Genomic DNA, 57,671 nt, shown 5'->3' with positions numbered 1-57,671 from the left:
TCTTGACGGCAACGATGCGTCACTCGTTGGTCGCGACCGCCACGGAAGCGCCACTGAAACGTCGGCGTGACGCTTCGACGCAGCGGCGGGTCTCGGCTGGAGCAAGAGAAAAACTCGGAAATCCAAGGAGCCGCGTGAGGCCGGCGCGTTCCAGGGTCGTGGCACCACGCTTGCTCCCCGGCCGGCCCAGCAGCCTCGCCACAGCGGCGACGGCGAAGAGCTTAGAGCGCAGGCCGAAGGGCGGCAGGGCGCGAGCGAATCGGGAGGTAGGAGATGAGGAACGAGAAGGGCTTCACGTTGATCGAGCTTCTGGTGGTCGTCGCGATCATCGGCATTCTGGCGGCAATCGCGATTCCGCAGTTCTCGGAGTACCGCAAGCAGGGCTTCAACGCTCGCGCGTCGTCCGACCTGCGCAACCTCGCGACCGCCGAGGAGGCGTACTTCGCGGCCAACGCGGCCTACACCTCGAACGTCGAGCAGCTCACCGGCTTCAAGCAGTCGCCGGGTGTGACGATCAACATCTCGCCGAGCGACAACACCTTCACGGCGTCGGCGTACCACGTCAACGGCGACAAGACGTTCAACTGGGACTCGGCCAACGGCGGTCTGCAGAACGCTCCGTGACCTGACGTCATCCTCGTTGGATGAGGCGGCGCCGGTCCTCCGGGATCGGCGCCGTTTCTCTTGGCTGTAACCGGGGGCGGGAAGGGGACGGAGATGGATCTCGAGACGACGAAGCCCGGAGCCAGCGCAACGGCGCTCGCGGTGCTCTTGGTGCTCGCTTCGGCGCTGCACTTCCTGGGCGGCAACATCGCCGACCCGGATCTGTGGGGTCACCTGCGCTACGGGCAGATGATCCTCGAAGGTCACGGGCTGCCGCGCGAGGACGTCTTCTCGTACACCGCGCCCGGCGCTCCCTTCTACAACCACGAGTGGGGAACCGACCTGCTGTTCGCCTCGATCTTCGCGGTCGCGGGCTCGGCGGGTCTCGTCATCTACAAGCTGCTGGTTTCGGCGGGCATGCTGCTCGCCATGTGGGACGCGAGCCGGTCGCTCGCCGGCGAGGTCCTCGGACGGCGGCGCCTGCACCCGCTCGTGGTCGCTGCGTGCATGATCGCGGCGCTCGCCGTGATCTCACCGGGCGCGACCTTCCGACCGCAGCTCGCGACCATGCTGTTTCTCGCGGTCGAGACGGCGCTCCTGCTGCGCGGCGACCGCCGACTGCGCGAGAGCGACGTCGTGCTGCCCTGGCAGCTCGCGGTGCTGCCGCTGGTGATGGTCGTCTGGGCGAACCTGCACGGCGGCTTCCTGGTCGGGCTCGGCATGCTCGGCTGCTACGGCGCCGCGACGCTCGCGCGCGAAGCGTTCGGTCGCATGCGTGGCGTGCCGACCGATCTCTCGCTGCGTCAGCTCGGCGCGCTGTGCGCGCTCGGTCTCCTCTGCATCGCAGCGCCGCTCGTGAATCCGTACGGCGTCGAGCTCTACGTGTACCTGGCAGAGACGCTCGACATGCACGACCAGATCAGCGAGTGGTACCCGATCGAGCTGCTGTCGACGGAGTTCTTCCGCTTCAAGCTGCTCGTCGTCGTTTCGGTCGCGGCGATCGCGCTGCTCATCGAGCGTCTCGGGCGCGATCTCGTGCGCACGCCGCTCGCCTGGCTGGTGCCGTTCCTCGCGGTCGCGACGCTGGCGTCGTTCCGCCACCAGCGTCACACGGTGCTGTTCGGCATCGCCGCGATGCCGGTGCTGGCGGTCGCGGCCGACGAGGCCGTGCGGATGGTGCTCGTGCGCTGGCCGACGCTGCGGCTGCGCCGTCCGGTGCTCGCGGCGATCGCCGTGGGCGCCTTGGGCGTCGCGACCCTGCAGCTCTCGTGGTTCGGTCAGAAGCTCGCGCGCGACGGACTCTCGATCCGCTACGGGCGCATCGACTACCCGGTCGACGCGGTCGAGTTCCTGCGCACGCACGACCTGCGCGGCAACGTCGCGTTCCCGTTCGAGTGGGGCGCCTACGCGATCTCGAAGCTCGCGCCGGAGTCGCGCGTCTTCATCGACGGTCGCTTCGAGGCCGTCTACCCGCCGCAGGTGATCGAGGACTACTTCGCCTTCATGAACGGCACCGAGGGCTGGGAGCGTTTGCTCGACGAGTACCCGACCGAGATCGTCGTCGTGCAGCGCTGGCGCAACATCCACCCGCGGCTCTTCGCGCGGCCGGACTTCGCGTACGTCTACTCGGATCCGGCGGCGCTGGTGTTCGTCCGTCGCACGCCGACCACCGAGGAGGCGCTCGACCGGCTCGCGTCGGGGGCGAACCGCCTCGACTTCCCGCGCCACCCGACCGTGTTCCCATGAGCGAGCGGCTGGCGCGAGCGGTCACGTCGACGCGGGCGGGGGCGCTGCTTGCCGCCGCCGCGGTCGTCGTGCAGACGCTCTGGCTCGCGCAGCGCTATCCGTCGGCCTACCTCGACGCCGACCTGCTGTCGTACCTCGCGTACTGGCGTGATCTGGTCGCCGGTGCGCCGCAGCCGTTCGGCTACACGGTGCCGAAGCCGCTCCCGGTGCTGCTCTTCGGGCCGCTCGGTGATCCGCGCCTCGCGTTCGCCGTGAGCGTGCTGATCGCCGCCGCGGGCGGCGCGTTCGCTCATCTGGTGGTGCGCCGCGCGTTCGGCGTCGTCGCGGCCTGGATCGCGACGCTGCTCTACGTCGTCGACCCGATGCGCGGCGTGCTGACGCTGCGCTCGAGCGCCGACCTGATCGTGGGGGTCGCGCTGCTCGGCGCGGTGCTCGCGCTGCAGCGTCGCGCGGTGGTGTGGGCGGGGGTCGCGATCCTGCTCGCGGCGCTCGGCAAGCCGCTCGCGATCGCGTGCGTGCTCGTGCTGCCGCTCGCGACGTTCGCGAGCCCGCGTCGCCGCGTCCTCGCGATGCTGCTGCCGCTGCTCGCGCTGCCCGCGGCGTCGTGCCTCGACGCCGCGCTCGCCGGACGTCCCGTGTGGATGGGCCTCGTGCGTCCGACGCTGCCCGACGAGCACGAGCTGTTCGTCCGCGTCGCGCAGGCGCGCGTGCTGGGGCTCGGCGAGACGGTCGATCTCATCGTCAAGCAATGGTTCGGCGGCACCCTGTTCGCGCACACGTGGCCGCTCGTCGTGCTCGGGCTCGCGGCGTGGGCGCTGCTCGTGGTGCGTCAGCGCGCGGAGGGTCGCGCGGCGACGCTGGCGCTGGTCGCGGTGCCGCTGCTGCTCGCGCTCGCCTACCTCGGGCTCGCGGCGCTGCACCCGATGGTGATGTTCACGCGGTTTTTCTGGCCGCTCGCGCTGTGCGCGTCGCTGGTCGCAGCGGGGGCGGTCGCCTGGGCGGCGGAGCGTCTGCCGGTCGCGCGCCCGCTGCGCGTCGCTGCAATGGTGGCGCTGGTCGCGGCGCTGCTCGTCGACCGCATGGAGGACCACCGCTGGCGCGCGACGCTGATGCTGCGTCCGTTCGAGACGCATGCTGCGCTCGCGGGACAGGCGGTGGAGGCGATCGCGCACGACGCGGCGTGCGACGGAGCGGCGCTCGTGCCGCTCGCCTATCTGCCGCTCGCCGCGTGGCACGCGCCGGACAAGCTCAAGCGCGGACAGCTCTGCGCCGTCGAGGATTGGGCGGAGGGTCGCGGCTGCGCGGCGCCGACGTGCGTCCTCTTCATCCCGGACGCTCCGACCACGGAGCGGGCGCGGCAGGCGGTGGCGAACCTCGTGCGGGAAGGGTTCGTCGTGGAGGTGGGGGATGAGTCCGGAGCTCTCGTCCGGACGGGCAACGGCTAGTCTCGGCCTGGAGGAGCGCGCGATGCGTACGCGCAGGCCGCCCTGGCGAGCCTTCCGCGTGGCGCTCGAGCGTGCACTCACGGGCTGGGCGGCGCGCTGCGTGGCGCTCACGGCGGTCTACGTCGCGGCGGGCTACGTCGTCACGGCGGCGCTCGGGCTGCACCTGCACTGGCCGCTCTCGGAGCTGATGCAGCAGGCGAACTTCATGATGTTCGTCGCCTACGTGCCGCTGACGCTCGGGTGGCTGGTGGCCGCGGGCGGTCGACAGGGAGCGTTCTGGCAGCGCTGCCGGACGTTGCTGTTCTCGCCGGTGTTCTTCCTCGAGCTCGTTGCGGCGCTGGTCGTCGTGCACGCGACGCTCGCGGTGTCCTCGAACCTGCTCCAGTACCTGCCGGCGATCAACGAGCGGCTCCACGACTCGCCGCTCTGGCGTCTCGACGCGTGGCTGCACGGCGGCTTCGAGCCGGCGGTGGTGGCGACCGAGTACGCGGCGGAGCACGGGCTCCTGCCGTGGCTCGACGAAGCGTACGCTATGCTTGACGGAGCCTCGCTCGTCGTGCCGGTGCTCTTCCTGATCTCGGCGCGGCTGCGTCCGGTGCGGGGGCGCTTCTTCTTCGCCTATTCCCTGGTATCGATCCTCGGCTTGGTGCTGGCGGTCGCGTGGCCGACGCTCGGTCCCGCGCTCTACCGCAGCAGCCGCTTCGTCTGGCTCGACCAGGCGCTGCACACGCAGCACCTGCAGCAGGTCCTGCTCGAGGCCTACGCGCTCTTCCGCACGGACCCGGGCCGCTACGCGTTCGGCCTCGATCAGGGCATCGCCGCGCTGCCGAACCTGCAGGTCGCCCAGCTCGCGCTGTTCGCGATCGCGGCGGTGCGGATTCCCGCCCTCTCGTTCGCGCTGTGGCTGCTCGCGGCGCTCTCGCTCGCCGCGTCGCTCGCGCTCGGCTGGCACTACGCGGTCGCTGGCTACGCCGGCGTGCTGCTCGCCGTGCTCGCCTGGGGGCTCGCGTCCCTCGCCGTGCCGCTGCAGCGCCCGGACCGCGACGTCGTCGAGCGCACGCTGCCGCGACGCTCGGCGGTCGCGTGACGGAGCGCAGGTGAGCGAGCGCGCGAGCCTCCGTGTCGCGGCGCTGACGGTGTTCGCCGCCGGCCTGCTGATCTACGTCAACACGCTCTGGAACGGGTTTCCGTTCGACGACGCGATCCAGGTCGAGCAGAACCTCTACGTCCGCAGCCTGGCGCACCTGCCGGCGGTGTTCTCGCAGTCGACGTGGCCGGGCTACGTCTACCGTCCGCTGCCGACGCTGACCTACGCGCTCACCTGGGCGCTCGTCGGTCCGGAGCCGTGGCTCTACCACCTGACGAGCGCGCTGCTGCACGCCGGCGTCTCGGTGCTCGTCCTGCTGCTGCTCGCGCGATTCTTTGCTCGACCGGTCGCGCTGCTCGGCGCGCTGCTCTTCGCGCTGCACCCGATCCACGTCGAGGCGGTGGCGAGCGTCGCGAACCGGACGGAGCTGCTCGCGGCGTTGCTCGGCATCGGCGCGGCGCTGCTCGTCGTGCCGCGCACGGAGCGCGCGGACGGACGGTTGCCGGTCGCGCGGCTGGTGCTCGGCGCGGCGGCGCTCTTCGCGGCGCTGCTCGCGAAGGAGAGCGCGCTGACGATCGCGGTCGCGGTGCCGCTGCTGGTGGCGGCGCGGGCCGAGGTCGCCGGTGCGTCGGGCGTTGCGCTCGGCGAGCGCTGGCGTCGCGTCGCGCGCGGCAGCGCGGCCCCGCTCGCGGCGCTCGCCGTCGGTGCGCTGTGCTTCTTCGTCGTCCGCCACGCGGTGCTCGGCGGTGACGTGCTGTCGCGCGCCGTGATCGCGCCGATCGACAACCCGCTCATCGCGCGCGACGCGCCGTCGCGCGTCGCGCACGCGCTCGCGCTGCTCGGTCGCTACCTCGCGATGTGCGTCTTCCCCTGGCGGCTCAGCGCCGACTACAGCTTCGGCACGCCCGGGCTGTTCGACGGCGTCGGGGCGCCGGCGCCGCTGCTCTGGCTCGCGCTCTGCGCGGCGCTCGCGGTCGCGACGGTCGTCGGCATCGCGCGCGGCTCGCTGCGCCTCGCGTTCGTCGGGCTCTGGTTCTTCGGCACGTTCGCGATCACGTCGAACGTGCTGCTGCCGATCGGCGCGGGGTTCGCCGAGCGCCTCGCGTACGTGCCGAGCGTCGCGGTGTGTGCGCTCGTCGCGTGGCTGCTCGTCGAGCACGCGGGCCGGGTCGTGCGCATCGGCGGAAGCGTCGCGCTGCTCGCGGCCTACGCCGTGCTGACGCTGTCCTACAACCGGGTCTGGCACGACGACGCGACGCTGCTCGCGTACGAGATGCGGACGTCGCCGAGCGCCAAGGTGCAAGCGGCGTACGGCAAGGTGCTGCTCGATCGCGGCGCGCACGACGAGGCGCGCGCGCTGTTCCACGCCGCGCTCGACGCGTATCCGCGCCACATGATGGCGGCGTACGGGCTCGGTCTCGTCGAGCTGAAGGAGGGCCGTCCGGACGCGGCGCGCGTCTGGCTCGAGAAGGCGATCGAGCTCGACCCGGGGCATCCTCCGAGCCTCGTGCTGCTCGGCCGGATGCGCTTTGCCGACGGCGAGATCGACGAGGCGGCGCGTCTCTTCGTGCGCGCGCTGAACTCGGACAACAAGAGCTTCGATGCGAAGCTCGGCATCCTCGCGGCGCTGCTCGCGCGCGACAACCTCGCGCAGGCGGCGCCGCTGCGCGACGAGCTGATGGCGCTCTCGCCGCGGCACGCGGAGCTCTTGGCGCTGAGCGCCGAGCTCGACCGCAGGCTCGCGGGCGCGGGCGGCCGTAGCGGCGCGGGCGGCGACGACGCGCGTCGCACCGTCGCCTTGGCCGGCTCGGGGGGCGCATGACATTCTGCGGCACAAGGTGCGGGGAGAGGACCTGATGATGGGCGCAATGGCGCTCGCCCTCGGAGCGGCGACCGGAAGCTTTCTCAACGTCGTCATCCATCGGTTGCCGCTGCGGCAGTCGGTGGTGGCGCCGCGCTCGCACTGCACGAGCTGCGGGCGGACCATCCCCTGGTACGACAACATCCCCGTGCTGAGCTGGTTCCTGCTGCGCGGGCGCTGCCGCGCGTGCGGGGAGAAGTTCTCGATCCGCTACCCGATCGTCGAGGCGCTGACCGGCGTGCTGCTGCTGGTCCTGTCGCTCGAGTTCGGCTGGGGGCTCGGGCTCGCGTTCGCGTTCTACTTCGTGTGCAGCCTGCTGGTCGTGACCTACATCGACCTCGACCACCGCATCATCCCCGACCGCGTGACGCTGCCCGGGATCGCGGTCGGTCTGCTGCTCGCGCTGGTCGCGCCGGCGGAGGTGCGCTGGTCGGCGGTGCAGGCCTGGGCGCTCGGGGTGCTGATCGGCGGCGGCGTCCTGTGGCTCGTCGCCTGGGTCTACGAGCTCGCGACCGGCCGCGAAGGCATGGGCGGCGGCGACATCAAGCTGCTCGCGATGATCGGCGCCTTCCTCGGCTGGCAGGGCGTGCTGGTCACGCTGCTGGTCGCGTCGCTGCTCGGCTCGGTGATCGGGACGGCGTTGATGCTCGCGCGCGGCGGCGATCGGCGGCTGGCGATCCCGTTCGGCCCGTTCCTCTCGCTGGGCGCGCTGATCACGCTGCTCTGGGGCGACCGGATTGTCGCCTGGTACATGAATACTCTGGTTTGACGCGCGACCCCTTGCGCCGAGGATCCGCGATCGGCTAGAGGCACGTTCTCCCCCTCGCCCTCGTTCGATGGCCGCCTGAGCGCGGTCGTGGAGCGGGCATGGGAACGTGTCGTGAGGAAGGGTGGGGCGCGAGCCGGCGCGCGTGCCGGCGGAGCGGCGCGCGGAGAGCTCTCGGCGGCGGCTTCACGCTGCTGTCCGCGGCGAGAGCGTCGGCGCTGGGCGAGCGTGGCGCGAGCCTGATCGAGACCGTCGTCGCGGTGGCACTCGTCGGCGTCGTCCTCGGCGTCGCCTGGCCGAGCCTCGCGAGCTACCGCGAGGCCGCCGAGCTGCGCGCGGCGACGCTGCGTCTCGCGGCGGCGATGGCGCGCGGTCGGACGGCGGCGTTGACCGAGGGACGCACCTGGCTCCTGCGTCTCGACGGCCCACGCCGCTTCGTCCTGTCGCCGCTCGACGAGTCGCTCGACGCGCCGCCCGAGGAGCTGCCGCCCGACACCTTCGTCGCCGACGCCACCTCGGGCGGCGACGTCCGCTTCTTCCCCTCTGGCCTCGCCGACAACGCGACGTTCACGCTCGGCGCCGGCGACCAGCGCCGTCGCGTGATCGTCAACCAGCGCGGGAGGATCACCGTTGAATGAGGCGAGAGCGAGGGAGCAGGGTTTCACGCTGGTCGAGGCGCTGGTCGCGGTCGCGCTGATCGCGTCTGCGGGTGTCGTCGCGAGCACGGCGGCGCTCGCGATGCTTCGCCTCGAGCGCGCCGCGCACGCCGAGGCCGCCGGGCTCGCGGCGGCGTCCGAGAAGCTCGAGGAGCTGATCGCGACGCGGCCCGCCGATCGGCGCAGCGGCAACGACACGACGGTGCTCGATGGCGTCGCGGTGACGCGCGTCTGGCGCGTGCTCGACGATCAGCCGGCGCGCGACCTGGTGCGGCTCGAGGTGACGTCGCGCTGGGACCATCCGCAGCTCACGCTGCTGACGCTGGTCGCGGCGGCGCCGGGAAGGAGCGCACCGTGAGCCGGCGGAGATGGGGAAGATGGGATGGTTGGGCTGCGCGGCGCCGGCGCGGGAGCGTCCCGCGTTCGTTGGCAGGACAGGGCGGTTTCACCGTCGTCGAGCTGCTGATCGGGTGCCTGCTCGCGACGCTGGTCGTCGGCGCGGGCATCGAGCTGCTGCGCGTGCAGGTCGCGGTCGCGCGGCGGCTGCAGGCGAGCCTCGCCGCGACCGGCGGAGCCGCCTGGGCGCTCACCGTCGCCGCGCGCGACGTGCAGGTCGCGGGCAGCGACCCGCGACGCAGCGGGATCGAGGCGCTGTCCGCGGCGGACGGCGGGCGCGTCGTGCTGCAGCACGATCGCGACGGCGACGGCACGGTCGACCTCGCGAGCGACGAGCGCATCATCCTCGACCGCTCGCCGAGCTCGGGCGGTCGCTTCGTGCGCTGGCTCGGCAACCAGTCGATGAGCATCGCCTCGCTCGTGCCCGCGGGCGGTCTTCGCCTGCGCTACTTCGACGAGGCGGGCGCGGAGATCCCGTCTGGCGGCGCGGAGCTCACGGCCGAGGCGCGCGATCGCGTGCGCCGCGTCGCGCTCGAGCTCGACGTCAACGAGCAGGTCGGCGTGGTTGCGGCGCAGGCGCGGCAGCGCACGGCGGCGGCGCTGCGCCTGCGGCTCGAGGGGCGCTGACGTGGCGTCGCGGGGAAGCGGGACGCGCGTGGCGCGTGACCAGCGCGGCATCGCGCTGCTCGGCAGCATCCTCGTGCTCGCGCTGCTCGCGTCGGTGACCGGCGCGACGCTCTGGCTCGTGCGCAGCGAGCTCTGGGTCGCGGGCAGCGCGCGGGCTCGCGAGCAGGCGCGGTACAGCGCCGAGGCGGGCGTCTGGCACGCGCTCGCGGTGATCGCGCCGGGCACGAGCTTCGAAGACCTCGTGGCGGGCACCGGTGGGCTGTCGGACGCCTCGGATCCCGGGCCGCTGCCGATCGGCGGTGGCGGCTTCGTCTTCTTCCCGGGGCCGCCGTTCGGCTACGGCGTGACGGTCGCGGCGGACGCGGACGAGCGCGTGCGCCTGCGCTCGTCCGCGACCGCGGTGCGCGGCGCGCAGCGCGTGGTACGCGCCACGATCGGACGCGAGGTGGAGCCGTACGCGCCGGCGGCGCTCGTCGTCGCGTCCGGCGCGGTGAGCGTCGCCGCCGCGCTCGAGGGGCTGCCGCCGGAAGCAGGCGGGATTTTGCTTGACGCAACGCAGCCCGGGGACGGCGCGCAGGCCGCGGTGGGCGCGTCGACCGTCGAGCTCGCGGAGCTCGCGCGCAGCACGCTGGCCGGCGCGGGCGCGACGCTCGCCGGGGCGACGCTGCGGCGTCGCGCGCGGGCGTTCGACGTCGCGGCGTTCGCGCTTGCGACCGGGCTCGCCGAGCAGGATCCGTCGGTGCTCGCGGCGGTGCAGGGGGTGTCGGGCGCTCCTGCTGCGCTCGTCGTGCGTCCGGGCGCGGCACCGGGTCTCGTCGGCCACGGCGTCGTCCTCGCACGCGGCGCGCTCGACCTGCAGGGCGCCGTCGACTGGCAGGGCGTCCTCTACGTCGCCGGCGAGCTGCGCATCTCGGGCGCGCCGTGCCGCATCACCGGAATGGTGTGGGCGGAGAGCGTCAGCTTCGCGAAGGGTTGCTCGGTGCGGTTTGGCTGGCCGGAGATCCTGGCGGCGGACTCGGCGCTGCGTCTGCCGCGTCGTCCGACGCTGCTCGCGCTCGACGATGCTTGACGCCGAGCCGGGACGCGAGCAGGCGGGCGAGCACGGCGTGGCCGTTCGCGTTCAGGTGCCGCCACTGCGGGTAGTAGGTGTGCTGACCCGCGCGGGCGAGGCGACGTGAGGCGCGCGCGAGGGCGGGCAGGGCGTCGATCACCTCGATGCCGTCGGCCTCCATCGCGGCGCGCAGCACGCGCTGCGGCCGGCGGAAGTCGGCGCCGCTCTCCTGCAGGCGGCGGCGCAGCTCGCGGTCGTTGTAGACCTCCACCTGCCAGAGCTCGGGGATGATGAGCACGACCGGCTCGGCGCCGATCGCGCGCGTCTCGCGCGCGACCTCGCGCATCAGGCGCACGGTGAGGTCGAGCCGCTGCGCGTCCTCGGGGCTGAGCTCCGCCGTGTAGACCGACTGGGCGAGCGCGACCGACGGCTGCACCGCCGAAGCACTCCGCACGCTCCAGTCCTTGCGCGAGATCTCGGCGATCGCGTTGAGCACCGCCGAGCGGCGCATGACCGCGCGGTAGCCCTCGATCAGGGCGTGCATCGCGCGCGAGTACGGCACCGGTACGCCCTCGAGCCGCAGCGAGCCGTCGTCCTGCACCGTGAAGTACGGCTTCGGGTACTGGAACGTGCCGCGGCTCGTATTGTCGCGCAGGTCGTTGCCGACGAAGGTCGCGAGCACGACGACGTCCGGACGATAGCGCTGCGCGTCGCTGCGGAGCGCGAGGAGCTGCTGATCCGTTCCCCAGCCGGGGCACGAGAAGCTCAGCGCCTCGGTGTCGCCGCCGTCGAGCCGCGCGACGAAGGTCTGGTTGTCCGCGACGCCGTCGCCCCAGGTCTGCGAGTCGCCGAGGAATGCGATCCGCCGCCGACCCGGCACGCGCTCGACCGGGTGCAGCGGCCCGCGCTGGCCGGCCGGGTTGATCGTCACCCAGGTGAGGAACTCGTCGCCGCCGTACGGCCCGGCGACGCCCGGCCGGTTGCGCCAGCCGAGCAGCGGATCGGGCTGCGCGAAGTACACGCGGTTGCGCATGTGCGGGCGGAACTCGAAGCCGACGAGACGCGCCACGACCTCGCCGGCCGCGAGGCCGAGCGCGACGCCGGCCAGGATCAGCGCGACCCGGGTGCGAAGACGCAGCGTCGCCCTCGAGGAGCGCGTCGATCCTGCCGAAGTCTCATCCGGCATTCGCATGTTCCTGTCGCGCAGCAGACGCGCGGTGGAGGCGTGATGAAACGCGCGCTCCGTCAAGAAAATGCCGCTGCTGTGCCGCGCGTGGCAGCGAACCTACTGAAAACGGTCGGCAGGGCAAGGGTTTGTGCGCGCAACGCGGCACCCGCGGGCGGAACATCGCTTGCAAACCGCCCCGGCCGGGAGGGTGTAGGTGGGTTGCCAAGCGAGAGCCGGTCGGTTCGAGGGCATCGCACCTCGTCACGCGCCGTACATGCGGAAAGCGATCCTGGGGGAGGTGAGGGCCGTCCGCGTGTTGGGCAACGCAGGCTGGACGCTGATGGAGACGATGGTCGTGACGAGCCTCGTCGCGATCTTCGCCAGCATCGCGATTCCGCGCTTCAGCGCCATCGCCACGCAGATGCGCACGCACACGGTGGCGAATCAGCTGCTCGGCGACATCGAGTACGCACGTGTCATGGCGCAGCGCACGGGCGTGCCGCACTACATCAACGTGACCGGCGGCGGCGGCGTGAACTACCGTGTGCAGCGCGCCGCGTCCCCGCCCGCGATCAATCCCGGAACCGACCCGATCGTGCGCAGCGCGTCCCTCGGGACGACGATGCCCGAGGTCGAGTTCCGGACGAACGGCGCCGGCACCAACTGCTTCGGCTTCGACGCGGGCCAGCCGGCCCCGAGCGGTCAGCTCGTGTTCAACGCGCGCGGGCTGCCGAACGGGACGGCGTCGTACTTCATCGGCTCGACCGACGGCACCAACACCTACAACGTCGCGGTCACCGGTGCGGGGCGCACGCGGCTTTGCCGGCGCGTCGGAGGGGCCTGGAAGTGATGGCGCATCGGGCACGGCGTCGCGCACGCGACGAGCGCGGCTTCACCATCGTCGAGACGATGGTCGCGATCGTGATCATCGGCCTCGCCTTCCTCGGTCTCGCCGGGGTGCACGCGGTTTCGAGCCGTGCGCAGTCGCTCGGCAAGAACCAGGGCCACGCCCGCTTCGTCACCGACCGCCAGATCGAGCTGATGCGGCGCAGCGACCTCGCCGAGATCACGCCGTGGTCCGGCACGGAGACCGTCGAGGGCGTGACCTTCAACATCAACCGTCAGGTGACGAACGTCCCCAACGGACGGCGCGTCACGGTGACCACGACGTGGACCGACCGGTTCGGTCCGCAGTCGCTCACCTTCACCACCGTCGTGAGCCAGGTGACCAACCCATGAGCCAGACGCGCGCGCGGAGCCGACTCCGCGACCAGAGCGGCATGACGATCATGGAGCTCCTGGTCGCGTCGTTCATCGGGCTGTTCGTGGTCGGCACGGTGTTCGCCGCGGTGCGGGTGCAGGGGCGCAGCGCGGCGTTCCAGACCGGGCTCGCCGACGCGCAGCTCACGAGCCGCGGCGCGGGCGAGCTGCTGCTGCAAGACCTGCGCATGGCGGGCTTCGGCATGCTCGGCCTGTCGCCGGCGGACGCGGCGAACCATCCTCCGGTGTCGGTCACGACCTCGGGCGGCTGGACGACGCTCACCCTGCGCGGCGCGTTCAGCAACGTCACCACCACGGTCGCGACCGCGATCAACGCCGGCACGTCGACGATCTCGGTGACGCCGCCCGCGATGGGCTCCTTCGAGCCGAACAACTTCGTCCTGGTCGACAGCGGGCTCGCGTCGGAGATCCGCAGGATCACGAGCGTGGGCTCGAGCGGCGGCAACGTCACGCTCGGCCTAAGCTCGCCGCTCACCAAGTCGTATCCGATCGGGCCGTTCGTCACGCAGATCGAGGTCGTGCAGTACACCTGGAACGGCACCCTGCTGCTGCGCAACAACCAGATCGTCGCCGACAACGTGCCCGTCTTCGACATCGACTTCGTCGATCACGACGGCGTCGTCACCGAGAACCCGGGCAGCGACGTGCGCTCGGTCATCGTCGAGTTCCAGGCGACGCAGGCGCCGTCCTCGAAGCTCGGCGACAACCCGACCGCGACGTCGCGTGTCGAAACCGAAGCCAACATGCGGAACCTCGCCTTCCGCTTCGAGCTGAGCTGAAGCCATGAGACAGATCCGCAACGAACGTGGCCTCGTCCTGGTGGTGGCGCTGGGTCTCACCGTCGCGCTCGCGGCGCTCGCGCTCACCGTGTCGCGCAGCGGTCAAATGTCGACCTTGACGGGCGCACTGTCGGCGCAGGCGACGCGCGCGTTCCACCTGGCGGACGGAGCGGCGCACCACGCGCTCGGCGACGTCAATCTGTTCCAGCCCGACAACGTCGTTCGCACGAAGAACCTCGAGGCCGAGCTCGGCATGAAGGACAGCCAGGCCGCCGTGGTGTTCACCGAGTACCGCGCGCTGCCGGGCAACCTGCTGATCCGCACCACCGACGGCCGGGTGCGCGCCGCCCAGTTCGGTCAGAACGAGGGCCTCGGGAAGATGTACTACTTCAACGTCGACGGCGTGAAGTTCGCCAACACCAACGGCGTCGACCCGAGGAGCGCCGTGCAGATGCAAGCCGCGAAGCCCGGTCCGTGCGCCGACTGCGGTAGCTGAGCCGCGGTCCGAGCGAAGGGCCGACCTGATGTGGAGTGGAACGTGATGCAGCTCGACGAACGAACCTCGCGATGGGGGGCGCTAGCGGTTGTCGTCGCGCTGACGCTCGCGCTCGCGACGCCGGCTCGTGCCCTCGACACCGACATCTTCACCGGCACGCAAGTCGAACCGAACGTGCTCATCATCGTCGACAACTCGGGGAGCATGGGCCAGCAGGCGTACAACACGTACCCGAACACGATCTACACCGGCTCGTACAACCCCGGCACCGTGTACACCCGCTGCCGTGACCGCAACGGCATCAGGGGCGGCGACGTCAACTCGGACTGCACGTGCCGCAACGCCCAGACGAACTGGCAGGTCGACAACAGCTCGTGTGCAGCTTCGTTCGTCGACAACATTCCGCCGCCCGGCGGCGACGACACCGACGACCGCGAGTCGCGCCGCAAGCGCGGCAATCGCCTCAACTTCGAGACCAACCCGCCGAAGAACTGCTCGCTGCCGCCGTTCGACCCCTGCACCTCCAACTCGCAGTGTCCGGGCGTCACCAACACCTGCGCGGTGCAGAACAAGATGGCGGTCGCGCAAGGCGTCCTCACGGCGCTGATCAACGATCCGGCGAACCGCAAGATTCGCTTCGGCCTGATGAACTTCAATCCGTCGGGGATCAACTACTCGACGATGAACTACGGCAGCTCGAGCGCCGTCACGGCCTGGCACGAGACCAACCAGAACAAGTTCCTCTTCCCGGTGCAGGACAACACGGCATCGGCGCGCGCGACGCTGACCTCGCTGATCTCCAACATGGTTGCGAACGGCGGCACGCCGACCGTGCACCGCTTGATCGACGCCTGGAAGTACTTCAACGGCCAGGTGACGAAATCCGGCTGGTCGTCGCCGGTGCAGTACCCCTGCCAGCGAAACTATGTCTTGATGGTGACCGACGGCGTCCCCGAGGCGGAGGCGGACTTTCTCACCTCGCCGGCCACCGCGTGCACGTTCAACCGCGTCAAGAACTTCCTCGGCAACCCGGGCGACCTCAACGGCGACGGCAAGGAGAACCCGGCAAGCCCGAACTACATCGCGTACACCGGCGAGATGGTGAACTGCGGCTCGGACTACCTCGACGACGCGATGCTGAAGATCCGCGGCCTGTACCCGCTCGGGAACACCAACAACCAGCCGCTCGTGCTGTTCGCGGTGTCGTTCGGCTTCGACTACTGCCAGCCGCCGGCGGACGGTGACGAAAGCCCGGGCGGCGGCTCGCTGCTCTACCGTGCGGCGAAGAAGTACGGCGGCGGCGAGTGCCTGTCGGCAACCGACCCCGACCAGCTCGACGACGCGCTGCGCGAGGCGATCAACCTCATCAAGAACGACGCGCAGACCTTCGTCGCGCCGGTGGTGCCCGTCAGCCAGACCAACCGCACGGAGTCGGGGAACAGCATCTACATCGCCATGTTTGCGCCGCGCGAGGGGCAGCAGGACTGGCCGGGCAACATCAAGAAGTACAACCTCGACCGCAACAACGGCACCATCTGCAACAAGGGGTCGTCGACGTGCACGATCGGAGGCCAGGGGGCGGCGACGCTCGCCGATGGCACGCTACGCTCGGACGCAATGTCCGAGTGGGACACCACCGCGTCCGGCAACTCGGTCGTCCAGGGCGGCGTCGGCGAGCGGCTGGTGAAGCGAACGGCGCCGCGCAACATCTACACCTACACCGGCACGGCAACGGGTCTGCTCAACGTGCCGCTCACCGCGTCGGCGCAGGCGTTCTCGAAGGCCAATTCCGCGATCACGCCGGCGATGCTTGGCTTGACGGGCGCCGACGAGACCACCTTCGAGCGTGACGCGCTGATCGACTTCGTGCACGGCCTCGATGCCTACGACCAGGACGGCGACGGCGACACGACGGAGAAGCGCCTCTGGCTTCTCGGCGACATCATCCACTCGGTGCCGCTGATCGTGAACTACGGCACGGCGGCCAACCCCGATGCGCTGGTCATCGTGGGGGCGAACGACGGCATGCTGCACGCGTTCGACGACGCGACCGGCGAGGAGGTCTGGGCGTTCGTGCCGCCCGACGTGCTCGAAAGGCTGAACGAGCTGCGGCCCGGGCAGGCGAGCTCGCATCCGTTCTTCGTCGACGCGTCGCCCAAGTACCGCGAGGTCGGCTCGCAGAAGATCATGGTCTTCGGGCTGGGCCGCGGTGGGCGCGCGTACTATGCGCTTGACATCACGAACAAGACGGCGCCGGTGCTCCTGTGGCGCATCAACAACACGACCAGCGGCTTCAGCGAGCTCGGCCAGACCTGGTCGACGCCGGCGCTCGGCAAGTTCGCCAACGGCGGCTCGCCGGTCGAGGTCGCGGTGTTCGGCGGCGGCTACGATCCGCATTTCGACGACCCGGAGCAGGGCGATCCCAACACGTCGGGCAGCGCCATGGGCCGGACGATCTACATGGTCGACCTGCTGACCGGTGCGAAGCGCGCGCAGGCGTCGGGAAGCGGCCTGACCTACGCGATCCCGAGCGATCCGCTGCTGTTCGATGTGAACGGCGACAAGATCTTCGACCGCGGCTACATCGGCGACATGGACGGCCGGCTGTGGCGCATCAACCACGACTTCACCGTCCAGCGGTTGTTCTCGACGCCGGAGTTCCGGCGGATCTTCTACCAGCCCGACGCCGTCATCAATAACGGCTCGGTGATGGTCTACTTCGGCACGGGCGATCGCTCGAGCCCGATGACCACCCAGTACACCGACCGCTTCTACGCGGTGCGCGACGACGGCACGAACAACCTCGACGAGAGCGACCTGGTCGACGTGACGAACAACGTCCAGCAGCCAGGGACGCCGGGCTACGAGAGCCTGCGTCAGCAGATCGAGAGCAAGCACGGCTGGTACATCCGGCTCGGTGGCAACGGCGAGAAGGTGCTCGCGCCGCCGACGGTGTACTTCAACGTCGCCTTCACCACCTTCACGCCGTCGAGCGCGGTCTGCCAGGCGGGCGGCACGGCGAAGATCTACGTCGTCGACCCGCTGGTCGGCGGTCCGACGCTCGACCTGGCCGGCACCAGCGGCGCCGGGCTCGGCGGCGGCGAGGCGGCTGGCGGCGGCGTCGGCTCGGGCACCGGCGGCTCGCTGATCGCGGCCGACCGCTTCGTCGTCATCGGTCAGAGCATCCCGACCTCGATCAAGGTGACCTTCGGCGACGACGAGACCAAGGCCTTCCTCGGCGTCACCAAGGGCGGCGGCATCGCGCTGCAGCCGCTCAACCTGCCGCAGATCGCGACCAACGTGATCCCGATCTCGTGGCGCCAGGCGTGGTGAGCCGGGACGGAGGAGAGGGGACGATGAGACGCCCGATCGAACCGCTGATGCGGTGCATCGTGACGTTGGGCATGCTGCTCGCGCTTCTCGCCGCGGCGTGGACGCCGCCCGCGCACGCCTCGGACGAGGTCCAGACCGTGCGCGGCGCCGTTGGCTGGGTGTCGCCCGACTCGGTCGAGGTCGGCGGACGGCGCGCGCTCTTGACGACCGAAACCTCGATCATGAGCGACGGACGGCCGATTTCCATCGGCTCGGTGGTCGTCGGCATGCCGGCCGAGCTCGAGTTCGACTCCGCGGGGCGCGCGCTCGAGCTCCGAGTAAAAGGAGCGGTTGAGTAAACTGAGAGAAAGGCGAATATATGTCCGGGCGGCCCGTCAATAACGAGTGAGTACGAGCCTCTCGGTTTTGGAAGGGCTAACGCCACCCCCTCCGGCCGTTGTACTCGTGCTTCGACCTCGTCGAGACGAGGCCGTTCCAATCGGTGGACGTGGGCGGTGGGGTTCCTCCTCTCCCCTGCTGCTCACGTCCGCCGGTGCCTTTCCGGGCGTCCATCGCCGCCACCGCGCTCAGGCGCCCCGCGCTACGGCGTAGCGAACCAGCTCGCCGCTGTCCTGCCGCTCGACCACCCCGCGCCCGCAGAGCAGCTCGAGGTGCGCGATGGTCTCCATGACCGCCGCGCCGGCCTGAAAGCGGTTCGGGCTCGGATCCTCGAACACCCAGCGGAAGGCCTTGCGGGCGACCTCGTAGGCGGTCGCCGGTCCGGCCTGCAGCACGTCCCACATCTCGCGCGCCCGGACCTCGTGGTGCGCCCGGATCTGGCGCGCACGCCGGCGGTGGTCGGTGTAGACGCCGCCGTGCGCCGGGCAGACGAGGCGCACGTCGAGCGCCTCGACCTTCTCCTGCGAGGCGAGGAAGTCCTGCAGGGGGTTCGTCGGCCCGGTCGCGTAGACCCCGACGTGCGGCGTGATCTTCGGCAGCAGGTGGTCGCCGACGAAGAGCACCCGGTCGTCGAGGTCGAGGTAGCAACAGTGGCCGGGGGTGTGGCCGGGCGTCCACACGACCTGGATCCGGCGGCGGCCGATCTCCAGCACCTCGCCGTCCGCGACCGGGTGCTGGACCTCGGTGACCGGCTGAAAGGTCCCGGCCCAGACGTCCGCCGGCTTCGGCGCGTCGACCGCGTCGCCCGCGGGGATCGGGATCCCGTGCCGGCGCGAGTGGCACACCATGTCCTCGGCCCCGGCGGTGAGCGTGTACGCGATGCGCTCGAGCTCGAGCGGGTGCAGGTGGATCGTGCCGCCGCTCTCCTCGCGGTACGCCCGCGACGCGCCGAAGTGGTCCGGGTGATGGTGGGTCGCGAGCAGGTGCGTGATCGCCGCGGGCTCGATGCCGCGCTCGCGGGTCGCGGCGTGGAAGGCCGCGCGGCTGTCGGGCAGCGCGACCCCGGTGTCGATCAGGGCCCACGCACCGCCGCCCAGGTCGAGCAGCCAGACGTTGACGATCGTCGGCTTCGAGGGCAGCGGCAGGAACACCTCGATCACGCCGGGCGTGACCTCGCGCAGCCGCGCGTCCGGCCCGGCCGGCCGGCTCATTCGTGCAGCCGGTCCTCGACCTCGAAGGTCACCCGCAGAGCGACCTTCCAGCCGGTCACCCGACCACCCTCGACCAGCGCCTTGGTCTCGGTGATGGTCGCCTCGCGGATGCCGCTGACCGTGACCGCGGCGCGCGAGATGGCGAGCGAGACCGCGTCCTCGATCGAGGTCGTGGAGGTGCCGGTGAGCTCGATGATCTTCTCGACCACGCTGACCTCCGCTCAGCGCCGCCCGATGGTCGCGAGGGCGCAGCCGCTACAGGTGTTCTTCAGCTCGGCGATGAAGCGCTGCACGGTGGCGATGCGATCCGGATCGTTCTGCTGCTGCGCCACCTCGAGCGCCTTCAGCGCCGTCGCGTTGGCGTCCTCCTCGCGGCCGACGATGTGGTACGCCTCCGCCAGCTCGAGCCGCTTGCCGATCGCGGTCTCGTCCATCGCGACCGAGCGCTCGAGGTACTCGATGCCCTTCTCGGTGTCGCCGCCGAGCAGCCGCGGCAGCTTCATCAGCATGCCGCCGCGCGCGGCGAGCGCGTTGGCGTGGTTCGGGTCGAGGCGCAGCACCTCGTCGAGCTGTCGGTTGAGCTTGACGAGGTTCATCGCGGCGACCGCGACGCCGCCGAGCTGCGCGAGACGTCCGTCGGCGCCGAACTGGATGAAGCGCGCCTCGGCGCTGTTCGGCATCAGCTCGACGGCGCGGTCGGCGTGCTGCTTCGCCTGCTCGTAGGCCTCGCGACGAGCGTCGTCGTCGGTCGCGGCCTCGCCCTTGTCGAGGAATTCCTTGGCGAGCGCGAGCTCACGCTCGCCTTCCGAGAGCGGAGCGGCTGCGTCCTGCGAAGCGGTCGCTGCGCTTTCCGCAGCGTCGCTGCCGGCCGAGGCCGACGCGCCGGTCGCGTCGTTGCCGGACGCCGCCGCCGCGCTGCTCGCGGCTTCGTCGGACGCCGCGGCCGGCTCGGGCGCGGACGCTTGCTCGGGACCGCGCGCCACGCAGTCGCCCGCGTTCGCTGCCGCGCACTCACCCGCGAGCACGTCCTGCGGCGTCGGCGCGAGCGCCAGGATCGCGAGCGACGCCGCAAACGCAAACGCGACCGACAGCCTTCCGTGCGCGCACGCCATGCGCTTCGCAGGGAAAGACGTCGTGGGGCTGGGGATGCCGTGATTCATCGTTGACTTCGTTTTGCGCGGCCGCCTACGATCGCGGCCCACCCATCGTAACAAGAACCTGCGTAACACGAACCTGCACGGAAACACCCCACACCTCATGAACCGAGCCTCCACCGTCCGGCGCAACGCGTCCCTGGAAAAAGCCAACCGCCTCCTGCTCGCGTTCTCCGAAGCGACGCCCGAGCTCGGTGTGATGGAGCTCGCGCGCCGTGTCGGACTCAACAAGAGCACGGTGAGCCGCTTCGTCGCCACCATGCACGAGCTCGGGATCCTCGAGCGCGTCGAGAACAGCCGCAAGTTCCGCCTCGGGTTGCGGGTGTTCGAGCTCGGCACGCTCGCGGCGCGGCACCGACCGCTGTTCGCGCACGCCGAGCAGGCGGTCGAGAAGCTCGCCGCGCAGCTCCACGAGACCGTCAGCCTGGCCGTGCTCCTGGGACACGACCTCGTCTTTCTGCACAAGGCCGAGCGTGGTGTCGAGCCGCTTCCTGCCGTGCTCGGCCGCCGCTACCCGGCGCACTGCAGCGCGTCGGGGAAGGTCCTGCTGGCGCACCTGCCCGAGGAGGAGCGCGCCGCGGTGATCGGCGGGCGGCTCGTGCGACGCACCGAGAACAGCATCGTCGTCCCGCGCATGCTCGAGCGCGAGCTCACGACCGTGCGCGAGCAGGGCTACGCCGTCGACCATCAGGAGTTCGCGATCGGCGTGCGCAGCGTGGCGGTGACGATCCACGACCGCAGCGGCGCCGCCGTCGCGGCGATCGCGGTCAGCGGGATGGCGCGGCGAATCACCACGGCGAGCGTGCCGGCGCTGGCGGCGCACCTGCGCCGGCATGCGCAGGACGTGTCGCGCCGCCTCGGCCACCGGCCGGTCGTGCGCGTGCAGCCGCCGATGCTGTCGGGCGCGAGCGCCGTCGGCTAAACGGGGCGGGTGGCCGAGCTTCCTCTCGCTGGCGTTCGGATCCTCGCTGCGAGCCAGCTCGGCGCCGGGCCCTGGGCGCTGACCCTGCTCTCCGACCTCGGCGCCGACGTCATCAAGATCGAGCCGCCCGGCAAGGGCGACGAGGCGCGTGACGTCCCGCCGCACGCCGCGAACGGCGACTCGCTCTACTTCCAGGCGCTGAACCGCGGCGCGCGCGGCCTCACGCTCGACCTGCGCGCCCCCGCCGGACGCGAGGTGCTGCACCGCCTCGTGCGCTCGTGCGACGCGGTCTACAACAACCTGCGCGGCGGCGCGCCGGCGGCGCTCGGCTTGACGTACGAGGCGCTGCGCGAGGTGAACCCGCGCGTCGTCTGCTGCTCGCTGTCGGGCTTCGGGCAGACGGGACCGCGCGCGGGCGAGCCGGGCTACGACTTCATCATCCAGGCGTACGCGGGATTCATGAGCTTGACGGGCGAGCCCGACGGCACGCCGCAGCGCTGCGGCGTGTCGGTGGTCGACTTCTCGGCGGGTTTGCTGTCGGTGCTCGCTCTGATGATCGGCCTGCACCGCGCGCAGCGCACCGGCGTGGGCTGCGAGATCGACGTCAGCCTCTACGACACCGCGCTCTCGATGCTGAACTACCTCGCCGGGTGGACGCTCAACAGCGACTTCCGCCCGCGGCGCACCGCCGACGGCGCGCACCAGACGCTGGTGCCGTCGCAGACCTTCCGCACCGCCGACGGCTACCTCGTCGTGATGTGCATGAAGGAGAAGTTCTGGCAGCGCCTGTGCGAGCGCATCGGGCGCGAGGACCTGCGCGACGACCCGCGCTTTCGCACCTTCGCCGACCGCTTCGCGCACCGCGACGAGCTCGTCCCGCTGCTCGCCGCCGAGCTGCGCCGCCGGACGACGGCCGAGTGGCTCGAGCAGCTGCGCGGTCACGTCCCGTGCGGGCCGGTGTACTCCGTCGAGGAAGCGCTCGCCGACGAGCACGCGGCCGCGCGCGACATGCTGACCGGCTTCGAGCACCCGGACTTCGGCTGGGTGCGCCAGGTCGGGACGCCGCTCAAGATCGCGGGCGTGGCGCCCGTGCACCGTCGCGCGCCGCGCCTCGGCGAGCACACCGACGAGATCCTGCGCGCGATCGGCGGTTACTCCGACGCCGAGATCGCGCAGCTGCGCGCGGCGGGCGTGGTTTGAAGGCCGCGGCGAGGTCGTCTAGTCGAAGCAGCCGAGCAGCCGAAAGGACGAACGATGGGTCTACCGCAGTGGTTCCACGACGTCGCGAAGCGCGTTTCGAACCGCGGCCGCTGGGGCGCGGACGACGAGATCGGGACGCTCAACTTCATCACGCCCGAGGCGATCAAGCGCGGCGCGGCGTGCGTGCGCCAGGGCAAGTCGTTCTCACTCGCGCTGCCGCTGCACCACGACGGCGTGCAGACCGGCCGCATCCCGAAGCGCATCAACCCGGTGCACACGATGGTCGGCGTCAATACGCCGTTCACCGGTGATCGCGACAAGGTGTGCTTGTCGGACGACATGGTGGTCATGGGCCTCCAGGCGTCGACGCACTGGGACGGGCTCGCGCACGCGAGCTACGAGAACCGGATCTACAACGGCTTCCCGGCGTCGACCGTGACCGCCGAGGCGGGCGCGACCAAGTGCGGCATCGAGAAGCTGAAGCCGATCGTCACGCGCGGCATCCTGCTCGACGTCGCGCGCGCGAAGGGCGTGAACCGTCTCGATCCGGGCTATCCGATCCGCCCGGCCGACCTCGACGCGGCGCTCGCGCTGACCAAGCTCGAGGTCCTGCCCGGCGACGTGCTGCTGATCCGCACCGGGCAGATGGAGCACCTCGAGCGCGGCGACAAGGAGGCCTACCGGCTGCCGGCGCCGGGGCTCACGGTCAGCACCGCGGAGTGGTTCCACGCGCGCGACGTCGCCGCGGTCGCGACTGACACCATGCCGCTCGAGGTGTGGCCTGGCGAGGACGAGGAGGTGCTGCTGCCGGTGCACCTGCTGCACCTCGTCGAGATGGGCATGACGCAGGGCCAGAACTGGTATCTCGACGAGCTCGCGCGCGACTGCGCGCAGGACGGCGTCTACGAGTTCCTGCTGAGCGCGTCGCCCGAGCCGTTCGTCGGCGCGGTGGGGAGCCCGGTCAATCCGGTCGCCGTCAAGTAGAAGCGAGCGCACGCGCGCGATGGATCTGTCCTACACCGCCGACGAGGAGCGCTTTCGCGCCGAGCTGCGCGCGTTTCTCGAGCACGCGGTGCCGCGCGACGATCCGCCCGAAGACCTCGACGGCGAGTTCGAGTGGCTGCGCGCCTTCCAGCGTCGCATGCACGCGGGCGGCTGGGTCGGCATCCACTGGCCGCGCGCCTACGGCGGACGCGACGCGACGCCGATGCAGCAGGCGATCTTCGCCGAGGAGATGGCGCGGGCGCGCGCGCCGCAGTTCGTCAACCGCGTCGGCATCAACAACGTCGGGCCGACGCTCATGCACTTCGGCACCGAGGAGCAGAAGCGGCGCTACCTGCCCGGCATCCTGTCGGCCGACGAGATCTGGTGTCAGCTCTACTCCGAGCCCGGCGCCGGCTCGGACCTGGCCGCGCTGCGCACGCGCGCCGTGCTCGACGGCGACGACTTCGTCGTCACCGGGCAGAAGGTGTGGACGAGCTACGCGCAGCACTCGCGCTGGGCGATCCTGCTCGCGCGCACCGGCGAGGACGCCGTCAAGCAACGCGGCATCTCCTACCTGATCGTCGACATGCGCGCGCCGGGCATCGAGATCCGGCCGCTGCGCCAGCTCACCGGGGCGTCGGAGTTCAACGAGGTCTTCCTCGACGCGGTCCGCGTGCCGCGCGAGAACCTGATCGGGCCGATCAACGAGGGCTGGCGCATCGCCCAGGTGACCCTGGCGCACGAGCGCGGAACGAATTACGCGATCAAGGAGCAGGTGCTGGCGCGGATCAACGTCGACGAGCTGCTCGACGTCGCGCGCAGCACCGGGCGAAGCGGGGACCCGCGCGTGCGGCAACGGCTCGCCCAGCTCTACCTCGAAACCGAGATCATGCGCTTCATGAACCTCGAGATGCTGACGCGACTCGGCCGCGGCGTGACGCCGGGCGCCGAGACGTCGATCGTCAAGACGTTCTGGGCGGATCTCACGCAGAAGATCGGCGACGCTGGCATCGAGCTGCTCGGCGAGCGCGGGCTCTTGCTGCGGGGCGACCGGCACGCCGTCGCGGGCGGACGCTTCGCGCAGCACCTGCTGTTCTCGCGCGCCGCGACCATCGCCGGTGGCACGAGCGAGATCCAGCGCAACATCATCGCGCAGCGCCTGCTCGGCCTGCCGCGAAGCTGAACGTACGGAAAGGATTCGGAGTAGAACGATGAGCGAGGGTGGCAAGTCCGGCAAGGGCGGCATCGGCAACTTCTTCGAGGACTTCGAGATCGGCCAGGAGATGGTGTGCGCGACGCCGCGCGTCCTGACCGCGGCCGAGACGGCGTGGCACATCGCGACCACCAACGACCGCACGCCGCGCTTCTGCGGCGCGGAGGGGCGCGTCCACCCGCTGATCGTCTTCCACCTGGTGATCGCGCAGACCGTGCGTCAAGTATCGCTGAACGCGCGCGCCAACCTGGGCTACGCGGGAATGATCTGGCGCACGCCGGTGTTCCACGGCGACGAGATCACGACGTCGATCAAGATCGTCGGCCTCAAGGAGAACTCGAACAAGCAGACCGGCAACGTCTACGTCGCGACCACCGGTCGCAACCAGCGCGGCGAGGTCGTGCTCGAGTACACGCGCTGGGTGATGGTGCGGAAGCGCGACGAGACCAAGGCCACGCGCTACCTCGACGAGCCCGTGACGCCGCAGCTTCCGAAGCAGGTGGCGATCGATCAGCTGCCGCCGTTCCCGGGTCCGCTGCCGACGACGCAGCAGACCGGCGGACGCTGGTTCTTCGAGGACTACACGCCGGGCGAGCGCATCTACCACCACGACGGCATGACGGTGAACCAGTCGGACCACATGTCGTACACGCGGCTCTTCCAGAACACCGCCAAGGTGCACTTCGATGCGCTGCGCACCGACGGCAAGCCGCTGGTCTACGGCGGGTTCCCGATGTCGATCGCGTACGCGCAGGCGTTCAACGGCCTCGAGAACCGCTCCGGCATCGTCGCGATGAACAGCGGCACGCACGCCAACCCGTGCTACGCCGGCACGACGATCTACTCGTACACCGACGTGCTCGAGACCCATCCGCTCGGCGACGCGCCGTACGGCGCGCTGCGGCTGCGCCTCGTCGCGGTGAAGGACGGCGACCCGTACGAGGAGCCGGACTTCCAGATGCGCGTCCCGGACGGGAAGGGCGGCGAGCGCTACAACCCGCGCGTGCTGCTCGACATGGACTACTTCGAGCTGATGCCGAAGCGCGGGCGCTGAGCGCGCTCACGCTGGCGCCAAAGCGCCGGCGCTGAGCCCTGGCGGAACCCGATGGACCGCGCGCTCGCACCCGGGCGCGCGGTCCTTTCGTCTTGGGCGGCTCAGTCCTTCGCGTACATCGTCACGACGCACGCGCCGCCGAGCCCGACGTTGTGCTGCAGCGCCCGGCGCGCGCCCTCGACCTGCCGCTTGCCGCACGCGCCGTTGAGCTGGTTGACGAGCTCGTAGCACTGCGCGATGCCGGTCGCGCCGAGCGGGTGGCCCTTCGACAGCAGTCCGCCGGACGGGTTCACCACCCACTTGCCGCCGTAGGTCACCTGGTCCTCGTCGATCAGGCGTCCGCCCTGACCCTCGGGGCAGAGCTGCAGCGACTCGTAGGTGATGAGCTCGTTGGTCGAGAAGCAGTCGTGCAGCTCGATGACCTGCACGTCTTCCGGTCCGTAGCCCGTCATCTCGTAGACGTTCTGCGCCGCGCGGCGCGACATGCCGACGCCGATCATGCCGAGGAAGCCGAGGTTCCAGTCCTCGGGACGATCGGTCTGCATCGACATGCCGATGATCTTGACGGGTCGCGAGATGCCGTGGCGCGCCGCGTACTCGGGCGAGCACAGGATCGCCGCCGCGGCGCCGTCGGAGGTCGGGCAGCACTGCAGCAGCGTGAGCGGCTCGTAGACCAGGCGCGAGGCGAGAACCTCCTCGAGCGTGCACGCGTCGCGGTACTGCGAGCGCGGGTTGTGCACCGAGTGGCGGTGGTTCTTGACGCTGACCTTGGCGAACTGCTCCTTGGTCGTGCCGTAGAGCTCCATGTGCTGGCGGCCGCCGTTGCCGAACATCACCGCGGCCTGCGGAGGCTTGCGCTCCTCCTCCTTGTAGTTCTGCTTGAGGCCCTCGAGCTGCGCGTCGAGCGGGCCCTTCTCCATCTTCTCGAAGCCGAAGCAGAGCACGCACTCGCTCATGCCCGAGGTGATCGCCTGCCAGCCGAGGTAGAGCGCGTTCGAGCCGGTCGAGCAGTAGTTGTGCACGTTGAACACCGGCAGGCCGCCGAGCCCCATGCTGTAGAGCGCCCGCTGCCCCTGCGCGCTCATCCCGGAGACGTAGCCGCAGAACGCCTGCTCGAAGTCCTCGGGCGGCGTCTTCGCCATCGCGAGCGCCTCGCGCACCGCTTCCTCGACGAGCTCGATGTAGTTGCGGTTGCAGCGCTCGAACTTGGTCATCCCGACCCCGATCACGCAGACGTCGCGACCTTTCTTCATGGGGCGAGAGGCTAGTCACGCCGTCGCGCGAAGTTCAAGCGCTCGATTGAAAGCCGCGCGTCGTTCCGTCTCCTGCGCTGCGTCGTGACGCCACGAGCGACTCTTTCCCGCCCGACGAGGGCCCGCTAATCTCCCACCTCCGGCTCGATTCCACCCATCGCCCGCGTCCGCGGAAGAGCGAGGAGCAGCATGGATCTGTCGTACACCCCCGAGGAGGAAGCGTTCCGCGCCCGGGTGCGGAAGTGGCTCGAGGAGAACGTTCCCAAGCCCGAGGAGGTCAAGCACCTCGAGGGCGCGCGCGCCTGGCAGCGCAAGCTGCACGCCGCGGGGCTGCTCGGCGCCGCCTGGCCGAAGGAGTACGGCGGCGCGGGCCTCTCCGAGATGGAGCAGGCGATCCTCAACGAGGAGATGGTGCGCGCGCGTGCGCCGCAGCCGATCAACCAGATGGCGATCTGGTGGGTCGGCCCGGCGATCATGCGCTACGGGACCGAGGAGCAGAAGAAGCGCTTCATCCCGAAGATCCTGAGCTGCGAGGAGATCTGGGCGACCGGCTACTCGGAGCCGTCCTCGGGCTCCGACATGGCGGCGGCGAAGACCAGCGCGGTCCGTGACGGCGACGACTACATCGTCAACGGGCAGAAGGTCTGGACGACGCTCGCCCACATCTCCGACTGGTACTTCGTCCTCGTGCGGACCTCGACCGAGGGGCCGAAGTGGGCGGGGCTCACGGTGCTTTTGATGGACCTCAAGAGCCCCGGGGTCACGATCAAGCCGATCAAGCAGATCGACGGCGGCGCCGAGTTCAACGAGGTCTTCATGACCGACGTGCGCGTGCCGGTGACGAACCGCCTCGGCGAGGAAGGGCAGGGCTGGGAGATCGTCTCGAGCGCGCTGGTCAACGAGCGCTCCGGCATCGCGAGCGGCATCCGCGCGGACCAGTCGCTCGAGTGGGTGATCCGGACGGCGCGCCTGCGCGGCAAGACCGACGACCCGAACGTGCGCCAGAAGATCGCCGACCTCGCGATCAAGGGCTCGATCATGCGTTACGCCGGGCTGCGGGCGCTGACCGACTCGCTCAAGAAGCGTCTCAACCCGCACCTCTCGGCGGCGATGAAGCTCATGGGCACGACGCTCGTGCAGGAGTTCTCCGAGACCGGCATCGAGCTGCTCGGACCGTACGGCGCGCTGATGAACGACGAGCACGCGCCGGACAACGGCCGCTGGGCGAAGCAGCTGCTCTACGACCGCTCGATGACGATCGCGGGCGGGACGAGCGAGGTGCAGCGCAACATCGTCGCGCAGCGCATCCTCGGTCTGCCGCGGCGGTAGCCGCGACGCGCAGGCGAGCCGGCCGCGGCGCAGGGCGCTGATCGCGTGGGTCGGCGCCTTGCCGCCGACCGCCTGGCTGCACCGCGCTCTTCGCGCATCAGGGCCGCCGCCGCGACGGCGAGCTGCGCTCCGTCGCGTCCGTGCGCGCGTCAGTGCGCGGCGCCGGTGGCGCCCGTCGACCCCGTCGGCGACACCGGCAGCGTGAAGTCGATCAGCAGCTGCTCGTCGCCGAGGCTCGCCTCCATGCGCACGTCGACCATGTCGCCGGCGAGCGGCGCGCCGCGCGCCTCGAGCGCGCCGTCGCGCGGCACGAGTTCGAGCGTCTCCTTCGTGCCGCCGTCCTCGGTGCGCACCGTCGCCGTGCCGCGCACGCCGTCGAGCGGCAGAGGCGCGCGTCCGAAGTCCGTCAAGTAAAAGCGCAGCACGCCGTCGCGGCGCGCCACCGCCTCGATGTGCCGGTCGCCCGACATGCCGACGACGCCGCCGTGCCGCGGCTCGTGGTCGTGCACCTGCTCGTGCGTCGGCGGCGACGGGACCGGAGCCGGGATGGACGCCGCGCGGTGATGATCGTGATCGTGTGCGGCCGCGGCGACGTCCCACGCCGTGGTGAGCAAGACGGCGGCGAGCGCCGCAGCGACGCCTCGTTGGACCACAGCGAACGGAAAGACGGGCGTCAGGCGCGCTGGCTCAGGACCAGCGGCACGCCGTGCGTGTGCTCGGTGGCGATGCGCAGGACGCGACGTCCGTTCGGCTCGGTCTCGAAGTCGCTGCGCAGGCCGCGCTCGGTGAGCTCGCTGTGCGCGGCCGCGAGGTCGTCGACCTCGAGCTCGATCTGGAACAATCCCTCGCCACGCTGCGCGAGCTGCTCGCCGAGCGCGCCCGAGGACGCCGTCGCGAGCTCGATCTCCGCCGCGCCGATGCGCAGGAACGCGCTCTGCGTGCCAGTCGCGGCGTCCGCAGTGCGCCGCGTCAACGGGAAGCCGAAGTTGTTCTGGAAGGTCGCCAGGGCCTGATCGACGTCCTTGACGGCCGCCGTCAGCACCTTGAGTTGCCGCGCCTGCATGCCGAACTCGCTACCCGTCGCCGAGTGGGGCGTCAACGCCCGGCGCTCGGCTCGCGCGACCGCTGCCCGGCAGCTTGACCTTGATCAGCGCCGTGAGCGGCGTGACGCCGACGATGCGCCAGCGCAGATCCGGCGCGCGGCCGAGGATCAAATCCACCTGACGGTCGCCCGTCGGCAGCGTGAAGTAGGCGAGGTCGTCCTCGCGCCGCATGCCCCACCAGGCGGCGACCACGTCGCCCGCGGTGATGCGCAGCGGCTGGTCCGGGTCGTTGAACACCGTCATCACCTTGCCGCCCGAGAGCAGCGCCCGTGCGACCTTTCCGGCGTCGAGGCCGTTCGGCGCGTCGTCGAGCTCGGTGAGCGCCCGCTGTGTCACCGCGGCGAAGTCGACCATCTCGGTGAGCTCGCCGACGTCGCGCCGGTCGAGCGCGCTCTTGATGCGCCACAGCGCCCAGGTCGGCGTGGTCGGCAGCAACGCCACCGTGAGGCCGATGGCGATCGAAACGAGGCCGCCCGCCACGGCGCCGACCACGAACCCGCGTCGCATGCCGTTGCCTATATCACGCCGGGGCGCGCGACTCCGCGACGACCGTGGATGCCCGATTGCGCGTGCGAGGGCCGCTTCCCTATCATCGCGCGGTGCGCATCGACCAGATCCTGAAAGCCGGCGAGCCCGTTTTCTCCTTCGAGTTCTTCCCGCCGAAGACTCCGCAGGGCGAGGAAGCCCTGCTGCGCACGATCGACGAGCTCAAGCCGCTCGAGCCCGCCTTCGTCTCCGTGACCTACGGCGCAATGGGCTCGAACCGCGGCCAGGTGATCGAGCTCGTCTCCTCGATCAAGCGCATGGGCCTCAACCCCATGGCGCACCTGAGCTGTACCGGGCACACGCGCGACGAGATCGCGGCGATCCTCGACCAGCTCGCGGCGGCCGAGATCGAGAACATCCTCGCGCTGCGCGGCGACCCGCCGCGCGGTGAGGTGTTCCGACCGGTGCCGGGCGGCTTCGCGCACGCATCCGACCTCGCGGCCTTCATCCGCAGCCGCTGGAGTTTCTGCATCGGCGGCGCGTGCTACCCCGAGGTGCATCCCGACGCGCCGAGCGCCGAGGCCGACCTCGCGAACCTCGTGATCAAGGTCCGCGCGGGCGTCGACTTCCTGATCACGCAGCTCTTCTTCGACAACGAGGACTACTTCGCCTTCGTCGAGCGCGCGCGCGCGGTCGGGATCGAGGTGCCGATCCTGCCGGGCATCATGCCGATCGTCGACGTCGGCGGCGTCAAGCGCATGACCGCGATGTGCGGCGCGAAGCTGCCCGCGGAGCTCGCGCAGCGCCTCGCCGCCGTGGACGGCGACGCCGACGCCGTGCTCGCGATCGGCATCGAGCACGCGCTGCGCCAGTGCCGCGATCTGCTCGAGCGCGGCGCGCCGGGCATCCACTTCTACACGCTGAACCGCAGCCCGGCGACGCGGCAGATCCTGAGCGCGATCCGCGAGGGACGCTGAGCGCGATCGCGAGGCGCGCCGAACGCGATCTGCGACCGACGCCGAGCGCGGTCCGCGCCGAGCGCTGAGCGAGCGCGGCGCTCAGGCCGCCTGCGCGGTCTCGCCGCGGAAGCGCGCCATGGTCTCGCGGATCTGCCGCTCGACCTCGGCGACGATCGCGTACGGATCCTCGTCGGGGCGGCGCTCGATCGGATCGCCGGCCCACCAGCGCATCGTGATGCCCCACGGGATCGGGAGCATCTTGTGCTCCATGATGCGCCAGGAGTTGTCGATGCACACCGGCACGACGGGGACGTCCTTCGCCTGCTTGAGCAGCGCGACGGTGCCGGCCGGCTTGAACGGCGCGAGCACGCCGTTTCGCGCCCGCGTCCCCTCGGGGTAAATCACCGCGGAGAAGCCGTTCTGGACCACCTCGTGCGCGAGCTTGTCGATCACGCGCACCGCGCTCGCGCGATCCTTGCGGTCGATCAGCGCGTGGCCGCCCTTGCGCAGCTGCACCGACACCGCCGGGATCCACTTCGCGAGCTCGATCTTCGAGATGTACTTCGGGAAGTTCGTGAAGAACTGCCAGCCGAAGGTCGGGATGTCGAACATGCTCTGGTGGTTCGAGACGATGATGTACGACGTGTACGGCTTGATCTTCGGCGAGCGCTCGATCTCGAACCGGATCCCGGCAAGGCGCATCGCCAGGATCACTGTGCACTGCATGATGCCCAGCACCCAGGCGTTGGCGCGCTTCCCGAACAGGAACGTGATCCGGAAGATCACGTCGTAGAGCACCATGATGAGGCCGAAGGCGATCAGGAATGCGATCGTCCCGGCCCAATCCCGCACGGCCCGCATGTCCTACCGGCGAGCAATGGCATGCGAAAACCGAGAATGCCATCCCGTGCCCGGCGATCGGACGATCGGCGACCGCATCCGGTTCGTGGCGTCGATCGGGCGACGCACGGCGTTCGCCTGCGCGTCGCGCACGCGAATCGGACGATCAGCCGACGCTCAGGTGGTAGTTGCCGAGCGTGTCGAGCCGCGCGCGCTGTCCCGGGTAGACGACGATCGTCGTCAGCGGCTCCTCGATGATCGCCGGTCCGACGACCGTCTGACGCGCGCGCAGCTTGGTGCCGTCGTAGATCGGCGTCGACACCCAGCGGCCTGCGAAGTACGCGCGTCGCTTGCCCTTGAGCGCGCTGCGCGCGTCGCGCGACGACGCCGGGATGCGCGGCAGCTCGGGCTTCGCGGTGATCGCCGTCGCGCGCACGCCGAGCCCGCGCAGGATCGGCATCTGGTCGCGCGACGCGTAGGTGTGCAGCGCCTCGTGCTCGCGGTGGAACGCCTCGATCAGCCGACGCAGGTCGCGCGCCCCGAACGCGCCGTCGCCCTCGATGGGCACCGGCATGTCGAAGGTCTGGCCCGGGTAGCACATGTACGCGATGCGCTGGTACCGCACCTCGCGTCCCGAGAAGCCGCCGGCGGCGAGCGACGCGTCGGCGGCCTCGCGCATCTCGGCGAACAGCGACGTGACGCGCGCGAGGTCGGCTTCGTCCGCGGGCGTGATGTACGAGCGCAGCTCGATCACGATCGGATCGGTGAGCAGGAGACCCAGCGCGGAGAACGTCGGCGCGGTCTTCGGGATCAGCACCTGGCGGATGTCGAGCTCGGCCGCCTGCATGCCCGCGTGCACCGCGCCGTTGCCGCCGAACGCGACGAGCGGCATCTCGCGCGGGTCGATGCCGCGCATGGCCGACACGCGACGGATCGCGTTCGCCATGTTCGCGTTGACCATGCGGAAGATGCCGTAGGCGGCCTCCTCGACGGTCGCGAGCCCGAGCGGGCGGCGGATCTGCTCGTCGATCGCACGCACCACCGAGTCGACGTCGAGCGCGAGCTCGCCGCCGTAGAAGAAGTCCGGATTGAGGTAGCCGAGAACCAGGTTGGCGTCCGTCACCGTGGGGCGCGTGCCGCCGCGGCGGTAGCAGATCGGCCCCGGCTGCGCGCCCGCGCTGTCCGGACCGACGTGCAGCGCGCCCTCGATCACGCTCGCGATCGAGCCGCCGCCCGCGCCGACCGACTGCACGTCGACCATCGGCAGCCCGATCAGGTAGCGGTGGTGCCAGTTCCACGACGAGCTGACGTGCGGCTTGCCGTCGCGCACGAGGCAGACGTCGTAGCTCGTGCCGCCCATGTCGACCGAGATGAAGTCGCGCACGCCCGCCGCGCCCGCGACGTGACACGCGCCGACCACGCCGCCCGCCGGCCCCGAGCCCAGCACGGTGACCGCCTTGCCCGCGACGTAGCGTGCGGTCATCAGCCCGCCGTTCGATTGCATGAGCAGCAGGTCGCGCGCGTAGCCGGCGTCGGCGAGCTTGCGCTCGAGGTTCGCGAGGTAACGCTTGATGCGCGGCGCGACGTACGCGTTGACCAGCGTCGTCGACGTGCGCTCGAACTCCGGCGCCTGCGGCATCACCTCGTGCGACAGCGAGACGTCGACGCCCGGTAGCTCCTCCGCGGCGATCTCGCGCGCGCGCAGCTCGTGCGCCGGATTGATGAACGAGAACAGGAAGACGACCGCGAGCGACTCGATGCCCTGCATGCGCAGGCGGCGCATCGCGGCGCGCAGCGCGTCCTCGTCGAGCGGCACGACGACGTTGCCCTCGTAGTCGAGCCGCTCGGGCACGCCGATCCGGCGCCGGCGCGGGCAGATCGGCGGCGGCGGCGGGTACGATGGATCCCAGATGTTCTCCTTGTAGCCGCGTCGCAGCTCGATCTCGTCGCGGTGGCCGGCGCTGGTGATGAGGCCCGTGACCGCGCCGTTCATCTGGATCATCGTGTTGTCGGCGGTGGTGGTGCCGTGCACGATGCGCTCGGTCGCGGCGAGGAAGCTCGCGAGGTCCTTGCCCTCGCTGCGCGCGAGGCGCTCGAGCCCGACCATGACGCCCTCGCTCTGGTCGTCCGGCGTGGTCGCGGTCTTGTCGAGGTGGATCGTGCGGTCGGGGCGCACCAGGACCAGGTCCGTGAACGTGCCGCCGACGTCGATGCCGATGCGGTAGCCGCCCGCCGTCGACCTGCGCGATCCGGACTGCACGCGCGTGAGCGGACGGCGCGGCGTTGTCTTGGTCGTTGCCATGGTCCCGGTCGGTTGATCGGTCGATCGCTTGTAGACGGGACCGGAGACGGCTTCAAACAAAAGACGGCTTCACTCGGCGGCGTCGAGCGAGCCCGACGCGCGCGCCTGCTGCGTCGCGCGCGACACCGGCACCGGGATCCCGGTCGGCTCGCTGATCGCGGCCTCGACGAGCTGCTTGTCGACGCCGCCGAGCTTGCGCTGGGCGAGCGCCTGCTTCGCCGACGCCGGCAGCGAGCGCTCGTAGCGGTAGATGTCCTCGTGCACCTCGACGTAGGTCACGCCGTCGCGCTCGCCGGCCTTCACCGGCTGGTAGACGAACTGCACGCGCGTGCCGACCGGCACCTCGGGGAACCAGCGCTCGATGTCCTCGGGATAGAGGCGCAGGCAGCCGTGGCTCACCTGCATGCCGACGCCCCACGGGATGTTGGTGCCGTGGATCGCGTAGCGCGAGTTGGCGAGCGACAGGCGGTACTTGCCGAGCGGGTTGTCGGGCGCGCCGCCCGGGATCGACCAGCGGTGGTCGCCGCGCTCCTTGATGTGCTCGCGGCGGATCGACTCGGGGATGTTCCAGGTCGGGTTGACGGTCTTGCTCGCGACGCGGAACGAGCCGCGCGGCGTGCGTCGGTCGTCGCGCCCGAGCCCGACCGGATAGGTCGCGACCATCAGCGAGTCCTTCGAGCCGCGCGGCCTCCGGTAGTGGTAGAGCCGCATCTCGGGGATGTTCACCACGATGCCGTCGTACGAGCAGCACGGCAGCACCCACTCGGTGGGCAGGACGATCTCGGTGCCGGGCTTCGGCACCCAGGGGTCGACGCCCGGGTTCGCGGCGACGATCTCGTTGTAGCCGAGGTCGAAGTAGCGGGCGACGTCGAGCAGCGTGTCGCCCTTGCGGATCGTGTAGGTCTGCGGACGTCCGATCACGGTGTCCGCGGGCTTGCCGCTGCGGTCGAGCGGGAGCGCGTAGGTGACGAGCTCCTTGCTCTCGAAGGTCGCCTCGTCCCACTTGGCGGGCGCCTCCGGTCGGCGCGGCGCGGCGTCGCGGAGGTGGGCCGCGCATGCGGCGACCCATGCGCTCGCAACCAGCGCCAGCAACGTTCCCCCCACGCGCCGCACCCGCCCATTGTGGTCGGGAACGGTTTCAGAAAAAAGCCACTTGCCTCCGGGCGAGCGCAGGATGCGAGAGAGCCGAGCCACCCAGAAGACGCCCGCGCGGCTGCTGCGCGGGCTCGCAGCCGTGCTCGGCTCGCTGCTGCTCGCCGTCGTCGCGGGGGAGATCGTCGTGCGGCTCGCGGCGAGCCACATGCCCGGCGTCCGCTTGCTCGCCGAGCCGCTCGGCACGCGACGTCGCGAGCCGCAGACGTTCGCCGAGCTCCTGCACGCCTACCGCGACCACCTGGTGCCGTTCCGCGTCTGGAAGGGCTTTCGCTGCAACTCGCTCGGCTTCCACGACGTCGAGTTCCGACGCGAGCGCACGCCCGGCACGTTCCGCATCGTCGGGCTCGGCGACTCGTTCGCGTACGGCAACGTGACCTACGGACGTAGCTACTTGACGCTGGCCGAGGCGCTGCTGATCCTCGCCGCGCTCGAGCGCGACGGTGGCGAGCGCGACGCGGCGGCGACGCACGCCATGCACGGAGACACCGACGCGCCGCCGGTCGAGCTCGACAACCTCGGCGTGCCCGCCTCGGGGCTCGCCGACTACCGCGTGGTCTGGCAGCTCGTCGGCCGCGCGCTCGCGCCCGACCTCGCGGTGATCACGATCTACCTCGGCAACGATCCGCGCGACTTCGCGGACCAGACGCGCTTCGGCAAGACGCGCCCCGCGTGGCAGCGCTCGTGGCTCGTGACGTTCCTGCAGCGCGCGACGAAGCTCGCGCGCGAGCGCTGGCGGATGCGCGACGCGGACGAGCCGGCGCCGATCCCCTCTCCGGCCGCGCCACCGGCGGGCCCGCTCGTCGGCGCGATGACGGAGGTCGACGACGACGACCGTCCGGAGTTCTCCGACGAGGCCTTCCTCGACATCGAGGCGCTCGAGCTCGAGATGCTCGCGCGCCCCGGCGCGAAGCTGCGCGGTCCCGACTGGGATGCGTTCCTCGCCGCGCTCGGCGAGCTCGTCGACGTGATCGAGCGCGACGGCGTCCCCGTCGTGCTGGCGCTCGCGCCGTCGCGCCTGCAGGTCCACCCCGAGGATCTCGCCATGGTCGCGGCGCACGCGGGCGTCGCGCTCGACGACGTCGATCCGGATCTGCCGCAGCGTCGGATCGCCGAGTTCGCCGCGGCGCGCGGCGTGGCGGTCGTCGACCTGACGCCCGCGCTGCGGCGGGCGGCCTCCGAGGGGACGCTCTACCGGCGCAACGACACCCACTGGAACGTCCGCGGCAACGCCGTCGCCGCGGCCGAGCTCGCCACCCGGCTCGCGGCGCTCGGCGTTGTACCGACCGCTACACGGCGATAGAGATTTTGCCTTGCTTCCTGCGCACCGTTCGGTCTAAACGGCTGCGACTTCCTACTTGGCACTCCGACCTCGGGACAGCTCCGATCGCCCGGGACGAGAAAGGGCCGCGCGTGACCAGGACTTCTTCGACCGGGCTGCTGCCGCTCCTCGCTCTGCTCGCCGCCGTGGCGGCGACTCCCGCACACGCCGCGGACGCCGGCGTCGTCGGGACGCGCCTCGCGATCACGTCGAACGCGTCGAACGGCAAGTCGACGCTCGCCTCGACGCAGCGGGGCGCCGGCGTCTCGTTCGGTCCCGCGAGCGCCGCGAGCGAGCTCTCGGGCTCGCTCGAGGTCTACTACGTCGACACGCCCACGAACCGCATCGTGCTGCCGCTGCCGTCGCCGTGGGACAAGGTCGACGCGCGTACGGCGAAGTTCCTGAACAAGTTCGCACCCGCGGGCCCGACGGGCGTGCGCACCGCCACCGTGCGCGCCGGGACGATGGCCAAGGTCGCGGCGAAGACCGCAGGCGGCCTCGACCTCACGCAGCCGCCAGGACCCGGCGGCGTCATGAGCATCCTGACCGTCCACAACGCGGGCGACGGCTCGACGCACCGCATGTGCTCGCTCTACCGCGTCTCGAGCGGCAGCAAGATCGCGCACCGCTCGGTGAAGGGTCGCAGCCGCTTGACGCTGACCAAGGGCGTGCCGGTCGAGTGCCCGCGCTGCGACGACGGCGTGCGCAACGACCTCGAGACCGGCGTCGACTGCGGCGGCGGGCTCTGCGCCGCATGCGGCGTCGGCGAAGGCTGCGCGCAGAACTCGGACTGCGCGACCGGGCTGTGCAGCGGCGGAGTGTGCGCCTTCCCGGCCTGCACGGGTGGCGTCAAGGACGGTAGCGAGACCGGCATCGACTGCGGCGGCCCGGTGTGTCCGAAGTGCGGAGCGGGGCAGGGCTGCAACGGCCCGTCCGACTGCGAGAGCGGCGTGTGCACGGACAACGTCTGTCAAGCACCGACGTGCGGCGACGGCGTCGAGAACGGCGACGAGACCGACGTCGACTGCGGCGGCTCGTGCGGCGCGTGCGTGCCGTTCACGGTCACGATCGACACGCCCGTGCACGGCGCGTTCTCGCAGGCGTCGAGCGTCACCGTCACCGGCCACACCACCGGCGTCGGACCGGCGGGCGCCGACCTGACGATCAACGACGTCGCCGTGCCGCTCGCGCCCGACGGAACCTTCACGACCAACGTGCCGCTCTTCCCCGAGATCGTCTTCAACCCGATCGCGGCGCGCCTCGTGCGCCGCTTCGACGGTCTCACGGTGCACGACCGCGTCGTCGTGGTGGCGGGCGCGTCGGTCGCGGACGGCGACGCGTCGCCCAACGGCGTCGCGCTCAGGATCAACGACCGCGGCTTCGACTCGATCGAGCCGGTCGCGACGACGCTGGTCGAGATCGATCCCGCGACGCTCGTTCCCGCCGGCACCAAGGTGATGGAGGACTACTGCTACGCGCCGCTCGGCAGCCTGTGCTTGGGCTCGGTCGACGTCACGATCAGCGGCACGCCGCCGCCGTCGATCGGACCGATCGGCATCGCGATCGACTCGCAGACCGGCTCGCTCGACGGCGACATCTCGCTCGAGGACCTGCGCGTCACGGTGAACATCGACAGCGCGAGCGGCATCCCGATCCACTGCGAGCTCGCGATCACCGTTGGCTTGACGCAGATCTTCGGCGACTACGGCCTCTCGCCGCTCGCCGGGCAGCCGACGCGCGTCGACGTGCAGCAGATCGGCAACGTCGTCGTGCAGGCGAGCGACACGACGCACATCACCGACTGCAGCGGGCTGTTCGGCGACCTCACCGAGTCGCTGATCGGGTCCGCGATCGGCGACGTCGGCGCGCTGTTCGCGAACGGCATGCAGGACTTCCTCAACACCGTCGACGCGTCGGGCAACACGCCGATCGCGGGTGCGATCGAGACCGCGCTCGCCGGCGTCGACATCGCGGGCCCGGTCGGAAGCGGGCTCGGCATCGACCTCTACGCGCCGTTCACCTCGATCGACGAGGACCCGGTCGGCATCACGTTCGCGGCCGACGTGGCCGCGACGGCCACGCCCGTTCCGGGCGCGCCGGACCTGACCGCGAGCTACCACGTCGACGAGTCGTTCCCGACCTTCGGCGCGACGACGCCTGTGCAGAACCTGCCCTACGGCATCGGGCTCGGCATCTCGACCTCGGGCTTCAACCAGCTCCTGCGCGCGCAGATCGAGACCGGGCTCCTGCGCACGAGGATCCACGAGATCGATCTCGGCGGCGGCCCGATCCCGCTCAGCGCGGCTCTGCTGGGCGCGCTCTTGACGCCGTTCAGCCAGCTGCCGCCGACCACGCCGATCGCGATCCGCGTGTCGCCGACGCTCGCGCCGGTGCTGACCGGCGCGAGCGGTCCCAATGGCGAGCTCGGTGAGCTCGCGGTGGCGCACGTGCTGGTCGAGTTCGTGCAGGACGAGAGCCTGCCGTCGGAGCAGGTGCACCTCGTGCTCGCGGTCGACGCGCGGCTCGGGCTGCAGCTCGCGTTCCAGCCGGGCGGCATCGGCTTCGCGCTCTCGCCGCCGACCGCGGCCGACGTCGCGGTGTCGCTGCTGCGCAATCCGCTCGGCGTGAGCGAGGTCGCGCTGCAGGGCTTCCTGCCGTCGGTGCTCGCCGGCTTCCTGCCGGACCTCGCGAGCGCGCTGCAGAGCTTCCCGCTACCGTCCTTCCTCGGCCTCTCGCTGTCTGGCGTCGAGGTGTCGCGCACGGGAGCGTACTACGCGATCTTCGCCGATCTGACGCCCGACTGCGTCGACGGCTCGGTGTGCCCGAGCGGCGTCTGCCTCGACGGCGCCTGTCAAGCACCGACGTGCACCGACGGCGTCGCGAACGGCGCCGAGACCGACGTCGATTGTGGCGGCGGCAGCTGTCCGGGCTGCGCGACCGGCGAGCAGTGCTTCCTCAGCACGGACTGCGCGACCGGCGGCTGCTCGGGCGGCGTTTGCCAGCCGACCTGCACGAGCGGCGCCGAGTGCCCGAGCGGTGTCTGCGAGGACGGCTTCTGCCGCGTCGCGAACTGCGCCGACGGCGTCAAGAACGGCAGCGAGAGCGGGATCGACTGCGGCGGATCGTCGCCGTTCTGCGTGCGCTGCGCCGACGGCCAGACCTGCAACACCGCGAGCGACTGCGCGAGCGGCATCTGCAGCGGCGGCGTCTGCCAGGCGCCGAGCTGCAGCGACGGCTTGCAGAACGGCAGCGAGACCGACGTCGACTGCGGCGGCTCGTGCCCGCCCTGCGCGCTCACCAAGAAGTGCACCGTCGGCAGCGACTGCGCGAGCGGCGTGTGCGGACAGAACGCGCGCTGCACCTGCGGCAATCGGTCGTTCGTCTTCGACGTGACCAGCAGCACCGGCGGTCCGTTCAGCTCGGCGGAATGGCCGGGCGGCACGGCGACGCAGAGCTCGTCGCCGGGCTGCAGCGTGACCATCAACCGGCCGAACGACAACATCGACCTCGTCTGTACGCTCGCCGCGCCGTTCTCCGTGCAGACGTTCTCCGGCTTCTCGCAGTGCTTCGGCGCCGGCGGCGAGGACGGCGACGGCTGCGAGCCGGTGTCCTGTCCGTTCGCCGGCATCGGCTCGTGCTGCAGCGGTCGACCGTCGTGCTCCGTCGGCCTGAACGGCTCGGCGCAGGCCCGCTACCGCGTCACCTGCCTCGAGTGACGCGCAAGCCTCTCCCACGAAAGGGACGCAGCGTGAACCCGCAGAGACGACGCATGCTCCTCACCGCCGCGGCCGCGTGCGCCGCCGGCGCACTGCTCGCAGCGCTCGCCGCCACCGTGCCGTCGTGGGCGACCGACGTCGGCGTCACCGGCACGCGGCTCTCGCTGACGGTGAACACGCGCACCGGACGGCAGAATCTGGTCTCGGTGCAGAAGGACGCCGACGTGCACGTCGGCGCGCTCGCCGCACCGGGCGATCTCGCGGCGTCGCTCGAGGTGTACTACGTCGACGCGCCGACCAACGTCGGCAAGCTCGCGATGCCGGCGCCGTGGGCGAAGACCAACGCCAAGAGCGCGACCTACCGCAACCGGTTCGCGCCGGCGGGTCCGTCGCCGGTGAAGAACGCGTCGATCCAGTACGGCAAGCTCGCGCGCATCACCGCGCCGTCGCTCGGCGGCCTCGACATCTCGACGCCGCCGGGAGCGGGCGGCGTGATGACCGTCCTGACCGTCGACAACGCGGCCGACGGCTCGCGCCACCGCATGTGCTCGCTGTACCGTCCGGCGAGCGGCAGCGTCGTCCAGCACAAAATCACTGGCAGCGGCTTCCGCCTGGTCGCGCGTGGCGGCGTCGAGGTCGCGTGTCCGAATTGCAACGACGGTCTGCAGAACGGCGACGAGGCCGACGTCGACTGCGGCGGTCCGGACGCGGCGTGCGCGCGCTGCGCGACGGGAGCCGCGTGCGGCGCGGCGAGCGACTGCGCGAGCGGCGTGTGCACGGACGGCGTCTGCCAGGCGCCCACCTGCGGCGACGGCGTCAAGAACGGCACGGAGACCGACGTCGACTGCGGAGGCGGCTGCGCGGGCTGCGCGCAGGGCGAGGGCTGCGTCGTCGGCAGCGACTGCGCGGGCGGCGTCTGCACGGACGGGATCTGCCAGCCGGAGAGCTGCAACGACGGCGTCGAGAACGGTGACGAGACCGACGTCGACTGCGGCGGCAGCTGCGCCGATTGCGCGGACGGCGAGGACTGCAACGTCGCCGACGACTGCCAGAGCGGCGTCTGCACGGGCGGCGTCTGCCAGGCACCGGCGTGCGACGACGGCGTGAAGAACGGCGACGAGACGGCGAGCGACTGCGGCGGCACGTGTGCGGGCTGCGCGGACGGCCAGGCCTGCGTCGTCGCGGACGACTGCGCGAGCGGCGTGTGCACGAGCGGCGTGTGTCAAGCACCGACGTGCAGCGACGGCGTCGACAACGGCAGCGAGACCGACGTCGACTGTGGCGGCGTCTGCCCCGACTGCCCGAACGGCGCCGGCTGCGCGATTCCCGGCGACTGCCAGAGCGGCGTCTGCATCGGCAACGTCTGCCAGGCGCCGACCTGCAGCGATGGCGTCGAGAACGGCGGCGAGACCGGCACCGACTGCGGCGGTCCGTGCGCGCCGTGCGGCACCGGCGGCGGCTGCGCGAGCGGCGCCGACTGCCAGAGCGGCGTCTGCGTCGCGCAGGTCTGCCAGGCGTCGACCTGCAACGATGGCGTCAAGAACGCGAGCGAGACCGACGTCGACTGCGGCGGCCCGGTCTGCCCCGACTGCGGTGCCGGCCGCGCGTGCTCGAGCGCCGGCGACTGCCAGAGCGGCGTCTGCACGGGGAGCGTCTGTCAAGCACCATCGTGCAGCGACGGCGCGCAGAACGGCGGCGAGACCGGCATCGACTGCGGCGGTCCGTGCGCCGCGTGCGGCACCGGCGGCGGCTGCTCGAGCGGCGGCGACTGCCAGAGCGGCGTGTGCGTCAACGGCGTCTGCCAGGCTCCGACGTGCTCCGACGGCGTCAAGAACGGCGGCGAGAGCGACGTCGACTGCGGTGGTCCGAGCTGCGGCGCCTGCGGGCTCGGCGCGACCTGCGTCGCGAACGGCGACTGCCAGACCAACTCGTGCAACGGCGGACGCTGCAAGTGCCCGAGCCAGCTCTTCACCTTCCAGGTGACGAGCAGCACGGGCGGCGTCTTCACGGCGGCGGTGTGGCCGGGCGGGACGGCGACGCAGAGCGGTCCGCCGGGCTGCAGCGTGACCATCAACCGGCCGAACGACATCGTGCACTACGTGTGCACGCTCGCGGCGCCGTTCTCCGTGAACTCGTTCAGCGGCTACTCGACGTGCTTCGGGACCGGCGGCGAGGACGGCGACGGCTGCGAGCCGGTGTCGTGTCCGCCCGCGGGCATCGGCTCGTGCTGCAGCGGACGCCCGTCGTGCTCGGCGGCGCTCAACGGCTCGGCGACGGCGCGCTACTACGTGCAGTGCAATCCATGAGCGGGCGTAGCGCCTGGCTCGCTTCGACGAGCGGCGCTGCGCGTAGCCGGAAGCTGCGCGCAGCGCCGTGCGGTGGCTGCGCGGCGCCGTGCAGTGCACCGCTGCCGCGCCCACCGAGCGGCGTCTGCGCTAGCTGCGCCGCAGCAGCGTGACGAGGAGCGCGCCCGCCGCGAGGGCGACGCCGAGCGACGCGAGCGGGTGGGTGCGCGAGGTCTGCTCGAGCGTCTCGACGAGCGGCCGCGCGCGGTCGACGAGCGGCCGGGCGCGGTCGAGCAGCGGCTGGGCGCGGCCCGAGTCCATGAAGTCGCGTGCGCGCGTCGAGGCGTCGTCGAGGAAATGCGAGAAGCTGCTGCGCGCGTCGGCGGCGAGCTCGCCCATCCGCCCGACCGCGTCGGAGGTCGCGAGCCGGCGCGAGAACGCGTGCGGCCGCTCGATCGCCGAGGACAGGCGTTCCCACACCGCGCGGAACTGCTCCTCGCGCTCGCGCGCCTTGCGCGCGCTCAGGCGACGGCGCGCGATCACGGTCGCGACGAGCAGCGTGCCGGCGAGCGCGATCGGCACGGGATTGCGCTGCACCGTGTCGCCGACCCGCGAGGCGTTGCTCTTCACGTAGTCGACGACGCGCTCCTTCATCTCCTGCGGCGAGAGGCGCCGACCGATCTCGTCGAGCGTGCTGTCGAGCTCGGCCCGCGTCTGCTCGATCTCCTCCTGCACCTCGTTGGGCGTGCGCTCGTGCTGTCCCGAGTTCGGCATGACGGCCTCCTAGTGCGCGCCGGCGCGCACGTGGCGCTGAACCATTTCCTTGTCCTCGCGCAGCGAGGCGACGGTGCGCTCGGGCGTGACGTCGACCTTCTTCAGCCGGCCGCGTCCGACCAGCAGCGCGATCGCCCCGAGCACGAGAACCACCCCACCGACGATGAGGGCCGAGAGCCACATCCGGTGCAGCGCCTGGTCGAGACCGAGCACCGCCGCGAACAGCAGCACCAGGAAGCCGCCCCACATCAGCGGCAGGGCGATCACCAAGCTCGTCACGCCGCTCTTGAGCTCCGCGACGCTCTCCATGAGCTCGAGGCGCGCAAGCTCGATCTCCTTGCGGACGAGCTCCGAGCTCTCGCGCGTCAAGTCGGAGAAGAGCTGTCCCAGCGAGCGCTGCTCTTCGTTCGGATGCAACGACGGCCTCATGTGTGCGCGGCTGGCTGCAAGCGACATACCACCGGCCGGAAGAGCCGCGGGGCGCGGCGGACGCGGCGTGCGGCGCGGCGGCTGTAACGGGTTCCGCACGTCGGTGAACGGCGCTTGGAAGGACTTACACGCGTCGCGCCCGCCCTTGGACGCCTCCTCGCACGCGTCGCGAATGCGCCGACGGACGCAGCGACGCGCGGGGCGGAACGAAAGGACGTCGCGCGTTCCCACGGGCGGGAAGCCGCGGTTCGTCTCCGGCGCCCGCGTGCTCTACGATGCGCCCGCGATGGTGCGCCGACACGACCACGACGCCGGCGGGCCGCGCGAGCTGCTCGAGGCGAAGGCGGCGCTCCGCGAGCAGATGTGGCGCAATCTCTCCGCGCCCGGCATCGCGCGCTTCCCGCGCCCGGAGGGCCGCATCCCGAACTTCGTCGGCGCGGAGGCCGCGGCCGAGCGTCTGCGCGCGACGCCGATCTGGCAGGCGGCGCAGACCATCAAGGCGAATCCGGACTCGCCGCAGCTTCCGGTGCGCGAGCGCGCGCTCGCCGACGGCAAGATCGTCTACATGGCGGTGCCGCGGCTCGCGGCGGAGAAGCCGTTCTTCCTGCTCGATCCCGAGAAGCTGCGCGCGGCGCCGCGCGCGGCGGCGTCGATCAAGGGCGCGGCGCGCCTCGGCCGTCCGGTCGACGTTTCCGAGCTGTCGCCGGTCGACCTCGTGGTCACGGGCTGCGTCGCGGTCGGACGCGACGGGCGGCGTCTCGGCAAGGGCGGCGGCTTCAGCGACCTCGAGCTGGCGATCGCCGCCGAGGCCGGTCTGATCGGCGCGCGCACGCGCATCGTCACCACCGTGCACGACGCGCAGGTGCTGCCGGCGGGCGTCATCCCGGTGACCGAGCACGACTTCCCGCTCGATCTCATCGTGACGCCGACCGAGCTGATCCGCGTGCCGCGCTCGCGGCGTCGGCCGCGCATCGTGTGGCGCGAGCTCACGCCGGAGAAGATCGCGGCGATCCCGCTGCTCTCGCGCCTGCACCCCGAGCTGTAGCTCGCGTCGCCGTCGTCGGGTCGCGCGGGCGCGCACGGTGCGACGTGCGCGGTTGCAAGCTCGCGTCGCGACGCGCTGCACCGCGCGGCGAAGCCCACCCTGCATCCGGAGGCGTTTCCGTGGTTGCCCGGCCCGGCCGATCGAGGGTAGTTCGGAGCGATGCGCAAAGCCGGTCCCTGGTCCTCGATCGTCGCCCTCACGGGCATCGCCGTCCTTGCCGCCGCGTTCGCGCTCGTGCCCGCGCCCGGAACGTCCGCCGCGCCGGTGCGCGCGAAGCCCGTCGTCGACGGCTGCGACACGCCGCTGCGCGGCGCCGGCCGACCGTCGGGCAAGGCGATCCTGCGTCCCGGCGGCAAGGCGTGCGAGCGCGCGGCCGCGGGCGAGCCGCTGCGCGTGCTGGTGTTCTCGCGCACGACGGGCTTCCGCCATCCGTCGATCGACGACGCCGTCGCCTTCTTCTCGAGCTTGCCCGAGCGCGAGGGCATCGCCGCGACGCTGACCGAGGATCCGACCGCGTTCACCGACGAGTCGCTCGCCCGGTTCGACGTCGTCGCGTTCGTCAATACCACGGGCGACGTCCTCGACGAGCAGCAGCAGGCGGCGCTCGAGCGCTTCGTTCGCTCCGGCCGCGGCTGGGTCGGCGTGCACTCCGCGGCCGACACCGAGTACCAGTGGAACTGGTACGGGCAGCTCGTCGGCGCCTACTTCATCAGCCACCCGCTGCTGCCGGTCGAGGTCGAGGTGACGACCGAGGATCCGGATCACCCATCGACCGACCATCTGCCGGCGCGCTTCCTCTTCACCGACGAGATCTACAACTTCGACCGCAACCCGCGGCAGGACAACGCGATCCTGCTCACCATCGACGAGTCGGGGTTCATCTACCCGAACTTCCCCGACACGCCGTCGATGGGCGCGGACCATCCGATCGCCTGGTACAAGGAGTTCGACGGCGGGCGCTCGTTCTACACCAACCTCGGACACCGTCCCGAGTCGTGGAGCGATCCGCTGTTCCAGAAGCATTTGCTTGACGGCATCCGCTGGGCCGCGGGGCCGCCGTCGTGGAACGCGATCCCGGTGTCGCGCGTCGCGCGCAACCCGATGACGATGGCGGTCGCGCCGGACGGACGCGTGTTCTACGTCGAGCGCACCGGCGAGGTCTGGGTGTGGAACCCGGCCAACGGACGCACGACGCTGTCGGCGAGCCTCGACGTCTCGCTGCAGGGCGAGAACGGGCTCCTCGGCATCGCGCTCGACCCGGACTTCGCGCGCGAGCCGTGGATGTACCTCTTCTACGCGCAGGACGACTTCCAGCCCGAGGAGGGCGTCGACTACGACGCGCTGCCCTACGAGGGTCCGCTCGGCGAGAACGTGCTCGCGCGCTTCCGCGTGCAGGCCGACGGCACGCTCGACCTCGCCTCGCAGCAGGTGCTGCTGCGCACGCCGAGCGAGCGTCTCGGCGGCCACGAGGGCGGGCAGATCACGTTCCTGCCCGACAAGACGCTGGTCCTGTCGGTCGGCGACAACACCAATCCGTTCGGCGACGCGGAGGGCTACGCGCCGCTCGACAACCGTCCCGATCGCGACCGCTACGACGCGCGCCGCACCTCGCAGAACCCGTTCGACCTGCGCGGCAAGCTCTTGCGCTTGAACCGCGACGGCTCGATCCCGCCGGGCAACCTGTTCCCGCCCGACGGCTCGCAGGGACGCCCCGAGATCTACGTGATGGGCACGCGCAACCCGTTCCGCAGCGCCGCCGACCCGCGCACCGGGCGCCTCTACTTCGGCGACATCGGACCCGACGCCCCGGTCGAGGGGCCGCGCGGACCGCGCGGCTACGACGAGATCAACGTCGTCGACGGTCCCGGCAACTACGGCTGGCCGTTCTGCATCGGCCCGAACCTCCCCTACAACGCGTACGACTACCTCACCGGCGTCGCGGGCGAGCCGTACTCGTGCGACGGATTCGTTCCCGCGGCGCTCGCCTACGACTACGTGACCGTGAGCGAGCTCGCGCTCGGCAACGCGATCCCCGAGCCCGGACGGGTGACCGGCCGCTCGGCGATGGCGGGCGTGGTCGCGCGTCGTCCGCCGGGCAAGGCTCCGTACTTCCTGCCGCAGCGCTACGAGGGCGATCTGCTGATGACCGAGTGGACGCGCGATCTGATCGCCGCGGTGTCGGTCGATGCGAACGGCAAGCTCGAGCGCGTGCGCCGGGTCGCGCCGTTCATCCCGCTGCGCCGGCCGATCGACCTCGAGATCGCGCCCGACGGCGCGCTCATGATCCTCGAGTACGGCACCGGCTTCGGCGGCGACAACGAGGACGCGCAGCTCGTGCGCCTCGAGTACTCGGAGACGGGTGATCTGACGCCGGTCGCGCGCGCGACCGCGTCGCAGGTCGCGGGCGTCGCGCCGCTCACCGTGCGCTTCACGTCGGAGGGCTCACGCGCGCCCGGCGCGGGCGGCGTCATCCGCTCGTGGGAGTGGGACCTCGACGGCGACGGCGTCACCGACCACAGCGGACCCGAGCTCGAGCACACCTTCACCGAGAACGGGCTCCACTACGTGAGCCTCGTCGTCACCGACGGCAAGGGCCGCCGCAGCTTCCCGGACGTCGTCGAGATCGCGCTCGGCAACGAGCCGCCGACGGTGATCATCGAGGAGCCGAAGCCCGGCACGAAGGTGCGCGACGGCGAAACGGTCGTGCTGCGCGGACGCGCCGTCGACCGCGAGGACGGCGAGGTGCCGTGCGACCAGATGGTGTGGACCGTGTTCCTCGGCCACAACGCGCACGCCCACCCGAGCCAGGCGTTCCTGCGCTGCGAGGCGCGCTTCCAGGCGTCGATCCCCGCCGACCACGCGACCGCCGGCGAGCTCTTCCTGCTGGTCGAGCTGACCTACGAGGACAAGGGCGGGCCGAACGGCGAGCGCCCGCAGACGAGCTCGGCGCAGCTGCGTCTCGAGATCGAGCGCTGAGGCTGGGAGCGCGCCGACGGTGGCCGCGCAGCCGGGCCGTCCGCGTAGCTCGAGCCGGTTGTCAGCGACCAACGGGAGTGAGCGTCGCTTCGGCGGCGCTCACTCCTCGCGGGTCAGTCCGTCGAGGCGCTCCATGGTGTCGAGGAACTCCTCGACCATCTCCTGCACCACCGCGCGCGCCGGCTTGACCACGTTCATCTGCCCGACCACCTGGCCGACGAAGTAGGTCACGAGCTGACGCGCGCCGGAGTCGGGCTGATGCGCGACGCGGTGGATGCGGCGCTGCGCCTCCGACACCAGCATGCTCTGCAGCGGCATCGGCAGCGGCGACGGCGCATCGGGCTGCTCCCAGGCGTCGGTCCACGCGGTGCGCAGCATGCGCGCCGGCTTGCCGGTGAGCGAGCGTGAGCGGCGCGTGTCGGCCGAGGTCGCGGCGAGGAACTTCTCCTTGATCGCGGGCGTGGTCTCGGCCTCGTGGGTCGTCAACCATACCGAGCCGCACCAGACGCCCTCGGCGCCGAGCGCGAGCGCGGCCGCGACCTGGCGTCCCGTCGCGATGCCGCCCGCGGCGAGAACCGGGATCGGGGCGACCGCGTCGACCACCTGCGGCACCAGCACCATGGTGCCGATCTCGCCGGTGTGGCCGCCGCCCTCGGTGCCCTGCGCGATGATCAGGTCGGCGCCGGCGTCGCGGTGCTGGATCGCGTGCTTCAGCGCCCCGGCGAGCGCCGCGACCGGCACGCCCTCCTTGCGCGCGCGCTCGACCAACCACTCGGGCGGGCTACCGAGCGCGGACGCGATCAGACGCACGCCGTGCCGGAACGACACGTCGATCAGCGGCGCCATGCTCTTCGGGTCGATCGCGAGGCGACGCGGCGCGAGATCGCCGCTCGACTCTTCGGGCAGCGGCGGCACGCCGTAGCGCTCGAGCAGCTCGTCGATCCACTGCCGGTGCTCCTCGGGCAGCATCTCGCGGAGCCCGGCGGGGTCGAGGCCGCCCTCGGCGTCGCCGACGTACTTGCGCGGGATCAGCAGGTCGACGCCGAACGGCTTGCCGCCGGCGTGCTCGCGGATCCACGTCAGGTCGACGTCGAGCTGCCCGGGGGAGTGGGCCACCGCACCCAGCACGCCGAAGCCGCCGGCGGCGCTCACCGCCGCGACGACGTCGCGGCAGTGGGTGAAGGCGAAGATCGGAAACTCGATCCCGAACATCTCGGTGACACGCGTGCGCATGCGAACCCTCCGCCGCCACCATCGCAGAGCGCCGCGGCGCTCGCCAGACGTGGCGTAGCTCGCCTCGCCGGCCTCGCGCCGCTCGCCTGCGTTCCGCTCGCGCTGCGAGCGTGCTCCGAGCCCGTGCGGAGCGCGCGCGTCAAGCCAAGCCTGGAAGAACTACACGCCGCGCTTTGCACGCTGGAAGATGCACCGGCAAGTTCTACTCGCCGCACGCGCTCGGGTCACGTGCGAGCACGCAAACGTCAAGCAGCACTCCAGGGCATTTCGCTTGCTTCACTGGGGCCTTCGCAGCGCCCCGGGGGGAGGCAAGACCATGACGTTTCGTTTCGCGGTCGGCAGCCTGGGGGCGGTCCTGCGCGGACTTCTGGCGGGTGGCTTCGCGCTGCTGAGCGCGGCGTCTGCGAGCGCGCAGCCGTCGAGCGACTGGCGCGACTACACCGCGCTCGCGCGCACCGACCTCAACATCGGCTCGAACATCGAGCTCGTCGGCAACTTCGGTGTGATCGAAGCGGGCGGCGAGCTGAGCGTCGGCATCCGCACGACGCTGCGCGGGCCGGACGTCTTCGCGGACGACAGCTTCGTCGCGAGCGACCGCTTGATGCTGGGCGCGCTCGCGTCGGTGAACGACGTGTTCGCGAACACCGTGCGCGCGCGGCCGGGCTCGGTGATCCGCGGCACGCAGAGCGGGCTCGCGCTGCCGCTGCTGGTGCTGCCGCCGCTGCCGCCGGGCGTCTTCGACCCGTGCACGGCGAGCGCGGCGAACGTCGTCGTGCCGGCGGGCGCGACCGTCTCGCTCGCGCCGGGCTGCTACCGCGAGCTGCGGGTCGCGTCCGGCGGCCGGCTCGAGCTTCAGCCGGGGACGTTCCAGTTCCTCGCCTGGCGTCTCGCGCAGCAGGTCGAGGTGGTGAGCGTCGGCGGCACGGCGATCGTCGAGATCGCCGACACGCTGCGCACGCAGGCGGAAGCGTCGATCGAGGCGTCGAGCGGCGATCCGGCGGATCTGCAGATCTTCGTCGGCGGGCGTCAGGTGACGATCGGCCGCTTCAGCTCGCTCGTCGCGCAGATCTTTGCGCCCGAGGCGAACGTGCAGTTGATCCGCGGCACCGCGGCCATCGGTGGCCTCGGCGGTACCCTGGTGGGACGGCTGATCCGCATCGCGGGCGAGCACGCGATCCGTCCGACGCCGACGCCCTTCGTGCCGACGCCGACGCCCACCGTCGCGCCGCCGGTCACGCCGACCCCGACGCCGTCACCGACACCGACCCCGACGCCAACCCCGACGCCCACTCCGACACCCACGCCCACGCCGACGCCGACCCCGACTCCCACGCCGACGCCGTCGCCAACTCCGACGGTGGCGCCGCCGCCGACGCCGACCATCCCGCCGTGCCCGGAGGATCCGACGCACCCGCCGACGCTGGTGGTGAGCACGACCTTCGCGGGACCGAACGTCTTCACGACGCTGCAAAACGCGGTCGACGCGGCGCAGGACGGCGACGTGATCGGCGTCTTCGCGAACACCGTCGAGAACGTCGTGATCGAGCGCGACGTGGCGATCGAGATCCGGCAGTGCACGGTCGCGCGCGTCACCGCGGCGGATGACGCGCAGCCGGTGATCGAGCTGCGCGGCAGCGTCCCGGCGCTGATCGTCGGCCTCGACACGGTCGGCGGCACGGTCGGCTTCCTCGTCGGCGGCAGCGGTCACGAGCTGCGCGGCGTGCGCGCGACCGGCGCGAGCCAGTACGGCGTGCAGGTCACCGGCTCGGGACATGACGTCTCGATGAACCGCGTGCGCGAGAACGGCGTCGCGGGCCTGCTGCTCTCGGGCACCGGCAACGCGGTCGGCGGCGGCTCGCTCGAGGCGAACCCGATCGGCGTCGTCGTCGACGGCACGTCGAACGCGCTCGAGGGCATCACCGCGCGCGACAACGCCGGCGACGGCGTGCGCGTCGACGGGAGCGGCAACGAGCTTCGGAACCTGCGCTTGCTCGAGAACGGCGGCAGCGGCGTCGCGCTGCACGGCGACGGCAACTCGCTCGAGGACAGCCAGGGCGAGCGCAACGGCGGCGCCGGCGTGCTGGTCACGGGCGACGCCAACCTGGTGCGCGACAACGACTTCGAGGACAGTGGTGGCTGCGAGTTCGACGTCGGCGGCTCGGGCACCAACGACGACGGCGGCGAGAACAGCGCCAACGGCAACGACTTCACGAACATCGAAGCCGGCGGCTGCTTCGAATAGCGCGGAGGGGTCAGCGCGGGCCGCGCTCCGTCAGGTGAGAAATCGCCTGCGGAGCGCGGCCCGCCGACGGGGCGTCGGTTTTGATCTTGACGGCGCGCCCCGTCGGCGGGTGAGCGCGAGCGTTGCGCGGGAGGCGTCGCTCAGTAGCGGTCGATCACGATCACGCCGACGTTCGCGAAGCGGTCCATCGACTCGAGCACGCTGCTCGTCTCCTCGAGCGGGATCGTGCGGCTGACGAGCTTGCCCGGCGCGAGCTTGCCGCTCTCGACCATCTGCAGCATCGCGCCGAAGCGCGGCGCCTGCATGCCGAGCGAGCCGCAGATCGTCACCTCCTTCAGCACGATGATGTCGATCGGCAGTGCGATCTCGCCCTTCTCGGCCGACGAGGTGAGGCCGATCTGCAGGTGGCGTCCGCGCTTGCGGAGACACAGCACCGAGTTGCGGCAGGTCGCGGCGACGCCGAGGGCATCCACCGACACGTGCGCGCCGCCCTTGGTCATCTCGACGATCGCGCCGACGGGATCGCCCTTGGCCGCGTTCACCGTCGCCACCGCGCCGAGGTTCTTCGCGAGGTCGAGCTTCTCGTCGTCGATGTCGACCGCGATCACGTTGGCGCCGAGCGCCGACGCGATCTGCACCGCCGAGAGCCCGATGCCGCCGCAGCCGTGCACCGCGACCCACTCGCCGGCCGACACCTTCGCGCGGTCGACGATGCCGTGGAACGACGTCATGTAGCGGCAGCCCATGCTCGCCGCTTCGACGAAGCCGATCGACTCCGGCAGCGGCACCAGGTTCACGTCGGCGTAGGGGATCGCGACGTAGCGGCCGAAGCCGCCCCAGTACGCGAAGCCCGGCGTGAGGAAGGTGTCGCAGATGTTCTGATGCCCGCTGCGGCACCACTCGCAGGTGCCGTCGCCCTGGCTGAAGGGGACGAGCACGCGGTCGCCCTTGCGCCAGCGCGTCACGCCGGGGCCGACCTCCTCGATCACGCCGCAGAACTCGTGACCGCCGACGTGCGGTAGCGGCACGGCGATTCCGACCCACGTCCAGTCGCCCGTCCACAGGTGCCAGTCGCTGCGACACACGCCGTTGGCTTCGACGCGCACGACGACCCCGCCCTCGGCCGGCTTCGGGTCGGGCACGTCGCGCACGACGAGCGGCTCACGGACGGCCTCCATCACGGCTGCTTTCATGCTGCTCCTCCGCTGCGGGCGAGTCGGATCGTGCTCGCCCGTTCGAGATCGCGTGGTTGGGATGCCGTTCGTCTTGTCTTGACGAACACTCGAGCAGTGCTCCGAACCGCGTGACGCCGGGAGGCGCTGGGAGGAGGATGGTGGGTGTCAGTGCCGTGGGGTCTGAGCTGCTGCGGGCGCTCCCGGGTCCCGCGAAGTACGGTGCGCCGCGAATATCAGGGACCCCGGGGAGCACTCAAGGACGCCGTCGATGACGCCCGGGAGGAGTTCGTGGGAGCGCCACGCATATTGGTTGCGTGGGGCGCGGGCGGAAGGTGCGGTCGCGCTACGGCCGTGCGCGACGACGTTTGCGCGCCGCGTCGTCCTCCTTAGCGCGCCGACGGGCTCGTGCTCTTCTGCAGCGACATCCGGACCGTCACCTCGTCGCCCTCATCGAGGTGCTCGAGCGCGGTCGGCGGGAAGAGAATCTTGACGTCCTTGCCCTTGACGTCGATCGACACCGTCCCCGCCTGCTTGTCGATCGACTGCACGCGGCCGGTGACCTGGTGCTCGCCGAGATCGCCGTCGGTCGGGTCCTTCGAGCCCGGCACGAGGTGCGCGTCGCCGGGGTCGGGAATCGACGGCGTGTCGCGGAGCGACGCGTCGTTGCCCGGCAGCTCACCCGGCAGGGCGCCCGTCTGTCCCACCGCCGGAGCCGCCTGGAGGAGGATCACGGCCGCGATCGCCAGCAACGTCTTCCCGTTCATCATGCTCGACTCCTGACGCTGGCGACGGTGCAGCAGGCATGCCACGCGGTCGGCCACGTCCCGCCTACGTCTGGCCTGGCGGTGGGCGGCTTCTCGACCGGCGTCTTGTAGGAAGTGCCGGTCGCCCTCCTTGCGCGTCGCGCCGGCTCTCGAGCAAGCGTCCGACTGGGGCTCGGCGAGCCTCCGAACCGCCGCATGGCGGCTGACATGCGGCTTGCTTCGGGGCTCGCACGGCAGAGGGATCTTGCAGGTTTGCAAGCAGGTACCGTCCCCGTGGTCAGCGAAAAAGCCTCGTAAAATCGAGGACTCGCGGCCCACATAGTGGCACTCCGATTGCCCTGTGCGCGGATCGCCGGCCCGAGGGACGTGGGTCGGCCGGAAGCCACCTCGGGTGAGTTCTCGCCCGCCGCTCTCCGCCTCGCAACGTTCCGCTGCGCCGCTCGAGCCACAGACGAGGCCGGCCAACCGACAGGCGCACGGTTGACCGGCGAGCCCAAGAGAGGATCCGCCCGATGACAGCTGGCACCACCCGCCACGACACGCCCGCCGCGTACGCCCGGGGCCGGGGGCGCACGCGCCGCACCGTCGCGGCCGCGCTGCTCGCCACGCTCTGCGGCGCGACCGCCGCGAGCGCAACGCCGCCGAGCGAGTGGACTGCGTACACCGCGCTCGCGACTAAGCGCCTCGACATCGGCTCGAACATCGAGGTCAGCGGCAACTACGGCGTGATCTTGCCGGGCGGCCGTCTGACGCTGGGCACGAACACGTTCCACAGCCCGACGCAGGCGGGCGGCGCGCTGGTCGCGGACTCGATGGAGTTCACCACCGGCGCCTCGGCGAACGACGTCTACGTCAACTCGCTGAAGCTGAACGGGACCTCGAACGTGCGCGGCACGACGACTACGCCGTTCCCCTTCCCGCTCACGGTCAACGCGCCGACACTGCCGGCCGACACCTCGAACCCCTGCGTCAACGGTGCGCAGAACGTCACCGTGACCAAGGCGCAGTCGCCGCGGACGCTGCCGGCCGGCTGCTACCGCGACGTCGCCGTCGACGGCGGCGCCACGCTCGAGCTCACGGGCGGCAACTACATCTTCCGTCGCCTGCGCGTCGAGCCCGACGCGCAGGCGGTCGCGACCGCGCCGACGACGATCAACGTCGCCCAGCAGGTGATCACGCAGCTCCGCAGCTCGCTCTACCCGCAGAGCGGCGCGCCGGAGCACCTCGAGCTGTACGTCGCCGGCACCAACAACCAGGTCGGCAACGAGGCCTTGTTCATCGGCCGCTTCATCGCGCCGAACGATCCGCGTCTCGAGTTCGGCGTCCGGGCGCTGTTCGTCGGCAATGCCTACGCCGAGGGCATCAACATCTTCGGCGTCCACCTGCCGCGCACGCCGACCCCGACCCCGCCGCCCACGCCGACGCCGACGTCGCCGTTCATTCCGCCGACGCCGACGCCCACCCCGACGCCGACGCAGACTCCGCCCCCGACTCCGCCGCCGACGGTGACCCCGTCGCCGACGCCGACGCCGGTGGGTCCGACGCCGACTCCGACCCCGCCGCCGACGCCGACGGTGACGTTCACGCCGTTCGTCCCGCCGACGGCGACCCCGACGCCGGGGTGCCTGTCGCCGTTCAGCCCGGGCAACTGCGGCTGAGGTCTTCCGTGTGCGGCGCCGGTGAGCAAGCTCCTTCGCTCACCGGCGCCGCCGCATTTGGAGCCCGCGATCAGCGACGCGGCAGCGGCTGCGCGAAGCAGCGGCGCTGGCGCGCGCACCACGAGCGCGCCTGCGTCTCGGCGATCTCGACGAGGTTGCCCATCGCGAGGTTGACGTCGACCAGGTGCAGGCCCCACTCGGGCGTCAGGTCGGCGCCGGTGATGTCGTCGATGCGCGGGTCGCTCGGGTCACCGTTCACGAAGACGCTCAAGTAGTGGAAGCCGTCGTGCTCGGCGCACTCGGCCTCGAACAGGCCGGGCGTCGTGACGAAGGGCGTCTCGATCTCGACGCCGAGCGACGGATCGAGCCAGTCGACGCGCGGCGGCGGGGGAAGGATCGGCAACGACTGCGCGGTGGTCGGCAGGTAGGCTTCGAGGACGCCGCGACCGCCGGCGAGCGACGCCGGGTTGGTGCACGCCGCCTGGAGACCCGGCTCGCGTGAGCCGCCGAACAGGCTGTTCTCGGGCGGCGGCGCGGTCGAGCGGAAGGTGACGTAGCTGATCGCGCAGCCGGTCTGCGTCGCGCGACGGCAGAGCGGCACGCGCTGGAAGTCTCCGCCGACGTCGCGTCCGACCGGCACCTGCAGGCTCGTGCCGAGCAGCATCGCCGACACCAGGCGCTCGCGCAGCACCGGGTTCTGGTCGATCTCGTCGCGCACCAGCGCGGTCAGGTGTCCGGCGCCCTGCGAGTGGCCGATCAGGATGAAGCCGCGCCCGTGGTTGTCGTTCGCGATGTAGTGCTTGAAGGCGTCGACGACGTCGCCGTAGGCGAGGGCGCGGTCGCTCGGGATGTCCTGTCCGCTCATCCGCCCGACCAGCGCCGTCAGCGTGATCTGGCGGTAGACCGGCGCGAACACGCGGCACACCGATCCCAGACGCGCGGCCTGCTGGCGGACGACGAACAGCTCCTCGTCCTCGTCGGGCACGAGGTCGCTGTTGCCGGTCTCGTCGAGCGAGATCGTCGGATAGACGTAGAAGCAGTCGATTTTTGGCTTGCGCGCCGGACGCCAGCGTTCGAGGCGCGTCGCGCCGTTCGCGCGGACGACGGTCGTGTCGAGCTCGTGGTCGCAGACGTCGTCCTTGTCGGGACGGCAGAGCCAGTTGTCGGGGTCCGCGTAGATCTCGCTGACGTAGCCCGGGTAGGGCGACACCGCGTCGGGCGGCTCGAGGTCGCGCGCGAGCGCGGCGCGGGCGTCGGCCGCGTGCAGCGTCGCGACGAGCGCAGCGAGGGTGAGAACGGCAACGGTCGCGTGACGGTGCTTCATTGCGCGACCATAGGGCCGGTGCGATTCTCGCGGCAAGGGCGTTTGCCCCGCTGCGGCGGTCGGGCGCCTGCGTGGGCGTGGTCCTGCGCGTGAGCCAGAGCGCGAACCGCTTCACCTCACGGCCCCGTCACCGACGCGCCGTTCGATTCTCGCGCGCAGCTCGGCCGGCGCGCCGTCCGTGGCGGCCTACCGTGCGCGGCGCGATCTCGTCCGCTCAGCGCGCGATCGCGACCGCGTGGTACGTCGTGACCGTCGGATCGTCCGGCACCGTCGCCTGGAAGGTCGCGGTGCCGCCGTTGGCGCCGATGGTCTGCTCGAGCGGCGGCGTGTCGACGCTGCGCACCAGGCGTCCGGTCTGGTCGAGCGAGTCGACGCGGATCCGCAGCTGACTCACCGGGCGGTCGCCGTGGTTGACGATCGTCCCGACGACGTTGACCTGACCGCTCGCCGCCCCCGGCTGCTCGTGCAGCCCGTAGATCGAGATGTCGGTCATGCGGGGCTCGGGGACGGGCTGCTGCACGACGGTCCGCGAGGTCCGGACCACCTGGCTCTCTCGCGAGCCGCCGCACGCGACGCCGAGGACGGCCACCGAGGCCACGAGGAGCATGGGCACGATTCGTTGTGTTCTCATGCGGCGATCCTATCGGGGTCCGGTTCGGCCAAGAAGACGACCCCCGGAAGATGTCCGCGGAGGACCGGCGGCGCCCGCGTCAGCCCAAATCACCGCCACACGCCGTCGGTCGCGGGGCGGGTCCACGGCCGCCTGCCCCCGCCGCCGGCGCGGCCGTGGCGGTCCAAGGAGCTACTCTCGAAAGCGCCGCCGGCGCGCGGATTTAGGGAACGAGCGGCGCTCGGACTCCGATCCACGCATCGCGCCTTCCACCCACGCATCTCCCCGGGGCGGGTGATGACGCGACGAGTCAGGGTCTCGCGCGTCGACCGGCCCCAGCCAGCTCTTTGCGCCCGAGTTTCACTTTTCGAGACGGTTGTTGCTTTCGATCGAGCATTTCACTTGCTGTGCGTGCATACTCGCGCCCTCGCGAGGACGCTGCGCAAGCAACCGAAGCTCGGCACCGCACACTTGATCAGGAGGCGACCCCGCTCCGTGACCACCGGACCTTGTACCCGAGACACCTGCCGCGCCACCCGGCGCGTCCCGCTCGTGGTTTCCCTTCCGGCCTGGGCACGGCGGCCACGCCCCACGCCACCCGCGCGTACGCGCGCGCTCGTTCCGACCTGCACCAAGCGATCTTTGGCTTGACGGCCCCACGCCAGCTGGAGGGGAAAAGAATGGATCACCACCGGAGAACACGCTTGCTTCCGTTCGCGGCCGCGATGATGGCCACCCTGCTCGTCGCGAGCGTCGCGTCGGCGCAGGTGTCGGTCAACGACCGGCGCTGCATCGAGGAGATCAACAACAGCTCGCGCAAGGTTCTGGCGAAGCAGAACCAGGCGCTGCTCAAGTGCCTCCGCGCCGAGGTGCGAGGCAAGCTCGCCGTGCCGATCACGCAGTGCGCGGCATCCGAGGCGAACGTCATCAAGACGATGAGCAAGGCGGTCTCGGACGCGAACAAGCGCTGCGGCGGTGCGCCCCCCTCCTTCGGTCCGCCGAGCCTGACCCAGCCGCCGATCCTCGCGGTGGCGACCGGCGACGCGCTGCTGTCGGACCTCTTCGGCGCGAACGTCGAGGGCTCGCTGTCGCAGGACACGCCGGTCAAGCGGTGTCAGGAGAACATCCTGAAGGCCGTGCAGAGGTGTGAGGAGGCACGCCTCAAGGAGTTCCTGCGCTGTAAGAAGGCGGCGATGAAGAACGGCACGGTGGTCGACGAGGAGACGCTCCGTGACGTCTGCCTCGGGACCGACGGCGAGCAGCCCGATCCGAAGGGCCGCGTCG

At 71.2% G+C, this 57,671-nt stretch carries 49 protein-coding genes (1 of these 49 only partly in view); 31 read left to right on the top strand and 18 right to left on the bottom strand.

Features of this window, described 5'->3' with window-relative positions:
• Positions 1 to 273 precede the first annotated feature (273 nt).
• The 10 genes from VIS07_07640 to VIS07_07595 all read left to right on the top strand — a co-directional run bounded on the left by VIS07_07640 (position 274) and on the right by VIS07_07595 (position 10,256).
• Positions 274 to 624 (top strand): prepilin-type N-terminal cleavage/methylation domain-containing protein, encoded by a 351-nt coding sequence (locus VIS07_07640; protein ID HEY8515369.1) that lies wholly within the window; start codon positions 274 to 276, stop codon positions 622 to 624.
• 93 nt (positions 625 to 717) lie between these two features.
• On the top strand, positions 718 to 2,349 hold the full coding sequence (locus VIS07_07635) for a hypothetical protein (GenBank protein HEY8515368.1): 1,632 nt from the start codon (positions 718 to 720) through the stop codon (positions 2,347 to 2,349).
• Entirely contained in the window at positions 2,346 to 3,794 is a 1,449-nt protein-coding gene (locus tag VIS07_07630) for a hypothetical protein (protein ID HEY8515367.1), read from the top strand. The genes VIS07_07635 and VIS07_07630 overlap by 4 nt, the downstream gene beginning before the upstream one ends.
• Positions 3,795 to 3,816: 22 nt before the next feature.
• Entirely contained in the window at positions 3,817 to 4,881 is a 1,065-nt protein-coding gene (locus VIS07_07625) for a phosphatase PAP2 family protein (protein HEY8515366.1), read from the top strand.
• Positions 4,882 to 4,891: 10 nt separating this feature from the next.
• A complete protein-coding gene (locus tag VIS07_07620; protein HEY8515365.1) occupies positions 4,892 to 6,703 on the top strand; it encodes a tetratricopeptide repeat protein in 1,812 nt (603 codons plus the stop codon).
• A gap of 46 nt (positions 6,704 to 6,749) precedes the next feature.
• Positions 6,750 to 7,511, top strand: a complete 762-nt coding sequence (locus VIS07_07615; GenBank protein HEY8515364.1) for an A24 family peptidase — start codon at positions 6,750 to 6,752, stop codon at positions 7,509 to 7,511.
• A 98-nt stretch (positions 7,512 to 7,609) separates the two neighbouring features.
• Complete coding sequence (locus VIS07_07610) at positions 7,610 to 8,146, top strand: GspH/FimT family pseudopilin (protein ID HEY8515363.1); 537 nt, start codon at positions 7,610 to 7,612, stop codon at positions 8,144 to 8,146.
• Entirely contained in the window at positions 8,139 to 8,522 is a 384-nt protein-coding gene (locus tag VIS07_07605) for a prepilin-type N-terminal cleavage/methylation domain-containing protein (GenBank protein ID HEY8515362.1), read from the top strand. The genes VIS07_07610 and VIS07_07605 overlap by 8 nt, the downstream gene beginning before the upstream one ends.
• A 68-nt stretch (positions 8,523 to 8,590) precedes the next feature.
• A complete protein-coding gene (locus tag VIS07_07600; protein HEY8515361.1) occupies positions 8,591 to 9,187 on the top strand; it encodes a hypothetical protein in 597 nt (198 codons plus the stop codon).
• A gap of 28 nt (positions 9,188 to 9,215) precedes the next feature.
• Entirely contained in the window at positions 9,216 to 10,256 is a 1,041-nt protein-coding gene (locus VIS07_07595; GenBank protein HEY8515360.1) for a hypothetical protein, read from the top strand.
• On the opposite strand, the gene VIS07_07590 is transcribed toward VIS07_07595, so the two are convergent.
• A complete protein-coding gene (locus tag VIS07_07590; protein HEY8515359.1) occupies positions 10,144 to 11,424 on the bottom strand; it encodes an SGNH/GDSL hydrolase family protein in 1,281 nt (426 codons plus the stop codon). The two genes, VIS07_07595 and VIS07_07590, sit on opposite strands and share 113 nt — an antisense overlap.
• Positions 11,425 to 11,719: 295 nt before the next feature.
• Here VIS07_07590 and VIS07_07585 point away from each other — a divergent pair, with 295 nt between their 5' ends.
• The 6 genes from VIS07_07585 to VIS07_07560 are packed head-to-tail and all read left to right on the top strand — an operon-like array spanning position 11,720 to position 17,633.
• Positions 11,720 to 12,256, top strand: a complete 537-nt coding sequence (locus tag VIS07_07585) for a GspH/FimT family pseudopilin (GenBank protein HEY8515358.1) — start codon at positions 11,720 to 11,722, stop codon at positions 12,254 to 12,256.
• Positions 12,256 to 12,645, top strand: coding sequence for a prepilin-type N-terminal cleavage/methylation domain-containing protein (locus VIS07_07580; protein HEY8515357.1), 390 nt, complete (start codon positions 12,256 to 12,258; stop codon positions 12,643 to 12,645). Before VIS07_07585 ends, VIS07_07580 begins: the two co-directional genes overlap by 1 nt.
• Complete coding sequence (locus VIS07_07575) at positions 12,642 to 13,466, top strand: hypothetical protein (GenBank protein ID HEY8515356.1); 825 nt, start codon at positions 12,642 to 12,644, stop codon at positions 13,464 to 13,466. The genes VIS07_07580 and VIS07_07575 overlap by 4 nt, the downstream gene beginning before the upstream one ends.
• 4 nt (positions 13,467 to 13,470) lie before the next feature.
• A complete protein-coding gene (locus VIS07_07570) occupies positions 13,471 to 13,962 on the top strand; it encodes a hypothetical protein (protein HEY8515355.1) in 492 nt (163 codons plus the stop codon).
• Between the two features lie 45 nt (positions 13,963 to 14,007).
• Positions 14,008 to 17,295 (top strand): PilC/PilY family type IV pilus protein, encoded by a 3,288-nt coding sequence (locus VIS07_07565; protein HEY8515354.1) that lies wholly within the window; start codon positions 14,008 to 14,010, stop codon positions 17,293 to 17,295.
• Between the two features lie 23 nt (positions 17,296 to 17,318).
• Entirely contained in the window at positions 17,319 to 17,633 is a 315-nt protein-coding gene (locus VIS07_07560) for a hypothetical protein (protein ID HEY8515353.1), read from the top strand.
• 228 nt (positions 17,634 to 17,861) lie between these two features.
• Here VIS07_07560 and VIS07_07555 read toward each other — a convergent pair whose 3' ends face one another.
• Genes VIS07_07555 through VIS07_07545 form a run of 3 tightly spaced genes read right to left on the bottom strand, consistent with a single transcriptional unit; the run spans position 17,862 to position 19,996 of the window.
• Positions 17,862 to 18,884: an MBL fold metallo-hydrolase gene (locus VIS07_07555; protein ID HEY8515352.1), complete on the bottom strand. Its 1,023-nt coding sequence runs from the start codon at positions 18,882 to 18,884 to the stop codon at positions 17,862 to 17,864.
• Positions 18,881 to 19,093, bottom strand: a complete 213-nt coding sequence (locus VIS07_07550) for a dodecin family protein (GenBank protein HEY8515351.1) — start codon at positions 19,091 to 19,093, stop codon at positions 18,881 to 18,883. The genes VIS07_07555 and VIS07_07550 overlap by 4 nt, the downstream gene beginning before the upstream one ends.
• 12 nt (positions 19,094 to 19,105) lie before the next feature.
• Positions 19,106 to 19,996 carry a hypothetical protein gene (locus VIS07_07545; protein HEY8515350.1) on the bottom strand — a complete coding sequence of 297 codons (891 nt, stop codon included), beginning with the start codon at positions 19,994 to 19,996 and terminating at the stop codon, positions 19,106 to 19,108.
• Between the two features lie 145 nt (positions 19,997 to 20,141).
• Between VIS07_07545 and VIS07_07540 the strand changes: the two genes are divergently transcribed.
• Genes VIS07_07540 through VIS07_07520 form a run of 5 tightly spaced genes read left to right on the top strand, consistent with a single transcriptional unit; the run spans position 20,142 to position 25,411 of the window.
• Entirely contained in the window at positions 20,142 to 20,960 is an 819-nt protein-coding gene (locus VIS07_07540; GenBank protein ID HEY8515349.1) for an IclR family transcriptional regulator, read from the top strand.
• A gap of 9 nt (positions 20,961 to 20,969) precedes the next feature.
• Positions 20,970 to 22,160: a CoA transferase gene (locus VIS07_07535; protein HEY8515348.1), complete on the top strand. Its 1,191-nt coding sequence runs from the start codon at positions 20,970 to 20,972 to the stop codon at positions 22,158 to 22,160.
• A 54-nt stretch (positions 22,161 to 22,214) separates the two neighbouring features.
• On the top strand, positions 22,215 to 23,144 hold the full coding sequence (locus tag VIS07_07530) for a cyclase family protein (GenBank protein ID HEY8515347.1): 930 nt from the start codon (positions 22,215 to 22,217) through the stop codon (positions 23,142 to 23,144).
• A 19-nt stretch (positions 23,145 to 23,163) separates the two neighbouring features.
• The gene (locus VIS07_07525; protein ID HEY8515346.1) at positions 23,164 to 24,327 is read left to right on the top strand and encodes an acyl-CoA dehydrogenase family protein; all 1,164 of its coding nucleotides are present in this window, start codon (positions 23,164 to 23,166) and stop codon (positions 24,325 to 24,327) included.
• A 28-nt stretch (positions 24,328 to 24,355) separates the two neighbouring features.
• A complete protein-coding gene (locus VIS07_07520; GenBank protein ID HEY8515345.1) occupies positions 24,356 to 25,411 on the top strand; it encodes a hypothetical protein in 1,056 nt (351 codons plus the stop codon).
• Positions 25,412 to 25,512: 101 nt separating this feature from the next.
• Here VIS07_07520 and VIS07_07515 read toward each other — a convergent pair whose 3' ends face one another.
• Entirely contained in the window at positions 25,513 to 26,664 is a 1,152-nt protein-coding gene (locus VIS07_07515) for a lipid-transfer protein (protein ID HEY8515344.1), read from the bottom strand.
• Positions 26,665 to 26,853: 189 nt separating this feature from the next.
• Between VIS07_07515 and VIS07_07510 the strand changes: the two genes are divergently transcribed.
• Positions 26,854 to 27,993: an acyl-CoA dehydrogenase family protein gene (locus VIS07_07510; protein HEY8515343.1), complete on the top strand. Its 1,140-nt coding sequence runs from the start codon at positions 26,854 to 26,856 to the stop codon at positions 27,991 to 27,993.
• Between the two features lie 149 nt (positions 27,994 to 28,142).
• Here the strand turns inward: VIS07_07510 and VIS07_07505 are convergent, their stop codons facing one another.
• From VIS07_07505 to VIS07_07495, 3 genes are read right to left on the bottom strand one after another with little or no spacing between them, the layout of a single operon-like run.
• Complete coding sequence (locus VIS07_07505) at positions 28,143 to 28,646, bottom strand: hypothetical protein (GenBank protein HEY8515342.1); 504 nt, start codon at positions 28,644 to 28,646, stop codon at positions 28,143 to 28,145.
• 20 nt (positions 28,647 to 28,666) lie between these two features.
• Positions 28,667 to 29,056, bottom strand: coding sequence for a VOC family protein (locus VIS07_07500; GenBank protein HEY8515341.1), 390 nt, complete (start codon positions 29,054 to 29,056; stop codon positions 28,667 to 28,669).
• 10 nt (positions 29,057 to 29,066) lie between these two features.
• Complete coding sequence (locus VIS07_07495) at positions 29,067 to 29,603, bottom strand: DUF2939 domain-containing protein (GenBank protein HEY8515340.1); 537 nt, start codon at positions 29,601 to 29,603, stop codon at positions 29,067 to 29,069.
• A 92-nt stretch (positions 29,604 to 29,695) separates the two neighbouring features.
• Here VIS07_07495 and metF point away from each other — a divergent pair, with 92 nt between their 5' ends.
• On the top strand, positions 29,696 to 30,559 hold the full coding sequence (metF, locus tag VIS07_07490; GenBank protein ID HEY8515339.1) for a methylenetetrahydrofolate reductase [NAD(P)H]: 864 nt from the start codon (positions 29,696 to 29,698) through the stop codon (positions 30,557 to 30,559).
• 81 nt (positions 30,560 to 30,640) lie between these two features.
• Here the strand turns inward: metF and VIS07_07485 are convergent, their stop codons facing one another.
• The 3 genes from VIS07_07485 to VIS07_07475 all read right to left on the bottom strand — a co-directional run bounded on the left by VIS07_07485 (position 30,641) and on the right by VIS07_07475 (position 34,775).
• Positions 30,641 to 31,402, bottom strand: a complete 762-nt coding sequence (locus VIS07_07485; GenBank protein HEY8515338.1) for a lysophospholipid acyltransferase family protein — start codon at positions 31,400 to 31,402, stop codon at positions 30,641 to 30,643.
• Between the two features lie 145 nt (positions 31,403 to 31,547).
• A complete protein-coding gene (locus VIS07_07480; GenBank protein ID HEY8515337.1) occupies positions 31,548 to 33,683 on the bottom strand; it encodes a hydantoinase/oxoprolinase family protein in 2,136 nt (711 codons plus the stop codon).
• Between the two features lie 69 nt (positions 33,684 to 33,752).
• Positions 33,753 to 34,775 (bottom strand): L,D-transpeptidase family protein, encoded by a 1,023-nt coding sequence (locus VIS07_07475; protein ID HEY8515336.1) that lies wholly within the window; start codon positions 34,773 to 34,775, stop codon positions 33,753 to 33,755.
• Positions 34,776 to 34,857: 82 nt separating this feature from the next.
• Between VIS07_07475 and VIS07_07470 the strand changes: the two genes are divergently transcribed.
• From VIS07_07470 to VIS07_07460, 3 genes are all read left to right on the top strand, one after another.
• Complete coding sequence (locus VIS07_07470; GenBank protein ID HEY8515335.1) at positions 34,858 to 36,138, top strand: hypothetical protein; 1,281 nt, start codon at positions 34,858 to 34,860, stop codon at positions 36,136 to 36,138.
• Between the two features lie 110 nt (positions 36,139 to 36,248).
• Positions 36,249 to 39,872 carry a hypothetical protein gene (locus VIS07_07465; protein HEY8515334.1) on the top strand — a complete coding sequence of 1,208 codons (3,624 nt, stop codon included), beginning with the start codon at positions 36,249 to 36,251 and terminating at the stop codon, positions 39,870 to 39,872.
• A 32-nt stretch (positions 39,873 to 39,904) separates the two neighbouring features.
• Complete coding sequence (locus VIS07_07460; GenBank protein ID HEY8515333.1) at positions 39,905 to 42,178, top strand: hypothetical protein; 2,274 nt, start codon at positions 39,905 to 39,907, stop codon at positions 42,176 to 42,178.
• 129 nt (positions 42,179 to 42,307) lie between these two features.
• On the opposite strand, the gene VIS07_07455 is transcribed toward VIS07_07460, so the two are convergent.
• A complete protein-coding gene (locus tag VIS07_07455) occupies positions 42,308 to 42,931 on the bottom strand; it encodes a DUF3618 domain-containing protein (protein ID HEY8515332.1) in 624 nt (207 codons plus the stop codon).
• Positions 42,932 to 42,940: 9 nt separating this feature from the next.
• Positions 42,941 to 43,348 (bottom strand): phage holin family protein, encoded by a 408-nt coding sequence (locus VIS07_07450; protein ID HEY8515331.1) that lies wholly within the window; start codon positions 43,346 to 43,348, stop codon positions 42,941 to 42,943.
• A 298-nt stretch (positions 43,349 to 43,646) separates the two neighbouring features.
• Here VIS07_07450 and VIS07_07445 point away from each other — a divergent pair, with 298 nt between their 5' ends.
• Positions 43,647 to 44,405, top strand: coding sequence for a 5-formyltetrahydrofolate cyclo-ligase (locus tag VIS07_07445; GenBank protein HEY8515330.1), 759 nt, complete (start codon positions 43,647 to 43,649; stop codon positions 44,403 to 44,405).
• 159 nt (positions 44,406 to 44,564) lie between these two features.
• Positions 44,565 to 47,381, top strand: a complete 2,817-nt coding sequence (locus VIS07_07440; protein HEY8515329.1) for a ThuA domain-containing protein — start codon at positions 44,565 to 44,567, stop codon at positions 47,379 to 47,381.
• A 99-nt stretch (positions 47,382 to 47,480) separates the two neighbouring features.
• Here the strand turns inward: VIS07_07440 and VIS07_07435 are convergent, their stop codons facing one another.
• Positions 47,481 to 48,614 (bottom strand): nitronate monooxygenase family protein, encoded by a 1,134-nt coding sequence (locus VIS07_07435; GenBank protein ID HEY8515328.1) that lies wholly within the window; start codon positions 48,612 to 48,614, stop codon positions 47,481 to 47,483.
• A 316-nt stretch (positions 48,615 to 48,930) separates the two neighbouring features.
• Between VIS07_07435 and VIS07_07430 the strand changes: the two genes are divergently transcribed.
• On the top strand, positions 48,931 to 50,856 hold the full coding sequence (locus VIS07_07430) for a right-handed parallel beta-helix repeat-containing protein (protein ID HEY8515327.1): 1,926 nt from the start codon (positions 48,931 to 48,933) through the stop codon (positions 50,854 to 50,856).
• Between the two features lie 140 nt (positions 50,857 to 50,996).
• On the opposite strand, the gene VIS07_07425 is transcribed toward VIS07_07430, so the two are convergent.
• Together VIS07_07425 and VIS07_07420 are read right to left on the bottom strand one after the other, a co-directional pair.
• On the bottom strand, positions 50,997 to 52,049 hold the full coding sequence (locus VIS07_07425; GenBank protein ID HEY8515326.1) for a zinc-dependent alcohol dehydrogenase family protein: 1,053 nt from the start codon (positions 52,047 to 52,049) through the stop codon (positions 50,997 to 50,999).
• 368 nt (positions 52,050 to 52,417) lie between these two features.
• Positions 52,418 to 52,852, bottom strand: coding sequence for a hypothetical protein (locus tag VIS07_07420; GenBank protein ID HEY8515325.1), 435 nt, complete (start codon positions 52,850 to 52,852; stop codon positions 52,418 to 52,420).
• A gap of 455 nt (positions 52,853 to 53,307) precedes the next feature.
• On the opposite strand from VIS07_07420, the gene VIS07_07415 reads away from it, so the two are divergent.
• A complete protein-coding gene (locus tag VIS07_07415; GenBank protein ID HEY8515324.1) occupies positions 53,308 to 54,453 on the top strand; it encodes a hypothetical protein in 1,146 nt (381 codons plus the stop codon).
• Between the two features lie 70 nt (positions 54,454 to 54,523).
• On the opposite strand, the gene VIS07_07410 is transcribed toward VIS07_07415, so the two are convergent.
• Together VIS07_07410 and VIS07_07405 are read right to left on the bottom strand one after the other, a co-directional pair.
• Positions 54,524 to 55,777 (bottom strand): DUF3089 domain-containing protein, encoded by a 1,254-nt coding sequence (locus tag VIS07_07410; protein HEY8515323.1) that lies wholly within the window; start codon positions 55,775 to 55,777, stop codon positions 54,524 to 54,526.
• A gap of 214 nt (positions 55,778 to 55,991) precedes the next feature.
• Positions 55,992 to 56,408 carry an FxLYD domain-containing protein gene (locus VIS07_07405; GenBank protein ID HEY8515322.1) on the bottom strand — a complete coding sequence of 139 codons (417 nt, stop codon included), beginning with the start codon at positions 56,406 to 56,408 and terminating at the stop codon, positions 55,992 to 55,994.
• Between the two features lie 704 nt (positions 56,409 to 57,112).
• Here VIS07_07405 and VIS07_07400 point away from each other — a divergent pair.
• Positions 57,113 to 57,671, top strand: partial view of a DUF4215 domain-containing protein gene (locus VIS07_07400; protein ID HEY8515321.1) — the 5' end (the start) only. 2,426 nt of this gene lie beyond the right edge of the window; 559 of the gene's 2,985 nt are visible here — the first part of the coding sequence; its start codon is at positions 57,113 to 57,115; its stop codon lies off the right edge, out of view.

It is taken from the genome of Candidatus Binatia bacterium, from assembly GCA_036563615.1.
Classification (GTDB): Bacteria; Desulfobacterota; Binatia; order UBA12015; family UBA12015; genus DATCMB01.
This window is presented reverse-complemented; position numbering and strand designations above follow the sequence as displayed.

What these genes read in the sequence shown, in the direction of transcription:
- VIS07_07580 (HEY8515357.1), top strand. Translation starts at nt 12,256, where the DNA reads ATGGCGCATCGGGCACGGCGTCGCGCACGCGACGAGCGCGGCTTCACC.
- VIS07_07515 (HEY8515344.1), bottom strand. Translation starts at nt 26,664, where the DNA reads ATGAAGAAAGGTCGCGACGTCTGCGTGATCGGGGTCGGGATGACCAAG.
- VIS07_07430 (HEY8515327.1), top strand. Translation starts at nt 48,931, where the DNA reads ATGACGTTTCGTTTCGCGGTCGGCAGCCTGGGGGCGGTCCTGCGCGGA.
- VIS07_07590 (HEY8515359.1), bottom strand. Translation starts at nt 11,424, where the DNA reads ATGCCGGATGAGACTTCGGCAGGATCGACGCGCTCCTCGAGGGCGACG.
- VIS07_07525 (HEY8515346.1), top strand. Translation starts at nt 23,164, where the DNA reads ATGGATCTGTCCTACACCGCCGACGAGGAGCGCTTTCGCGCCGAGCTG.
- VIS07_07435 (HEY8515328.1), bottom strand. Translation starts at nt 48,614, where the DNA reads ATGCGCACGCGTGTCACCGAGATGTTCGGGATCGAGTTTCCGATCTTC.
- VIS07_07615 (HEY8515364.1), top strand. Translation starts at nt 6,750, where the DNA reads ATGGCGCTCGCCCTCGGAGCGGCGACCGGAAGCTTTCTCAACGTCGTC.
- VIS07_07625 (HEY8515366.1), top strand. Translation starts at nt 3,817, where the DNA reads ATGCGTACGCGCAGGCCGCCCTGGCGAGCCTTCCGCGTGGCGCTCGAG.
- VIS07_07480 (HEY8515337.1), bottom strand. Translation starts at nt 33,683, where the DNA reads ATGGCAACGACCAAGACAACGCCGCGCCGTCCGCTCACGCGCGTGCAG.
- VIS07_07555 (HEY8515352.1), bottom strand. Translation starts at nt 18,884, where the DNA reads ATGAGCCGGCCGGCCGGGCCGGACGCGCGGCTGCGCGAGGTCACGCCC.
- VIS07_07630 (HEY8515367.1), top strand. Translation starts at nt 2,346, where the DNA reads ATGAGCGAGCGGCTGGCGCGAGCGGTCACGTCGACGCGGGCGGGGGCG.
- VIS07_07610 (HEY8515363.1), top strand. Translation starts at nt 7,610, where the DNA reads ATGGGAACGTGTCGTGAGGAAGGGTGGGGCGCGAGCCGGCGCGCGTGC.
- VIS07_07405 (HEY8515322.1), bottom strand. Translation starts at nt 56,408, where the DNA reads ATGAGAACACAACGAATCGTGCCCATGCTCCTCGTGGCCTCGGTGGCC.
- VIS07_07575 (HEY8515356.1), top strand. Translation starts at nt 12,642, where the DNA reads ATGAGCCAGACGCGCGCGCGGAGCCGACTCCGCGACCAGAGCGGCATG.
- VIS07_07500 (HEY8515341.1), bottom strand. Translation starts at nt 29,056, where the DNA reads ATGCAGGCGCGGCAACTCAAGGTGCTGACGGCGGCCGTCAAGGACGTC.
- VIS07_07540 (HEY8515349.1), top strand. Translation starts at nt 20,142, where the DNA reads ATGAACCGAGCCTCCACCGTCCGGCGCAACGCGTCCCTGGAAAAAGCC.
- VIS07_07485 (HEY8515338.1), bottom strand. Translation starts at nt 31,402, where the DNA reads ATGCGGGCCGTGCGGGATTGGGCCGGGACGATCGCATTCCTGATCGCC.
- VIS07_07495 (HEY8515340.1), bottom strand. Translation starts at nt 29,603, where the DNA reads ATGCGACGCGGGTTCGTGGTCGGCGCCGTGGCGGGCGGCCTCGTTTCG.
- VIS07_07510 (HEY8515343.1), top strand. Translation starts at nt 26,854, where the DNA reads ATGGATCTGTCGTACACCCCCGAGGAGGAAGCGTTCCGCGCCCGGGTG.
- VIS07_07410 (HEY8515323.1), bottom strand. Translation starts at nt 55,777, where the DNA reads ATGAAGCACCGTCACGCGACCGTTGCCGTTCTCACCCTCGCTGCGCTC.
- VIS07_07425 (HEY8515326.1), bottom strand. Translation starts at nt 52,049, where the DNA reads ATGAAAGCAGCCGTGATGGAGGCCGTCCGTGAGCCGCTCGTCGTGCGC.
- VIS07_07440 (HEY8515329.1), top strand. Translation starts at nt 44,565, where the DNA reads ATGCGCAAAGCCGGTCCCTGGTCCTCGATCGTCGCCCTCACGGGCATC.
- VIS07_07415 (HEY8515324.1), top strand. Translation starts at nt 53,308, where the DNA reads ATGACAGCTGGCACCACCCGCCACGACACGCCCGCCGCGTACGCCCGG.
- VIS07_07635 (HEY8515368.1), top strand. Translation starts at nt 718, where the DNA reads ATGGATCTCGAGACGACGAAGCCCGGAGCCAGCGCAACGGCGCTCGCG.
- VIS07_07445 (HEY8515330.1), top strand. Translation starts at nt 43,647, where the DNA reads ATGGTGCGCCGACACGACCACGACGCCGGCGGGCCGCGCGAGCTGCTC.
- VIS07_07640 (HEY8515369.1), top strand. Translation starts at nt 274, where the DNA reads ATGAGGAACGAGAAGGGCTTCACGTTGATCGAGCTTCTGGTGGTCGTC.
- VIS07_07470 (HEY8515335.1), top strand. Translation starts at nt 34,858, where the DNA reads ATGCGAGAGAGCCGAGCCACCCAGAAGACGCCCGCGCGGCTGCTGCGC.
- VIS07_07520 (HEY8515345.1), top strand. Translation starts at nt 24,356, where the DNA reads ATGAGCGAGGGTGGCAAGTCCGGCAAGGGCGGCATCGGCAACTTCTTC.
- VIS07_07565 (HEY8515354.1), top strand. Translation starts at nt 14,008, where the DNA reads ATGCAGCTCGACGAACGAACCTCGCGATGGGGGGCGCTAGCGGTTGTC.
- VIS07_07570 (HEY8515355.1), top strand. Translation starts at nt 13,471, where the DNA reads ATGAGACAGATCCGCAACGAACGTGGCCTCGTCCTGGTGGTGGCGCTG.
- VIS07_07530 (HEY8515347.1), top strand. Translation starts at nt 22,215, where the DNA reads ATGGGTCTACCGCAGTGGTTCCACGACGTCGCGAAGCGCGTTTCGAAC.
- VIS07_07455 (HEY8515332.1), bottom strand. Translation starts at nt 42,931, where the DNA reads ATGCCGAACTCGGGACAGCACGAGCGCACGCCCAACGAGGTGCAGGAG.
- VIS07_07545 (HEY8515350.1), bottom strand. Translation starts at nt 19,996, where the DNA reads ATGGCGTGCGCGCACGGAAGGCTGTCGGTCGCGTTTGCGTTTGCGGCG.
- VIS07_07560 (HEY8515353.1), top strand. Translation starts at nt 17,319, where the DNA reads ATGAGACGCCCGATCGAACCGCTGATGCGGTGCATCGTGACGTTGGGC.